Here is a 57671-nt window from a genome sequence, read left to right on the forward strand (position 1 = left end):
CTGAATGCGCTGAACCTGCGGATGATCGAAGTGCTCGGCGAACAACTGCACGCCTGGGCCCGCGACCCCGAAATCGTCTGCGTGCTGTTGCGCGGCAACGGCACCAAGGCGTTCTGCGCGGGGGGCGATGTGCGTGCGCTGGCCCAGGCCTGCCGGGCACACCCGGGCAGCGTGCCGCCGTTGGCCGCCGCCTTCTTCGCCGCAGAATACCGCCTCGATTTCGCCCTGCACACGTACCCCAAACCCTTGCTGTGCTGGGGGCATGGGCATGTGCTGGGCGGGGGCATGGGCTTGTTGCAAGGCGCCAGCGTGCGCATCGTCACCCCCAGTAGCCGCCTGGCCATGCCAGAGATCAGCATTGGTTTGTACCCCGACGTCGGCGCCAGTTGGTTCCTGGCCCGCCTGCCAGGCAAGCTCGGGTTGTTCCTGGGGCTCACCGGCGCCCCGATCAACGCCCATGATGCCCTCGACCTGGGCCTGGCCGACCGGTTCCTGGGTGAGTACCAGCAAGAGGCGTTGATCGAAGAGTTGCTGCAACTGAACTGGCAGGAACAGACCGCCCTGCAATTGAACAGCCTGCTCAAGGCCGAACAGCACCGCGCCTGCGCCGAGCTGCCCGAAGCGCAGTGGCTGCCCCGCCGCGACGAGATCGATCGGTTGCTCGACGTTGCCGACCCTGCCGCCGCGTGGCGGGCACTGGAGGGCCTGAAATACCATGATGACCCGCTGCTGGCCGAAGCCGGCAAACGGCTGCACGAAGGCTGCCCGCTGACGGCGCACCTGGTCTGGGAACAGATACGCAGGGCGCGGCACCTGTCGCTGGCGCAGGTCTTCCAGATGGAATACAGCATGAGCCTGAACTGCTGCCGACACCCGGACTTCAGCGAAGGGGTGCGCGCACGCCTGCTGGACAAAGACAATCAGCCGCGCTGGCACTGGCCGGATGTAGCCCAGGTACCGGCGGCGGTGGTCGAGGCGCACTTTGCCAAGGTCTGGGAAGGGCGCCACCCGTTGGCGGATCTCGCTGATCAGGTATGACCGGGTCATGGAAAGGGGCGCAAAGCGCCCCCATTGCATCACCGTTGCCAGTTGCGGCCCTGCCCCCGGCCGCCCTCCGGCCTGCGGTCACGATCCCCACGCCCATTGGAGTGCCAGCGATCGTTCTGGTAACGCTGGCTGCCATCGCGATAGTCGTGACGATCGCGGTCGCGCCCATAGTCATAGCGCTGGCGATTGCCATAGTCATACCGCGGCTTACCGTGCCACTGGCTCATCCCTGGCTGGGGGTGTGGCCTGTATTGCGGCACCGGCGCCGGGCGGTAGTAGCGCGGTGCTGGCTGGTAGTAGTAGCGCGGTTGCGGCGCCACATAGTAGCGGTCGTGGCGGTAATACCCCGGCGACACGTAGCGGTCGCTGGTGTAGTAATCGGAACGGTAGTAGCCCCCGCCACCGTAGTAAGGGGCGCAGGCGGACGTCATCAGACCCAGCAGGGCGATCAACAGAATTCGATAGGACATGGCGGCCTCCTGGACCGCTGGAGTGCCCGCACAGCGGCGCTGACGAGCATCGATGCGTAAGGCGTTCATCGATACTGAATAAGACCGCCACACCCGGGTGCAGTGCCATTTTTGCAATAAATTGAAACAGCTCGGATAACCCTGAAAAACTTGCAGTCATTTGCCGGCCATCTCACTAGAATGAGCGCCTTGGCACACATCACGGGAAGATCATGCCTGTACGTTCCGCTCTGTTTTCGCAGCGCTCGCTGATCATTACCCTGCTGATGTTGCTGGCCAGCGGCTTCCTTGCCACCTCACTGCTCAGCTACTTCGCCTCGCGCAGCGCCATCCGCGATGGCATCGTCAATACCGAACTGCCACTGACCGCCGACACGGTCTATTCGGAAATCCAGAAAGACCTGATCCGCCCCGTGCTGATCGCCTCGATGATGGCCCAGGACACCTTCCTGCGGGACTGGGTGCTGTCCGGTGAGCAGGACACCCAGCGCATCACCCGCTACCTGGGCGAGATCATGGGCAAGCAGGACACCTTCACCTCGTTTTTCGTTTCTGAGCGCAGCCTCACCTACTACCAGGCCAAGGGTGTGCTCAAGCAGATCAAGCCAGGCAACTGGCGCGATGCCTGGTACTTCCGCCTGCGCGACCTCAAGGCACCCTACGAGATCAACGTCGACCTGGACATGGCCAACCAGGACAGCCTGACGGTATTCATCAACTACCAGGTGCTGGATTACCAACAGCGCTTTATCGGCGCCGCCGGCGTAGGCCTGAGCGTGTCGTCGGTGGTCAAGCTGATCGACCAGTACCAGCGGCGCTACCAGCGCTCGGTGCTGTTCACCGACGCCAAGGGCAAGGTCCTGCTGACCGGCTCCGACGGTGGCCCGCATGGCCTGCGGGTCGGCCAGCCGCTAAGCGACAACCCCGAACTGAGCGACCTGCTGGCCCAGCAACCGATACCCGGTGAAGGCAGCCACGAATACCGCGACAGCGACAACCACAGCCACTTCCTGAATGTGCGCCACCTTCCCGAGCTGGACTGGTACCTGCTGGTGGACAAGCGCGAGACCGGTGCTCTGGACCGCATCCGCCACTCGCTGTACCTGAACCTGGCGATCTGCGCGATGATCACCCTGGTGGTGCTGGCGCTGGTGCATGCCATGGTCAAGCGCCACCAGGCCAGCACCGAGGCGCTGGCCACCCTCGACAGCCTTACCGGCCTGCCCAACCGGCGCAGCTTCGACCTGCTGGCCGCCCAGGCCTTGCATGAAGCCCAGCGTGACAGCGGCCCACTGGTGGCACTGTTGATCGACCTTGACCACTTCAAGGCCCTCAACGACACCCACGGCCACCTGGCAGGCGACGAAGTGCTGCGCCAGTTCGCCAATGTGCTGCAGGGCAGCCTGCGCCAGTCGGATATACTGTGCCGGTGGGGCGGTGAGGAGTTCATCGTGCTGCTGCGTGAAGCACAAGGCCGGCAAGCCATCGAAGTGGCGGAGAAAATCCGTCGCCGCACCGAGCAACTGACCTTCAGCTATGACGACCAACCCTTGCGCCTGACCACCAGCATCGGCCTTAGCAGCCTGCAGCCGGGTGATACCTTGCATGCCCTGCTGACCCGCGCCGACCGTGCGCTCTATCGTGCCAAGCAGGCCGGCCGCAACCGCGTCTGCAGTGAAGCCCCCGGACCCAGCCATGAATGACAGCCAGCACTGCCCCGCCTGCGGCGCCCTCAACCAGTGCAGCCTCGCCGACCCCCGCAGCGCCACACAGGCCTGTTGGTGCTACAGCGTGACCATCGACCCCGCCGTGCTCCAGGCCCTGCCCGCCGAATTACGGGACAAGGCCTGCCTGTGCCCACGCTGTGCAGTAGTCGAAACGCAACTGCAGGCAGCAGCGCCCGGCACAAAGCGCTAGACTGCGCGCCCGCTTCTTCTGCCCTGTTCGCCATGCGCCTTGACCGTTTCCTTGCCAACCTGCCCTGTTACAACCGCCAGCAAGTTCGCCTGCTGCTGGTGCAGCGCCGTGTGCGGGTCGATGGCATCGTCGCGGCCGACCCGTTGACCCCGGTGCGTGAGTTCAGCCGCGTCGAAGTGGATGAGCAACTGCTGCAGGCCGGGCGGCCGGCGCGCTACCTGATGCTCAACAAGCCAGCCGGGTACGTCAGTGCCACGCTCGACCCGCAGCACCGCACGGTGCTTGAGCTACTGCCCGCCGAGATGCGCGACGACCTGCACATTGCCGGGCGCCTGGACTTCAACACCACCGGCCTGCTGATCCTGACCAACGACGGCCAATGGTCACGGCGCCTGACCCAGCCAACCACCAAGCTGCCCAAGCATTACCTGGTCGAGACCGAGGACGACATTGGCCCGCACTATGCCGCCACGTTCCAGCAAGGCCTGTACTTTGCATTCGAAGACCTCACCACCCTGCCCGCCCAGCTCGACATCCTCGGCCCGCGCCGGGCCCGGCTGGCGATCGTCGAGGGGCGGTACCATCAGGTCAAACGCATGTTCGGCCATTTCGACAACAAGGTGGTGGGGTTGCACCGTGAGAGCATGGGCGCGATTCGCCTGGACCCAGGGTTGGCGCCAGGCGCCTACAGGGCGTTGACCGACGAGGAAGTTGCCGGCGTCTAGGCCTCTGCCTGGTCCAATACGACCGCCCAGCGGTTCAGGTCACATTTTTACCCGAACGGCACTTGCAGGATTCCCAGGCCACTGCTTGAATCCAAATCGTCAGTCTGCATGTGACTCGTGAGTCACGCCCGCAGCCGAAGACACTTTTTGCCGGCCACCCAAGGCCTAGATGCCTTGGGGCACGGCAAATTGCCCGCCAAAAACAATACCGTCGACACGTGTGCCAAGGATCGACACTGGGCCCCCCGTTACTCTTCAAGGCAAATGCCTACCTGTCATAAAGAACGTGCACCCTAGGTGACGCGAATACCCTTTTTGCGCCAGGAGTCGATGACATGAGGCCAGAAATCGCTGTACTTGATATCCAAGGTCAGTATCGGGTTTACACGGAGTTCCATCGCGCGGATGCAGCCGAGAAGACGATCATTTTGATCAACGGCTCGCTGGCCACTACGGCCTCGTTCGCCCAGACGGTGCGTAACCTGCACCCGCAATTCAACGTCGTGCTGTTCGACCAGCCGTACGCCGGCAAGTCCAAGCCGCACAACCGCCAGGAGCGGCTGATTACCAAGGAGGCCGAGGCGCATATCCTTCTTGAGCTGATCGAGCACTTCCAGGCCGACCACGTGATGTCGTTCTCGTGGGGCGGTGCAAGCACGCTGCTGGCGCTGGCGCACCAGCCGCGGCGGGTGAAGAAGGCCGTGGTGAGTTCGTTCTCGCCGGTGATCAATGAACCGATGCGCGACTACCTGGACCGTGGCTGCCAGTACTTGGCCGCCTGTGATCGCTACCAGGTCGGCAACCTGGTCAACGACACCATCGGCAAGCACCTGCCGTCACTGTTCAAGCGCTTCAACTACCGCCACGTCAGCAGCCTGGACAGCCACGAGTACGCGCAGATGCACTTTCACATCAACGAGGTGCTGCAACACGACCTGGAACGGGCATTGAGCAGGGCGCGCAACATCAACATCCCGGTGCTGTTCATCAACGGCGAACGTGACGAATACACCACGGCCGAAGATGCCCGCGAGTTTGGCCGCCATGTAGGCAAGAGCCACTTCAGTGTCATCCGCGATGCCGGGCACTTCCTCGACATGGAGACCAAGGCAGCCTGCGAAGACACCCGCAGCGTACTGCTCGGTTTCCTCAAGCCGACCGAGCGTGAGCCACGTCAACGCTACCAGCACGTACAGGGGCAGCATGCACTGGCCATCTGAGCGCATCGGCGTCCTGTAGTGATTACCCGCAGGCTATGGGCCGCCGACAAGCTTTTTTATAACTTGGGCTTCTAATTCGTGAAGGGTTCTGGTAAAAAGTCGAACGCAGACGCGGGTATAGTTTAGTGGCAAAACGAAAGCTTCCCAAGCTTTAGTTGAGGGTTCGATTCCCTCTACCCGCTCCACCACGCATTCCCGCATGACGTTCCAGCAACGTCATCGCTGTTTAAAGGAGCCTTGGCTCCTTTTTTCGTTTCTGGTCCCCGCCTTTTCATCTCCAAGCCCTTTCCTTGACCTGGCCCATGGCCACTTTGTTGCCGATCCGCTTGAATGCGCGACCGACGAATCCGCTTGCAAGCGAAACGGCTTGAAGCGCATATGCTTCAGGGATTCGTGAAACATTCAGAAAGGACCCCGCATGTTTCTGTCCCGCTGGCTACCTGGCCTCGCCAACCTGCTGCACTACCGCCGCGCGTGGTTCCACGCTGACCTGCAGGCCGGGTTGTCGGTTGCCGCCATCCAGATCCCCATCGCCATCGCCTACGCCCAGATCGTCGGCCTGCCACCGCAATATGGCCTGTATGCGTGCGTACTGCCCATGATGGTGTACGCCCTGATCGGTAGTTCGCGCCAGCTGATGGTCGGCCCGGACGCCGCCACTTGCGCAATGATCGCCGGCGCCGTGGCACCTCTGGCACTGGGCGACCCACAGCGCATCGCCGAACTGTCGGTGATCGTCACCGTGCTGGTTGGCGTGATGCTGATCGCGGCGGGGCTGGCCCGAGCGGGCTTCATCGCCAGTTTCTTCTCGCGGCCGATCCTGATCGGCTACCTCAACGGCATCGGCCTGAGCCTGATCGCCGGGCAGTTGTCCAAGGTGGTGGGGTTCAAGATCGAGGGCGATGGGTTCATCCTCAGCCTGGTCAACTTCCTGCAGCGCCTGGGCGAGATTCACCTGCCTACCCTGGCCATCGGCCTGTGCGCGCTGGCCCTGCTGATCTGGTTGCCAACGCGCTACCCACGGCTGCCTGCGGCGCTGGTGGCCGTGGCACTGTTCACCGTACTGGTCGGCCTGTTCGGCCTGGACCGCTTGGGTGTCGCCATCCTCGGCCCGGTACCGGCCGGCATGCCGCAACTGGCCTGGCCGCAAAGCAACCTGGCAGAAATGAAGAGCCTGTTGCGCGATGCCTTGGGTATCGCCACCGTCAGTTTCTGCAGCGCGATGCTCACCGCCCGCAGCTTTGCTGCACGCCATGGCTATGCCATCAATGCCAACCATGAGTTCGTGGCGCTGGGCGTAAGCAACCTGGCTGCGGGGATGTCCCAAGGGTTTGCCATCAGTGGCGCCGATTCACGCACCGCAGTCAACGACATGGTCGGCGGCAAGAGCCAACTGGTGGGGATCATCGCCGCGCTGGTGATCGCCCTGATTTTGCTGTTTTTCACCGCCCCCATGGCCTGGATCCCCCAGGCGGCGCTGGGCGCCGTGCTGCTGATGGCAGGCTGGGGGCTGATCGACATCAAGTCGCTGAAGACCATAAGGCGCCTGAGCCGCTTCGAGTTCTGGCTGTGCCTGCTGACCACGGTTGGCGTACTGGGCCTGGGCGTGCTGCCGGGTATCGTATTTGCCGTGACCCTGGCGATCCTGCGCTTGCTGTACAGCATCTACCAACCCACCGACGCGGTGCTGGGCTGGCTGCCAGGCACCGAGGGCCAGGTCGACATCCGCAAGTTCAAGGACGCCCGCACCGTGCCGGGCCTGGTGGTGTACCGCTTCGACGACGCGATCCTGTTCTTCAACGCCGACTACTTCAAGATGCGCCTGCTGGAAGCCGTGCAGAGCCAGGCCCAGCCCAAGGCCGTGCTGTTCGATGCCGAAGCGGTGACCAGCATCGACGTCAGCGGCATCGCCGCACTGCGCGAGGTGCGCGACACCCTGGCCGCCCAAGGCATCTTCTTCGCCATCGCCCGCGCCCGTGGCACCTTCCTGCGCATGCTGGTGCGCTCAGGGATGGCCCGGGAGATGGAGGACAAACTGCTGTTCGGCTCGGTACGGGCCGGGATCCGCGCTTACCGGATATGGCGCAACAGGAGCCGTGCGCCAGCGGCTGAATAAAGGAAGGAGGTCATTGAACGCCGCGGCGTTAATATGAATCAATATCATTCTCATGCAAACCTTCTGGCCATCGCCAGCCTCAATCACCAGGGGCTTGCCTGACATGTTAAAGTCGCCACCGTTTCCCGCGCCGCCCAACGGACCCCGCATGCCCGCACCTGACAATCTCCTCGCCACCTGGCCAGCACTCGACCAACGCCACCCTTGCGACGCCCTGCTGCTGGGCAACGGCGCCAGCCGCGCACTGTGGAAGCCGTTTGGCTATTTCTCGCTGTTCGAGGAAGCGCAACGTGCGGGCCGTAAGAAGGGTTTGGCGATCAGTGACCAGGCCCTGTTCAAGTCGCTTGCCACGGAACTGTTCGAGCCGGTGCTCAGCGCGCTGAACACCACCGTACGGGCCAATGCCGCCCTGGCCATCAACTCCACCGCGCCGCTGAACCGCTATTACTCGATCAAGGAAGCGCTGATCCATGCTGTGCGCACGCTGCACCTGCCCTGGCCGCTGATGCCGGCCACCACGCTGGCCACGCTGAACCAGGCCCTGCGCGGCTATCGCAACATCTACACCAGCAACTACGACCTGATCCTGCCATGGGCCGTGCAGCACGCCCCGCAAGGTTTTGCCGAGCTGTTCGATGAGCAGGGTTTTTTCGACGTACGCCGCACCCGCAGCGAAGGCACCCGCGTACTGCACCTGCATGGCGGCCTGCACCTGCTGAAGCTGCCGGATGGCACTACCCGCCAGCGCAGCGCCGAAAGCGCCGAACTGCTCGATGGCTTTGCCGTGAACATTCCGGGTGAAGTGCCGTTGTTCGTCAACGAAGACCGTAGCGACGAGAAGCTTCGCGCTATTCGTCACTCGGACTACCTGAACTGGTGCCTGGGGCAACTCGCGCAGGAAAGCCAGGGGCTGTGCCTGTTCGGGCAGCATCTGGACAGCAGTGACCAGCACTTGGTCGAGGCTGTTCGCCAAGCTCGCCCCCGCCATTTGTCGATTGCCATCCGGCCGTTGGGGGAGGCTTCGGTGATCAATCAGCAGCAGCACTACATTGATCGGTTCGGGGATCTGCCGGCGACTGCGCTGCACTTTTTCGATGCGAGCACGCATCCGTTGGGGTTGGCGGAACTGGCGATCGAGGTGCCGACTGCTCGCCGTTGAGGCGGGTGTTTGTTCGCCATCACATTTTTAGCGCCTTTGAGACCGAGCGCCGCCCGCGCGGCGCATCGCGACGCAAGGCCGCTCCTACATTTGTTTCGGGCCAGTGAGGCCAGTGGCATTTGCGCGCGACCGCCTTGTTTGTACGACGCGATATTGAGGCGGGCACCAAGGGGCCGCGCGCCAATCCCTCAGGAATAATTGGCCCGAAACAGATGTAGGAGCGGCCTTGCGTCGCGATGCGCCGCGCGGGCGGCGCTCGATCTTATAGGCGCTGAACCTCCCAAGGCATGCCCGGCGGCGCTCGATCTTATAGGCGCTGAACCTCCCAAGGCATGCCCGGCGGCGCTCGATCTCATAGGCGCTAAACCTCCCAAGGCATGCCCGGCGGCGCTCGATCTCATAGGCGCTAAACCTCCCAAGGCATGCCCGGCGGCGCTCGATCTCACAGGCACTGCATCAATCAAGGCATGCGCACAAAACCCCACCCCTCAACCCGCAATCAACCCATCCCCGCGCAACAGTGTCTCCAGGCAATGCTCCTGCACCCCATAAAACGCCTTGAGCTGCACAATCTTCTCCAGCAGCGCCCCGTTATCCGCCGCCTGCCTGCGCTTGACCGCCAGAATCATCTTGTTCTTGTTGGTGTGCTCCAGCGAGATGAACTCGAACACCTTGGTCTCATAACCACAGGCTTCCAGGTACAGCGCGCGCAGGCTGTCGGTGAGCATCTCGGCCTGCTGCCCCAGGTGCAGGCCGTACTGCAGCATCGGCTGCAGCAACCCCGGGCTGTGCAACTGCGGGCGGATCTGTTTGTGACAGCACGGCGAACACATGATGATCGCGGCGTTGCAACGGATGCCGGTGTGGATGGCGTAGTCGGTGGCGATGTCGCAGGCGTGCAAGGCGATCATCACCTCGATCGCTTCGGGCACCACACTGCGCACATCACCGCACTGGAACTCAAGGCCAGGGTGCTCAAGCCGCGCAGCGGCGGCGTTGCACAGGTCGACCATTTCCTGGCGCAGCTCGACACCCGTTACCTGGGCTTCGCGGCCCAGGGTATTGCGCAGGTAGTCGTGCATGGCAAAGGTCAGGTAGCCCTTGCCCGAGCCGAAGTCGGCCACCCGCAGGGCCTGTTCGGCTGGCACCGGCGCGCTGGCCAAGGCGTGCTCGAACACCTCGATGAACTTGTTGATCTGCTTCCACTTGCGCGACATCGACGGGATCAACGCCCCTTGTGCATCGGTCACACCCAGGTCACGCAGGAAGGGCCGCGACAATTCCAGGTAGCGCTTCTTCTCGCGGTCATGGGCACTGCTCGCAGCCGCTTCACGCGGGGCCTGGGCGCCGTGGCGCTGGAGCATGGGCTTGCCCTTCTTGCTGAACGTCAACTGCACTTCGCCGTCGGCATCGAACAGGTGGGCGTTGCGAAAACTCTCAGGCAGCAATTCAGCCACCAGCACTTCGGCCTGCTCCAGCGGCAGGTTGCGGGTGATGTCCCGGGTCTGGTGGCGATACACCAGCGACAGGCAGGGCTGGCCCTTGACCTGCAACGGTTTGGCGATGATCCGCTGCAAGGTCGAGTCGGCACCGACGTGGCGCGCCAGCACCAGTTTGACCAAGGTATTACCGTGCAGGGCGGTGCTCAACAGCGCGAGGAACTGGGCACGCGCATCGGGCGCGGTTGAAGCAGAAGAACTGGCGGACATGAAAAACGGTGCCTCGGGTAGCAGGGGGCGCGTTGCGCAATGCCCCGTATTCTACAGGTGTGGCGGCGAGCTTGCCGCCCCCTCACTCGCCAGCCGCGTTCAGTCCAGAATGACCAGGCGATTAGGCAGCTCGTTGCGCGTATGGGTGGGGGGTACATGCTGGCTGAGTGCCTCGCCACAGGCCTCGATGCATTCGACAAAACCCTGCACAGTTTGGCCCTGGCGGACCTGTTCGGTAAAACGGCCGACGATGGCCGCGCGGGCGCTGGCATCGAGGTAACGCTCGACCCCTTGGTCGACCAGGATCTCCACATGCCGCTCCGCCTCGCTGACGAAAATCAGCACCCCCGTGGCAGCCGTGGTGCGCTGCAGGTTCTGCTCGCGAAACTGCTGACGGGCCAGGCTCGACGCACGCCAGCGGCGCAAGGCACGGGGGATCAACCAGCCCGCCAGGCGCGGGTTGCGCAACAGCAGGCACAAACCGATGAACACCAGCACATTGGCCACTAGCAGGCCACGCATACCGGGCCAGCCAAGCACTAACTGCAGCAGGCCAGGCACGGCCAGGGCCAGCACGGCAGCCCAGAACAGCGGCAGGTAGGCGTAATCGTCGGCACGCCTGGCCAGCACCGTGACCAGTTCGGCATCGGTGCGCCGTTCGGCGCGGGCAATGGCTTCGGCGATCTGGCGTTGATCGTATTCATTGAAAGGGGTCATGCCAGCGGTCTCTCGATCGTTCTTATTGTTGTTGTCCAGGCACGCAGGGCGCCATCGGCAGCCGATATATTCAGGCATAATCCGCCGCTGGCAGCATTGCCCCCGAACTGTACAACAATAGTCGCCTGATAACTTCGGCCGCGCGCGTATCACTGTGGATACGGTAGAGGCCCCACAACGGAATCCATGATGAAACTGTCTTTGCTGGGCCTGGCCATGGGCCTTGCCAGTCAGGCGGCCCTCGCCGCCCAAACCGCCCCGCCCCTGCAAGACAAGCAGGCGTTCATCAATCACCTGATCAGCCAGATGACCGAGGCCGAGAAGATCGGCCAGTTGCGCCTGATCAGCATCGGCCCGGAGATGCCGCACGAGAAGATCCGCGAAGAAATCGCCGCAGGGCGTATCGGCGGTACCTTCAACTCGCGCACCGCGCCCGAGAACCGGCCGATGCAGGACGCGGCCATGCGCAGCCGTCTGAAGATTCCGATGTTCTTCGCCTACGACACCGTGCACGGCGAACGCACCATTTTCCCGATCGGCCTGGGCATGGCCGCCACCTGGGACATGGACGCCATTGCCAAGGTCGGCCGCACCGCAGCCATCGAAGCCGCAGCCGACGCCCTGGACATGACCTTCGCCCCGATGGTCGATATCGCCCGCGACCCGCGCTGGGGCCGCACCAGTGAAGGTTTCGGTGAAGACACCTACCTGACCTCCAGAATCGGCCAGGTGATGGTCCGCTCGTTCCAGGGCAGCAGCCCGGCCAACCCCGACAGCATCATGGCCATCGTCAAGCACTTCGCCCTGTACGGCGCGGTGGAAGGCGGCCGCGACTACAACACGGTGGATATGAGCCTGCCGAAGATGTACAACGACTACCTGCCGCCCTACCGCGCCGCGCTCGACGCAGGTGCTGGCGGAGTGATGGTGGCGCTCAACTCGATCAATGGCGTGCCAGCCACCTCCAATACCTGGTTGATGAACGACCTGCTGCGCAAGGAGTGGGGCTTCAAGGGCGTGACCATCAGCGACCACGGCGCCATCCAGGAGCTGATTCGCCACGGCGTCGCCCGCGACGGCCGAGAAGCCGCGAAGCTTGCGATCAAGGCCGGCATCGACATGAGCATGAACGACACCCTGTACGGCGAAGAGCTGCCAGGGCTGCTGAAGGCCGGCGAAGTGACCCAGGGCGAGCTGGACCAGGCGGTGCGCGAAGTGCTGGGCGCCAAGTACGACATGGGCCTGTTCAAAGACCCGTACGTGCGAATCGGCAAGGCCGAAACCGACCTCAAGGACTACTACGGCAACGACCGCCTGCACCGCGACGCCGCGCGTGACGTGGCCCGCCGCAGCCTGGTCCTGCTGGAAAACCGCAACCAGACCCTGCCCCTGAAGAAGGCCGGCACCATCGCCCTGGTCGGCCCGCTGGCCGATGCACCGATCGACATGATGGGCAGCTGGGCCGCCGACGGCAAACCGGTGCATTCGGTGACCGTGCGCGAAGGCCTGCGCCGCGCCGTGGATGGCAAGGCCAAGCTGGTCTACGCCAAAGGCTCCAACATCACCGGCGACAAGGCGATCTTCGACTACCTGAACTTCCTCAACTTCGATGCCCCGGAAATCGTCGATGACCTGCGCCCAGCCGCCGTGCTGATCGATGAAGCGGTCAAGGCCGCCCAGCAGGCCGACGTGGTAGTGGCAGTGGTCGGCGAGTCGCGCGGCATGTCCCACGAGTCGTCGAGCCGCACCACCCTGGAGATCCCGGCCAGCCAGCGCGAGCTGATCAAGGCCCTGAAAGCCACCGGCAAACCGCTGGTACTGGTGCTGATGAATGGCCGGCCGCTGTCGATCGCCTGGGAGCGTGAGCAGGCCGACGCCCTGCTCGAAACCTGGTTCAGCGGCACCGAGGGCGGCAATGCCATCGCCGACGTGCTGTTCGGCGATTACAACCCGTCGGGCAAACTGGCCATCACCTTCCCGCGTTCGGTCGGGCAGATTCCGATGTACTACAACCACACACGCATTGGCCGGCCGTTCACCCCCGGCAAGCCTGGCAACTACACCTCGCAGTACTTCGAAGAGCCCAACGGCCCGTTGTATCCGTTTGGTTATGGTTTGAGCTACAGCAGCTTCGAACTGTCGGGCCTGACCCTGTCGGCCAAGGACCTCAAGCGTGGCGATACGCTGGAGGCCAAGGTCACGGTGAAGAACACCGGCAAACGCGACGGCGAAACCGTGGTGCAGCTGTATCTGCAGGACGTTTCGGCGTCCATGAGCCGCCCGGTCAAGGAGCTGAAGAACTTCCAGAAACTGCCGCTCAAGGCCGGCGAGTCACGGACATTGACCTTCCGCATCAGCGAAGAAGACCTGAAGTTCTACAATAGCCAACTGCAGCGGGTTGCCGAACCTGGCGAGTTCAACGTTCAGGTAGGGTTGGATTCCGAGTCGGTGCAACAGCAACGTTTCGAGTTGCTGTGACACGCCTGTGAACAGTACCGGCCCTTCGCGGGTTTACCCGCGAACAGGCCGGCCCTGCTATCCCTTTCATGCGGATCTGCCCCATGGCTTTTTCCTTTCGCGCCCTGCGTCTGGGGCTGATCATCCTGTTCATCCTGCTCGGCACCGCCCTCAGCGCGGGCTGGGCCATGCACCAGGCCAAGCGCCAGGCCATGGAGGACGACGCCCAGCGCGCCAGCCAGCAGCTCGGCCTCTATGCCAACGCACTGCACACCCTGATCGAACGCTACCGCGCCCTGCCTGCGGTGCTGGCGCTCGACCCGGAGCTGATCGAAGCTTTGCGCGGCCCGGTCAGCGAGCCGGTACAGGACGCCCTGAACCGTAAGCTCGAACGCATCAACGGTGCCGCCAACTCGTCCACCCTCGAACTGCTCGACCACACCGGGTTGGCCATCGCGGCCAGCAACTGGCGACTGCCGAGCAGCTACGTCGGCTCCAACTACGGCTTTCGCCCCTACTTCAAGCAGACCCGCAGCCAGGGCAGCGGGCGGTTCTACGCCGTCGGTGTGACCAGCGGCGTGCCGGGCTATTTCCTCGCCAGCGCGGTAACCGACGAGCATGGCCGTTTCCTCGGTGCCATGGTGGTCAAGCTCGAGTTCCCCGAGCTGGAACGCGAATGGCGCCAAGGCAGCGACATCCTGCTGGTCAGTGATGCCCGCGGTATCACCTTCATCGCCAACCAGGATGGTTGGCGCTACCGCGAGCTGCAGCCGCTCAGCGGCGCTGACCGTGCCGAACTGGCCGAGACCCGGCAATACGACAAACAGCCTCTGGTGCCTTTGCAGCACCAGGTGCTGACCCAGTTTGCCGACAACAGCCACCTGAGCCGCGTGCATGGCCCGCAGGGGGTCGCCGAATACCTGTGGGAAAGCCTGCCGTTGCACGGTGAGGACTGGACCTTGCACCTGTTGCGCAAACCGCAGGTCGCCGCCGACGGCCGCAATGCCGCCCTGGGGGCCGCCGCCGTGTGGCTGAGCCTGGTCTTCGCGGCGCTGTTCGTCAGCCAGCGGCTGCGCCTGGCACGCTTGCGCCAGCGCAGCCGCGAAGCCCTCAAGCGCCAGGTCGAGGAGCGCACCCGTGAGCTGCGCACCGCACAGGAAGGCCTGGTGCAATCGGCCAAGCTGGCGGCACTGGGGCAGATGTCAGCCGCCATGGCCCACGAGATCAATCAGCCCCTGACCACCCAACGCATGCAACTGGAGACCCTGCGCCTGCTGCTCGACCATGGCCGCTACGACGAGGCCCGCCAAGCCCTGGAGCCGCTGGAGCAGATGCTCACGCGCATGGCCGCGCTCACCAGCCACCTGAAAACCTTTGCCCGCAACAGCCCGGTCGGGCTGCGCGAGCGGCTGGACCTGGCCTCTGTGGTCGACCAGGCACTGCACCTGCTGGACACGCGCATCCGCACCGAAGGCGTCGAGGTAGCGCTGTACCTGGCGCGCCCCGCCTGGGTCCGCGGTGATGCGATCCGCCTGGAGCAAGTGCTGATCAACCTGCTGCGCAACGCCCTCGACGCCATGGCCGACAAACGCTACAAGCGCCTGGAGGTCCGCATCGAGCGGGATAACGACCAGTGGCGCCTGAGCGTGCTCGATTCTGGGGGCGGTATAGGTGATGAGCACTTGGCCAAGGTCTTCGACCCGTTTTTCACCACCAAGCCGGTGGGTGAAGGGCTAGGCCTGGGCCTGGCCATTTCCTATGGCATCGTGCATGAGGCGGGCGGCCAGTTGCAGGCCGACAACCTGCCTGGCGGCGCACGCCTGAGCCTTACCCTGCCCCGCGACCTGGAGCCTGTATGTTGAATTCAGTGATCGTTGTCGACGATGAAGCCAGTATCCGTACCGCCGTCGAGCAATGGCTGAGCCTGTCCGGCTTCAGCGTGCAACTGTTCGCCCACGCCGAAGCGTGCCTGGCGCAACTGCCAGAGCACTTTGCCGGGGTGATCATCAGCGATGTGCGCATGCCGGGCATCGATGGCCTGCAGTTGCTCGAACGCCTGCAAACGGCTGACCCCGACCTGCCGGTGATCCTGCTGACCGGCCACGGTGACGTACCGATGGCGGTGGAGGCCATGCGCAACGGTGCCTACGACTTCCTCGAAAAGCCCTTCACCCCGCAACACCTGCTGGGCAGCCTGCGCCGAGCCCTGGAAAAGCGCCAGCTGGTGCTGGAAAACCGCCGGCTGCACGAACAGGCAGACTTCAAGTCGCGCCTCGAAGGCACCCTGCTGGGCATGTCCCAAGGCCTGCAGCAACTGCGCCGGCAGGTACTGGACCTGGCCGGCTTGCCGGTCAATGTGCTGATCCGCGGCGAAACGGGCAGTGGCAAGGAGCGCGTGGCCCGCTGCCTGCACGATTTCGGCCCGCGGGCGGCTAAGCCCTTCGTTGCCCTCAACTGCGCGGCAATCCCCGAATCGCTGTTCGAGGCCGAGCTGTTCGGCCATGAGAGCGGTGCCTTCACTGGCGCCCAGGGCAAACGGATCGGCAAGTTGGAATATGCCAATGGTGGCACGGTGTTCCTCGATGAGATCGAGAGCATGCCCCTGGCCCAGCAGGCAAAACTGTTGCGCGTGATCCAGGAACAAAAGCTCGAACGCCTGGGCGCCAACCAGAGCATCAGCGTCGACTTGCGCATCATCGCCGCGACCAAACCCGACCTGCTGGAAGAAGCCCGTGCCGGGCGCTTTCGTGAAGACCTCGCCTACCGCCTGAACGTCGCCGAGCTGCGGCTAGCGCCGTTGCGTGAACGGCGTGAAGATATCCCGTTGCTGTTCGAGCACTTTGCCCGTGCTGCCGCTGAGAAGCTGGGCCGAACGGCGCCGGTGCTCAGCGCCAGCCAGCTGGCGCAGCTGCTGTGCCATGACTGGCCGGGCAATGTGCGCGAGTTGGCCAACGCGGCAGAGCGGCACGCGCTGGGGCTGGGTTCGCCGAACAGTGAAGTGGTGCCGGCCGGGCAGTCGCTGGGCGAGCAGATGGAAGCGTTCGAAGCGCAGTGTTTGCGGGCGGCGTTGCGCCAGAGCAAGGGCGAGATCAAGGGGGTGATGGAGGCTTTGCAACTGCCGCGGCGGACGTTGAACGAGAAGATGCAGCGGCATGGGCTGGTGCGTGAGGATTATATCGAGCGGTAGGCGGTTTTCCGCTTATCTGATGTGCGGGGTAAGCGGATATTTGCTTATGGCGGCTCGTTTGGGGCTGCGCTGCAGCCCTTCGCGACGCAAGGCCACTCCTGCACGGGCGCCTTGCCAGGCCTTGGTAGGCGGGCTGGGTGCCATGCGTGCCCGCAAATGAATCACTTCGCACCCGTTTGGCACACCTTCTGCAATCACCGTGGCAAGCAGCGCTCCGGCGCGCTCCACAAAAACAACGAGAAGGTATCCCTGATGGATAACGCCACCTCCCTGCCCACCGGGGCGGCCATTGCGCCGACCGCAGAAAAAACCACCGCCAGCCGCCTGAAGTCGATCTTCAGCGGGTCCATCGGCAACATGGTCGAATGGTACGACTGGTACGTCTACGCCGCATTCTCGCTGTACTTCGCCAAAGCGTTCTTCCCTGCCGGCGACACCACTGCACAACTGCTCAACACCGCCGCGATCTTCGCCGTGGGCTTCCTCATGCGCCCGATCGGTGGCTGGCTGATGGGCCTGTACGCCGACCGCAAAGGCCGCAAGGCCGCACTGATGGCCTCGGTGCTGCTGATGTGCGCAGGCTCCCTGGTCATTGCCCTGACCCCTGGCTATGAAACCATCGGCGTCGCCGCCCCAATTCTGCTGGTGCTTGCGCGCTTGCTGCAGGGCCTGTCGGTGGGCGGTGAGTACGGCACCTCGGCCACCTACCTCAGCGAGATGGCCAGCAAGGAACGCCGTGGCTTCTTCTCCAGCTTCCAGTACGTGACCCTGATCTCTGGCCAGCTCATCGCCCTGGCGGTGCTGATCATCCTGCAGCAGACGCTGACTACCGAGCAGCTGTATGCCTGGGGCTGGCGTGTGCCCTTCGTGATCGGCGCGCTGTGCGCGGTGGTTGCGCTGTACCTGCGTCGCGGCATGGAAGAGACCACCTCCTTCACCAAGAAGGAAAAGGCCAAGGAAAGCCTGATGCGCACCCTGATGCGTCATCCCAAGGAGCTGATGACCGTGGTCGGCCTGACCATGGGCGGCACCCTGGCCTTCTACACCTACACCACCTACATGCAGAAGTACCTGGTCAACACGGTGGGCATGAGCATCACCGACTCGACCACCATCTCGGCCGCCACGCTGTTCCTGTTCATGTGCCTGCAACCGCTGGTCGGCGGCTTGTCCGACAAGATCGGCCGACGCCCGATCCTGATCGCCTTCGGTGTGCTCGGCACCCTGTTCACCGTGCCGATCCTCAGCACCCTGCACACCGTGCAAAGCTGGTGGGGCGCGTTCTTCCTGATCATGGCTGCGCTGATCATCGTCAGCGGCTACACCTCGATCAACGCAGTGGTCAAAGCCGAGTTGTTCCCAACCGAAATCCGCGCCCTGGGCGTTGGCCTGCCGTACGCCCTGACCGTATCGATCTTCGGTGGCACCGCCGAATACGTGGCCCTGTGGTTCAAGAGCAACGGCATGGAAACCGGCTTCTACTGGTACGTCACCGGCTGCATCGCCTGCTCGCTGCTGGTGTATGCCACCATGAAAGACACCAAGCAGCATTCGCGGATCACCACTGACTGATTCAGGTCCGCGGGTCTTGAACAGGGGCGCTCCTTCATGGGGGCGCCCCTTTTTTGCGGTGGGTCACCGTACGTGAGCCGAATAGCGCTATTATTCGGCTCACATAATGAGCCGAATAGACAGCTCATTCGGCTCACGGGTGGAGTGAAACGATCACATGAACAAGGCCCGACCACTGTCCGCAGCGAAGGGCTCGCGCAACTGATGCTGGATGCGACGCAAGGGTACGACCAGCCGCTGACCTTGCAGCGTCTGTTCACCTGGCATCACTGGTTGTTCCCTGCGGTGGAAGAAAGCCTGAGCAAAGCGATACGGGTGGGCCAGCTGCGTGCCGAGGCACCGATGCAGGTGATTTCAGGACGCCTCGACAAGCCCACGGTACATTTCCAGGCACCGCCCTGTGACAGCCTGGAAGGACAGGTCGATGCTTTTCTCGACTGGTTTGCCAGCAGCCGCCAAGCAACCAATCTGGACCCGCTGTTACGTGCAGGCATCGCGCATTTCTGGTTCGTCACGCTGCACCCTTTCGACGATGGCAATGGCCGCCTGACCCGGGCCATCACCGACTTGGCGCTGGCTCAGGCAGAGCGGCAGGCGATTCGTTTCTATGCCATGTCTGCAAGCATCCTCGAAGACCGGAATGGCTATTACCAGATATTGGAGAGCAGTCAGAAAGGCGACCTTGATATCACCCGCTGGCTGACCTGGTTTCTCGAAACCCTGCTACGCAGTCTCGAACAGGCTTTGCTGAATATCGACCGGATACTCAGCAAAGCCAGGTTCTGGCAAACACACCGCGCGGACGGCCTGTTGCCCGAACAGGTCAAGGTACTTAACAGGCTGCTCGACGGAGGCCCACGCGGCTTCGAAGACGGTATCAATGCCGCGCAGTACCAGGCCGTGGCGAAAGTCTCCAAGGCCACCGCAACCCGTCACCTCACCGACCTGCTCGACAAGGCTTGCCTGACCCGCCTGCCAGGTGGAGGGCGCAGCACACGTTATCGCATCAATACTCAGGACATCCCAAGCGCCTGACGGGGTTCACGCCGCTGGTAATAGGTGGCCATAAAGACTGATTTTCGATCTTAACGCCCCATTAATTTCACGCCGTCATTCTGCAAGGGCTGACGAAGCGATGATCCGCGCCCTGACAATACACCTCAGGTCCACTGCCTGATTCACCGTCAGCACGGGCTAACCAATCGATAAAAACGATATTTAGACGCTATTTTTTGCGCTTTTTAATCAATTTTATCAGCGTAGGATTAAACCCATAGAAACAACAACCCCTCGCCACCCTGGAGCAACGACCATGAAAAACAAACTGATCCTCACCCTGGCCCTTTCGGTTTTCGCTGCTGGCGCCTTCGCCGAAGACGGCTTCGATCGTACCAATGCCCATACCTTCGCAGCGGTGCAAACCCAAGCCGCCACTTACGCCGAAGACGGTTTTGACCGCACCGGCGGCCAACGCTTCACCGAAGACGGCTTCGACCGCACCGGCGGCCAACGCTTCGCCGAGGACGGCTACGACCGCACTGGCGCCCAACGCTTCGCTGAAGATGGTTTCGACCGCACCGGCGGCCAACGCTTCGCCGAAGACGGCTTCGACCGCACCAACGCTCACCGCATCAGCTGATCGCTGATGCGCGCACCCAGCCCGGCTTCGGCCGGGCTTGATCATTTTCAGGCGGGCACAGGCTTGGCACACTAGAGGCCTTCGTCCCCAAGAGGTAGGGCAAGCAAGCCCAGCACCGATGTATTACTACGAACCTGCCAAAGGCCACGGCCTGCCCCACGACCCCTTCAACGCCATCGTCGGCCCCCGCCCCATTGGCTGGATCTCGTCCCACGACCGCGAAGGCCGCCTGAACCTGGCGCCCTACAGTTTTTTCAACGCCTTCAACTACATCCCGCCGATCATCGGTTTCTGCAGTGTCGGGCGCAAAGACAGCCTGAACAACATCGAGCAGACCGGCGAGTTTGTCTGGAACCTGGCGACCCGGCCTTTGGCCGAGGCGATGAACCAGAGCTGTGCGGCGGTAGCGGCAGACATCGATGAGTTCGCGTTGAGCGGCCTGACGCCAGCACCGTCGCGTGTGGTGCAGGTGCCCCGCGTAAGCGAAACGCCGGTGGCGTTCGAGTGCAAGGTCAGCCAGATCGTCCAGCTGCAGCGGGCGGACCAGGCGCTGGTGCCCAGCTGGCTGATCCTGGGTGAAGTGGTGGCGGTGCACATTGCCGAGCACCTGCTCAAGGACGGCATCTACGATACCGCTGCCGCCGAGCCGATCCTGCGTGGTGGCGGCCCGGCGGATTACTTCGAACTGGGCAACCTGTTCAAGATGGCCAGGCCGCAGGCGGGCAACTGATCACCAGATCAGCTCGCCCTCATCACTGACGCCCTGCAGGCGTTCGAGTTCGGCGCAGGCGGCCTCGTCGGCCGCCATGGCGCCCTTGAACACCTGGCCGTCCAGTACCTTGTGAAAGCGCGGGGCGCCGCCCAGGCCAAGCGCTTTCACCGCAATGGCCGCGTTGTAGCCACCCCCTTCCACCGGGACCATCGCCGAAACCGCTTCGAACTGCGGGAATTCTCTACGTGCCATGCTGCGCTCCGCGCCATTGATCGAGGGCGGCATTCTAACCTGCACACACCTGCGATCAATCGAAGGTATGCAAATCCAGGCTGCTGACCACCTGAGCCTGCACCAGCTCACCGAACACCTCCAGGGTCGGTGACGCGAAGTAGCCGCTCATCGCCTGCTGGTCGCGCCAGCTGCCGCTGAGCAACCAAAGGTCGGCGTCGGCCTGCGAGCGCTGGACCGTGAAGCTAAGGCAACCCGGTGTACGCAAAGAAGGCTCGAGCAGATCGCGCAGGCGCGCGCCCAGCTCTGCCGAACGTCCGCTGCTGGCACGAATGAAAGCCAAGTGGGTGACCGGTTGTCGTTGGGTCATTGCACGATCTCCTTGAAGCAGGCGGACGAAAAACCAGGCTGCCAAGGTTAGAGGCTGGCGCGCGCGACGCGTTAGGCTATTACTGCACGGCGATTGCCTGATCCTGCAGCACGGCAGGATCAGGCAATCGCCGTGCAGCTTTCGACTAGCGCCCGCCATTGCCCAAACCTATGCTGCGTCAGTCAGTAGAGGAAGCCATCATGACCACCGCCACGCCCATCGAGCCGTCCCTGGAAGTGCAACGCCAGGAGCTGGCCGAGCTGATCCGCCGCCATGCCGGCGAGCCCCAAGGCACGGTGTCGGCCATCGACGACCTGTATCTGGTGCGCTACACGGAAAACATCCGCGCCATGCCTACCTTGGCGTTGCCGGCGTTGTGCATCCTGGCACAGGGCAGCAAAAGCCTGTTCCTCGGTGACGAGCAGTACGCCTATGACCCGCTGCACTACATGGTGGTGTCGGTGACCTTGCCGATCAGCGCAGCCAAACTCGATGCCAGCCCCGAAAACCCCAGCCTGGGCTTGCGACTGGACCTGGACCCGGCCGAAATCAGCCAGCTGATCGCCGAAAGTGGGCCGATGTTGGTGCCCAACCTGCCGTCCGGCCGTGGGCTGTATGTGGAGAGGACCGACGCACAGTTGCTCGACGCGCTGCTGCGGCTGATCCGCCTGCTGGATACGCCCCGAGACATTGCCATGCTGGCGCCGCTGTTCCGCCGAGAAATTCTCTACCGCCTGCTGCGTGGCCCGCAGGGCTATCGGCTGTATGAGATCGCCTTGGCCAACAGCCAGACCCACCGAGTCTGCCAGGCCATTACCTGGCTCAACCAGAACTTCCAGCAGCCGTTGCGCATCGAGGACCTGGCCCGGGAGGTCAACCTCAGCACCTCGACCTTGCACCACCGGTTCAAGGCCGTGACGTCCATGAGCCCACTGCAGTACCAGAAGCAATTGCGCCTGCAAGAGGCACGGCGGTTGATGCTCAATGACGGGCTTGAAGCCGCAGTGGCGGGCTATCGGGTCGGGTATGAAAGCCCGTCGCAGTTCAGCCGCGAATACAGCAGGCTGTACGGCGCGCCGCCGATTCGCGATGTGGCGCGGCTGCGGGCCCCGGCCGGGTAAGTTGTGCACGGCCTGTACCGGCAAAGGGGTCGGTACAGGCCGGCAGCTTTTTACGCGACCACCGCCGCCTGCCACTGATTCTGGTCAACCTGAATCAAGGTCGGCCCCTTGCGCTCCACCGCACGCCCCAACGCCGCCTGCAACTGCGCGACATCAACCACATGCTCCGCTTCGGCGCCCAAGGCCCGTGCTACGCCGATGAAGTCTGGGGTATGGATATCCACGCCGACCGGTTCGATGTCGCGATTGACCATGTACTTCTTGATTTCCTCGTACCCTTGGTTGTTCCACAACAGCACGATCAGCGGTACCTGGGCCTCCACCGCACTGGCCAGCTCCGGCAGGGTGAACTGCAAGCCACCATCGCCGATCAGGCAAACCGACGGCGCACGCTCGGCGATTTGCGCGGCGCTCCCCAGCCAGGCGCCCATCGCCGCTGGCAATGCATAGCCCAGTGTGCCGTAACCGGTCGAGGCATTGAACCAACGGCGCGGCTGGTCCATGTCCAGCGTGAGGTTGCCGGAGTACACCGGCTGGGTCGAATCGCCGACCAGAATGGCGTTGGGCAGGCGCTCTAGGATACTGCTCAGCAGGCGGGTCTGGCTCAGGGTCGGCTGGTCCCAGCCGCTCGCCAGGGCCTGGCGCAGCTGCTGCACGCGCGGCTGCCCCCAGCCACCGTCACGCGCTGGCAGCGGCTGCCCCTGCAAGGCCGCGCACAGCGCCTCGGCGGCCAGTTCGGCATCGGCGACCAACGCCAGCTCGGGCAGGTAGTTGCGCACTGTCTGGTCCGGGTCGATGTCGATCCGCAGCAGACTGCCCGGGATCTCGAAGCCGCCCTTGAAGGTCACGTCATAGTCGGTTTCGGCAAGTTCGGTACCGATGGCCAGCACCACGTCCGCCTCGGCCACCAGCGCCCGCGTGGCCGGCAGCGACTGGGTGGAGCCGATTTGCAACGGGTGATCGGATGCCAGCAACCCCTTGGCATTGATGGTCAATGCTACCGGTGCCTGCAGCAGCTCTGCCAGGCGGGCCAAGGGGGCGCCAGCGCTCAACGCACCACCACCCGCCAGAATCAGCGGGCGCTTGGCCTTGGCCAGGCGCTCGGCCATCAAAGCGACGGCCTGGGGGGCGGCACCTGCGCGGCTGCTGCGCACCGGGCGGCCTGGCAGCAAGTGATCGGCTGGCTCGACCAGCACGTCCAGTGGGATCTCGATATGCACAGGGCGCGGGCGGGCGCCCTCGAACACGGCAAAGGCGCGGGCCAGTACCTGTGGCAGGTCGTTGGCGCTCATCAGGGTCTGCGAGAAGGCTGCCACGCCCGACACCAATGCAGCCTGGTTCGGCAACTCGTGCAGCTTGCCGCGGCCGCCGCCCAGTTGATCGCGCGATTGCACGCTGGAAATCACCAGCATCGGGATCGAGTCGGCATAGGCCTGGCCCATGGCGGTGGTGATGTTGGTCATCCCAGGGCCGGTGATGATGAAGCACACCCCTGGTTTGCCCCGGGTCCGGGCATATCCGTCGGCCATGAACCCGGCGCCTTGCTCGTGGCGCGGGGTGATATGACGAATGGAAGAAGCCGCCAGGCCGCGATAGAGCTCGACGGTATGCACGCCTGGAATGCCGAAGACATGGTCCACACCATAGCCTTCAAGGAGTTTGACCAGTACTTCGCCGCAGGTTGCCATGTATTTTTACCTTGAGTCTTGTTGGAATCTGCCCGTATTGGACCCAAGCCAACGCTATCGCCACAATGCAAAAAAACACATACTAGCCATGTCTCCAAGTCATGGCTTAATGCAATGAAACGGCTACCGCCCCTGCCCGCCCTGTACACCTTCCTGGTCACAGCCCAGCACTGCAACTTCACCCGTGCGGGGCAGCAGTTGCACATCACTCAAGGCGCCGTCAGCCGGCAGATCGGCGCACTGGAAGCGCACCTCGGTTACGCCCTGTTCCAGCGCCAGGCCCGCGGCCTGAGCCTGACGCGTGAAGGCCAGGACTGGTTGCCGCGGGTGCAGCAGGTGTTTGCACTGGTCGAACAAGGCGTGCGTGAAGTGGGTGGGCATCGCGCCACCTTGCAGCTCAAAGCGCCGACCTGCGTCATGCGTTGGCTGCTGCCACGCCTGATGGAATGGCAGGCGCTGCGCCCCGACGTACCGGTAGAACTGACCACCACGGTGCAGCATGGCGTGGACTTCCGCCGCGAAGGCTTCGATGCGGCGGTGGTGTACGGCAGCCTGCCGAACCATGGCCTGCAGGTTCGCAAATTGTTCGACGAGCAGCTGACACCTGTCTGCGCGCCTTCACTGCTGGAAGGCGCCTTGCCGCTGGCGCAGATCGACGACCTGATGCGCCACATGCTCCTGCACCCCTCGCGTGACGAGCACGACTGGCGGCTATGGCTGCAGGCAGCTGGCGCGACGTTTGCTGCTCAAGGGCCGAAACAGCACTTCGAGACCTTGGACATGGCAATGGCCATGGCATCGCAGGGCACCGGGGTGGCCATTGGCGATTGGTCGCTGATCGGCGATGACCTGCACGGCGGACGGCTGTGCATGCCTTTTGGCTTGAAGGTGACGACTGGCAAAGGCTATTACCTGGTCAGCCAGGCCAAGCACCTGCCCGCCGGCCTGGTCGAGCTGATGGACTGGCTGCAGGCGCGCGCCAACCGCGAGCCCTTGTAGGAGCGGCCTTGCGTCGCGAAAGGGTCGCGGAGCGGCCCCCTACGTTCTTGCTGGCACCCGAAAACCCGGGGCCGCTCCGCGACCCTTTCGCGACGCAAGGCCGCTCCTACACGAGGCCGTGCTGCGGCTCAGTACCCGACGGTAAACCGCGCCCGCGAATGCGCCGGCTTTTCCAGCTCATCGAGCATGGCAATCGCATAGTCGGCAAAGGTGATCCAGCTCTTGCCGTCGGCACCGATCAGCAGATGATCCTTGCCCAGCGTGTAGTGCCCGCTCCGCTCGCCCTCGACAAACTCCGCCGAAGGCGACAGGAACGTCCAGTCCAGATTCTGCTCCTGGCGCAGCACCTCGAGAAAGCGCACGCCGGCACTCGCCTCGGCTTTGTAGGCCTCGGGGAAGTCCGGGCTGTCGATCACCCTGTGCCCGGAAGGCAGCAGCAGGCTGCCGGCCCCGCCCACCACCAGCAGGCGCCTGACCCCAGCGCGCTTGACCGGCTCGATGATCGCGTGCGCGTCGAGAGTTGCAAAGTGCGCAGCGCTCAACACCGCGTCCACACCGGCGACAGCCGCTTGTAGCGCCACACTGTCCTTGACGTCCAGCGCCTTGACCGTCACCCCATCACGCCCCTGCAGCCGCGACGGGTCGCGGGCAATGGCCACGACACTGTGGCCACGGCGCAGGGCCTCTTCCAGCAACTGGCTGCCGGCTCGGCCGGTGGCACCAATGATTGCGATCTTGCTCATGGGAAACACTCCATCAATTGAACGGAATTACCACTTCATCTCGCCCTTGGCGACCTTGGCACCGAGCTCCAGCGAGCTCTCGTCAGCCAGGCCCGGGTAGCGTTTTTTCATCGCCGCGATCAACGTAGCGGCATCTTTCGCCTTGGCGGCTTCGGCATCGAACGCCTCAACATAATTGGCCGTGAAGCGCACAGCGGCGAGCGAACGGCTGCTCTGGCCCAAGTAATGCCCAGGCACCACGGTGCGCGGCGCCAGCTGCTCGATGTGCTTGAGCGTGCCCAGCCAGTCGGCATGCGACTGGGCCGACTGGGTATCGGCCATCCACACGTGGATATGCTCCGCAACCACCACGCCGCCGACGACTGCCTTGATCGACGGAATCCAGACAAAACTGCGATCAGGCTGCGGCCCGTCCAGGCCGACCACCTCGAGCGTCTGGCCTTCCAGGGTCAGGCGATCGCCCGCGAGGACCTGTGGCACGACCAGCCGCGCCGGTTTGTCCGCGCCCATTTGCGGGCCCCAGTAAGCCAGCTTTGCGTCCATGGTCTGGCGAATGTGCGCAACCGTGGGCGCCGAGGCGACCACCTTGGCGGCGGGGAACGCCTGGGTCAGCGTGTCGAGGCCGAAGTAGTAGTCCGGGTCGCCATGGCTGATGTAGATGGTGGTCAGCCGCTTGCCGCCGGCACGCAAGCGCTCGACCACCTGTTCAGCCTGCGCCTTGCCGAACTGGGCGTCGACCAGGATGGCATCGTGGGCGCCGCTGACAATCACCGAACTGACCGGGAAAATGGCCTCGTGCCCAGGGTTGTAGACGTCCAACTGCAACGGCTCGGCAGCCAGGGCCGGGCCGGTCAACGCAACACAGGCCAATAACAGGCCACGCAAGGGAGTGAATAGCGACATCGCAACGGTCCGTCTGTAGAAGAATGGTCAACAGCTTAGTTGCCAAATCCATGACAAAAAATGCGATGCTCGAACATAGTTTGTTTCTAAAATCGGGCAAATCATGGACCGTCTCAACGCCATGCGCGTTTTTGTCACTGTTGTCGACCTGGGCAGCCAGTCTGCGGCAGCGGATCACCTGCAGCTGTCGCGGCCAGTGGTTTCACGCTACCTGGCAGAACTCGAGGAGTGGGTCGGGGCGCGGCTGATGCAGCGCACCACGCGCAAGCTGAGCCTGACCGCCGCTGGCCAGGAGACACTGCCCCGCTGCCGCCAACTGCTGGAACTTGCCGGCGACCTGCAGGTTGCCGTACGCCAACCGGACGACGCGCCCCGCGGCGCGCTGCGCATCAGCGTCAGTACGTCATTCGGCCAGGCGCAACTGGTGGATGCCGTGGCCGCGTATGTTCGGCGCTATCCCGGGGTGAATGTTGAACTGCAGATGCTCGATCGCACGGTCAACCTGGTGGATGAGCGCATCGACCTGGCCATCCGCACCAGCAACGATCTGGACCCGAACCTGATCGCCCGGCGCCTGACCGTGTGCCGCTCGGTGGTGTGCGCGGCACCGGGCTACCTGCACGAACATGGGACGCCGCAGCGGGTTGAGGAACTGAGCGGGCACAATTGCCTGACCCATGCATACTTCGGCCACAGCCTCTGGCATTTCGAGGTGCAGGGCCACGCCATTGCCGTCCCGGTCGAGGGCAACATCAGTGCCAATGAGGCCATGACGTTGCAAAAGGCGGCACTGGCCGGTGCGGGCATTGCCATGCTGCCAACCTACCAGGCTGCCGCTGCGCTGCGCACGGGCGCACTGGTGCGCTTGCTACCCGAGGCACGGCCGCGCGAGCTCAACCTGAATGCGGTGTATACCTCGCGCAAGCACATGCCGGCGACCTTGCGCAGCATGCTGGACTTTCTCGCACAGCGGTTCCGGGACGAGCCGGAATGGGACAAGCACCTGATGTAAGCCCATGGCGCCGCGAATTGGCCTACGCTTACCGGTATCACCTGGCGCGGTAACAGGAGGTGAGCACCATGGGCATCAAGACAAGAAGGTTCGCAGTGGTGATGGCGCTGTTTGCCGTTGCCGGGCTTTACGGCTCAGCCTGCTGGCGGGTCGAACTGCTCCGCGACCAACCCGGCTCGGCAGCCAATTGTCAGCACGCGCACTGCGTGCCGCAAAGCGCAACCTTGAGCGCCGTCCGTTGAGCTGACGGCGCCCTGCCGGTCACTCCTCGACGCTCATGTATTCCTTGGCCCAGCGGATGTAATCCTCGGGCTGGGTGTAGGTGTGCGAGAGTTCGGTGGCGTTGAGGTTCTCGGACCTGTTCTGCTGGCCGCGCTGCAGGCGCAGGCAGTCGTAGGTGGCCTTGATGGCAGCAAAGTACGCCGCATGGCCATCGACCACGATGCGCACGCCCAGGCGTGCCAGGCGTTCGTCATCACGCAGGTTGGGGTTGGCGTAGGTCACCAGCATCAACGGCACGGTCAGGTGCTCGGCAATCTGCTCGAGCTGCTCGAAATCCTTCACCCCCACCATGCAGATCCCGTCGGCACCGGCTTTCTGATAGCTCTGGGTGCGCACAATGATTTCTTCGGTGCTCAGCACGCCGGCGTTGGTGCGGGCGATGATCGACAGCGACGAATCGACCCGTGCTTCAAGCGCCGCGCGAATCTTGCCGACGCCTTCATCGACTGGAATCAAATCGGTGGACTTGCGCCCGAACTGGGCCGGTAGCAGCGTATCTTCGATGGTCAGTGCCGCAACGCCGGCACGCTCCAGTTCGATGACCGTGCGCATGACATTCAGCGCGTTGCCGTAGCCGTGGTCGGCATCGGCCAGCACCGGCAGTTGCGCCACACGGCCAATGCGTGTGGCCTGTTCGACGAACTCGCTGAGCGTGATCAAGGCAAAATCCGGTGCGGCCAGCACCTGCAGCGAAGCCACCGAACCACCAAGAATACCGACTTCGAAACCCAGGTCAGCGGCAATGCGCGCCGACATCGGGTCGAACACGGACGCTGTGTGGTAACAGGAACCTGAAGCGAGCAGCTCGCGGAAGGCAAAACGCAAATCTTGGTGGGAAGCCCTGGGCATGATCACTCCGCAATAACGTGAAATTGAACGGTTGCTACCAACCCCTGAATCGGGTCTACCTGACCTGTTCCAACCGTCGCCATCCGGGCGGTCATGCTCGACATGCAGGCAGAGGAATAAAAGGTATGGGATACAGCGACACGAAAACCCTGCGGCAATTAGCTGCACCAAGCTGGTGCAGGCCACGGATCACAGCCCCTGCGGTCCAGCCACGATATCACGCGGCCATGCCTCACTGGATGAATGCGCCAATGCCGATCTTGCATAGGGGATGCAGATAGTACATAGGAAGCTACCTAAGTCAGGTTACACTTCATCGGCCTCATTGCCATGCCTAAGGTAATTTCGTGACTGCCGCCCTGCCCCCGACCGTCTTGCGCAACGTGCTCACCGCTCTGATGCTGGCCATCTTCCTCGGCGCGTTGGACCAGACCATTGTCGCCGTCTCGCTGCCGGCCATTTCCGCACAATTCAACGATGTCGGCCTGCTGGCCTGGGTGATCTCCGGGTACATGGTAGCGATGACGGTGGCGGTGCCGATCTACGGCAAACTCGGTGACCTGTATGGCCGGCGGCGCATGATACTTACCGGCATCACGCTGTTCACCCTGGCGTCGATTGCCTGCGCCCTCGCCCAGGACATGCAGCAACTGGTGCTGGCCCGCGTGCTGCAAGGGGTCGGTGCAGGGGGCATGGTGTCGGTCAGCCAGGCGATCATCGGCGACTTCGTGCCACCGCGCGAACGTGGCCGTTACCAGGGCTATTTCAGCAGCATGTACGCAGTGGCCAGCGTCGCCGGGCCGGTGCTCGGCGGCTGGCTGACCGAGTACCTGTCCTGGCGCTGGGTGTTCTGGATCAACCTGCCACTGGGAATGGTCGCGTTGTGGGCGATCCATCGGGCACTGCGCGACATGCCGGTCAAGCGCCGCGAGGCGCAGGTCGATTACCTCGGCGCCGTGTTGCTGATTGTTGGCCTGGGTAGCCTGCTGCTGGGCATTACCCTGGTCGGCCAGGGCCACGCCTGGGCAGCGCCATCCGTACTGGCGCTGTTCGCCTGCGCGGTGCTTGGCCTGGCGCTTTTCATTGGCCATGAACGGCGCTGCCCGGAGCCGCTGCTGCCCCTCGACCTGTTCGGCAACCGCGTCGCCGTGCTGTGCTGGGGGGTGATATTTTTCGCCAGTTTCCAGTCGATTTCCCTGACCATGCTCATGCCCTTGCGCTACCAGGGCATCACCGGTGCAGGTGCCGACAGCGCGGCATTGCACCTGCTGCCACTGGCCATGGGCCTGCCGATGGGGGCCTTCACCGGCGGCCGCATGACCAGCCTCACCGGGCGCTACAAACCGCAGATACTCACCGGCGCGCTGCTGATGCCGGTGGCCATCTTCGCCATGGCCATGACACCGCCGCAGTCGGCGCTGCTCAGCGCCGTGTTCATGTTGCTGACCGGCATTGCCTGCGGGCTGCAGTTTCCGACGTCGCTGGTGGGCACGCAAAGCGCGGTGGCCAGCAAGGACATTGGCGTGGCCACCAGCACCACCAACCTGTTCCGCTCGCTTGGGGGGGCCATGGGGGTGGCGTGCATGTCCAGCCTGCTGCTGGCGTTGCTGCACCAGGGTGGGTTCGAGCTGCTGGGCAACCCCTTGCTGGGCAGCCTGAAGGCAGGCGAGGCCGACCCACTGACCCAGGCAAGGTTATTGGAGACGTTCAAGCATTTGTTGATGGGCAGTGGTGTGGTTGCACTGCTGGGGTTGGTGGCGGCGCTGGCGTTGCCGGACCGGCAATTGCGCGGGCACTAATAAAGCAGGGCCGCAACGCGACCCCGCCTTTAATGCCCCGTTAATACAATGGGGCAACACTCCCTCACAATCCTTAACAAAGTGTCATTTGCGCAGCGCTGGGCTCAAGCGCAGCATATCCAGCCCGGTGTCGACCCATTTTTCGACATCACGCAGCAGGTCGAAACTGTCCGGCAGCAATAACCAGCGCCCGATCAGGCCATCGACATAGGCAAACATGGCCACCGCCGCGCGCTCGACATCCAGCTCGACAGGCAACTGGCCCCGGCGCGCGGCATTGGCAAGCGCCAGGGCAATGCCCTTGTGGCAATCCAGCACCGTGCTCTGGCGCTGCTGGCGAATTTCACACATGTCATCGGTGAACTCGCACTTGTGATGCAGAATTTCATTGATACGCCGGGTTCGGGCATCGAGCACCAGCTCGTTGAACACTTGCAGCAGCAGCTTGCGCATGCAACCCAGCGGGTCCAGTTCGTCCTCGCTTTCGCTCGCGCGTGCAAGGTGGTCATGGGCTTCATGCAGGCTGTCGAGCAGCGCTTGCACCAGTTCGGCCTTGTTGTTGAAGTGCCAGTAGATCGCACCTCGGGTCACGCCCGCCAGTTCGGCGATGTCGGCCAAGGTGGTTCGCGCAACCCCGCGCTTGTAGAAGGCCTTTTCCGCTGCCTCGATGATCTGGGCGCGGGTTTCCTGGGCTTCTTCTTTGGTTCTACGGACCATGGCAGTACAACCTCATCTGGGCCCGAGCACGCGGCGTGCTCGGGGGAACCGCCGGGGTCGCCTCTGCAGGGCGTCTCCCGAATGGGCTAATCAAGGGCTGCTGCAGTCACCAAGTACTGCGCAGCGGTATTTACAAACAACCATGAATGTAAGTATATTCCTTAGCAAGCTATTTATCCACCGGATAGCATTTTTCCGATCAGACTCTTCCATTACTCTTGAGCGTCTCCTGCTCCAGCGCCCCGAGGATCCTCATGCAATTCAAGCCAGCCGTTACCGCTCTGGTTTCCGCCGTCGCCCTGGCAACTCTGCTCAGTGGCTGCAAGAAAGAAGAAGCAGCGCCTGCCGCGCAGGCTCCTCAGGTCGGCGTCGTGACCATTCAGCCGCAAGCCTTCACCCTGACCTCGGAATTGCCGGGGCGCACCAGTGCCTACCGGGTTGCCGAAGTGCGACCACAGGTCAATGGCATCATTCTCAAGCGCCTCTTCAAGGAAGGCAGCGACGTCAAGGAAGGCCAGCAGCTGTACCAGATCGACCCTGCCGTCTACGAGGCCAACCTGGCCAATGCCCAGGCCAACCTGCAGGCCACCCGCTCGCTGGCCGAGCGCTACAAGCAGCTGATCGATGAACAGGCTGTGTCCAAGCAGGAATACGACGACGCCAATGCCAAACGATTGCAGGCAGAGGCTGCACTCAAGAGTGCCCAGATCGACCTGCGCTACACCAAAGTCCTGGCACCGATCAGCGGCCGCATCGGCCGTTCCGCGTTTACCGAAGGCGCGCTGGTGAGCAATGGTCAGACCAACGCCATGGCCACCATCCAGCAACTCGACCCGGTCTACGTCGACGTCACCCAGTCCACCGCCGAGCTGCTCAAGCTGCGCCGTGACCTGGAAAGCGGCCAGTTGCAAAAGGCCGGCGAAAACGCCGCCTCGGTGCAACTGGTGCTCGAAGACGGCAGCCTGTTCAAGCAGCAAGGCCGCCTGGAGTTCTCCGAAGTCTCGGTCGACGAGACCACAGGCTCGGTGACCCTGCGTGCGATCTTCCCGAACCCCGACCACACCCTGCTGCCAGGCATGTTCGTGCATGCCCGCCTGCGCGCCGGGGTCAACGCCAACGCCATCCTGGCCCCACAGCAGGGCGTGACCCGCGACCTCAAGGGCGCGCCAACCGCACTGGTGGTCAACCAGGAAAACAAGGTCGAACTGCGCCAGCTCAAGGCCAGCCGTACCCTGGGCAGTGACTGGCTGATCGAGGAAGGCCTGAACCCGGGCGATCGCCTGATCACCGAAGGGCTGCAATACGTGCGTCCGGGCGTCGAGGTCAAGGTCAGCGAAGCCACCAACGTCAACAAGCCGGCCAGCCCTGATCAGGCCAACGCGGCGAAAGCAGACGCCAAAGCGGAGTAAACCATGTCGAAGTTCTTTATCGATCGCCCGATCTTCGCCTGGGTGATCGCCTTGGTGATCATGCTGGTCGGGGCCCTGTCGATCCTGAAGTTGCCGATCAACCAGTACCCAAGCATCGCGCCACCGGCCATCGCCATCGCCGTGACCTACCCGGGCGCCTCGGCGCAGACGGTGCAGGACACCGTGGTGCAGGTCATCGAGCAGCAGCTCAACGGTATCGACAACCTGCGTTATGTGTCTTCGGAAAGTAACTCCGACGGCAGCATGACCATCACCGCCACCTTCGAGCAAGGCACCAACGCCGACACCGCGCAGGTTCAGGTTCAGAACAAGCTGAACCTGGCCACACCGCTGTTGCCGCAGGAAGTGCAGCAACAGGGTATCCGTGTCACCAAGGCAGTGAAGAACTTCCTGTTGGTGATCGGCCTGGTGTCCGAAGATGGCAGCATGACCAAGGACGACTTGGCCAACTACATCGTCTCGAACATGCAGGACCCGGTTTCGCGGACCGCCGGCGTGGGTGACTTCCAGGTATTCGGTGCCCAGTACGCCATGCGTATCTGGCTCGATCCGGCCAAGCTGAACAAGTTCCAGCTGACCCCGGTCGACGTGAAGACTGCGGTCGCTGCGCAGAACGTGCAGGTATCGTCCGGCCAGCTCGGCGGCTTGCCTGCCCTGCCGGGTACCCAGCTGAACGCCACCATCATCGGCAAAACCCGTCTGCAGACCGCCGAGCAGTTCGAAAAGATCCTGCTCAAGGTCAACAACGACGGTTCCCAGGTACGCCTGGGTGATGTCGCCGAGGTTGGCCTGGGCGGCGAGAACTACGCGGTCAGTGCCCAGTTCAACGGCAAACCGGCTTCGGGCCTGGCGGTCAAGCTGGCCACCGGCGCCAACGCCCTGGACACTGCCAAGGCGCTGCGCCAGACCATCAGCGACCTCGAGCCGTTCTTCCCGCCGGGCGTGAAGGCCGTGTTCCCGTATGACACCACGCCAGTGGTCACCGAATCGATCAGTGGGGTGATCCACACCCTGATCGAAGCCGTGGTCCTGGTGTTCCTGGTGATGTACCTGTTCCTGCAGAACTTCCGCGCTACCATCATCACCACCATGACCGTACCGGTGGTGTTGCTGGGTACCTTCGGCATCCTTGCCGCTGCGGGCTTCAGCATCAACACCCTGACCATGTTCGCCATGGTCCTGGCCATCGGCTTGCTGGTGGACGACGCCATCGTCGTGGTGGAGAACGTCGAGCGGGTGATGTCCGAGGAGGGTTTGCCACCCAAGGAAGCCACCAAGCGTTCCATGGAGCAGATCCAGGGTGCATTGGTGGGTATCGCCCTGGTGCTGTCGGCGGTATTGCTGCCCATGGCCTTCTTCGGCGGCTCTACCGGTGTGATCTACCGCCAGTTCTCCATCACCATCGTCTCGGCCATGGGCCTGTCGGTGCTGGTGGCACTGATCTTCACCCCGGCACTGTGCGCAACCATGCTCAAGCCGCTGAAGAAGGGCGAGCACCACACCGCCAAAGGTGGTTTCTTCGGCTGGTTCAACCGCAACTTCGACCGCAGCGTAAACGGCTACGAGCGCAGCGTGGGCACCATCCTGCGCAACAAGGTGCCCTTCCTGCTGGGCTACGCACTGATCGTGGTTGGCATGATCTGGCTGTTCACCCGCATCCCGACGGCGTTCCTGCCTGAAGAAGACCAAGGCGTGTTGTTTGCCCAGGTGCAGACCCCGGCAGGCTCCAGTGCCGAACGCACCCAAGTGGTGGTCGACCAGATGCGCGAGTACCTGCTCAAGGACGAAGCCGATACCGTTTCGTCGGTGTTCACCGTCAACGGCTTCAACTTTGCCGGCCGCGGCCAAAGCTCGGGCATGGCGTTCATCATGCTCAAGCCGTGGGGCGAGCGCTCCCAGGAGAACAGTGTGTTCGCCCTGGCCCAGCGTGCGCAGCAGCACTTCTTCACCTTCCGCGATGCGATGGTGTTCGCCTTCGCCCCGCCTGCGGTACTCGAACTGGGTAACGCCACCGGCTTCGACGTGTTCCTCCAGGACCGCGGCGGTGTCGGCCATGCAAAACTCATGGAAGCACGCAACCAGTTCCTGGCCAAGGCTGCACAGAGCAAGATACTCAGTGCCGTGCGCCCTAACGGCCTGAACGATGAACCGCAGTACCAGCTGACCATTGATGACGAACGTGCCAGCGCCCTGGGCGTGACCATCGCCGACATCAACAACACCCTGTCGATTGCCTTGGGTGCCAGCTACGTCAACGACTTCATCGACCGTGGCCGGGTCAAGAAGGTGTACATCCAGGGTGAACCCAATGCCCGGATGAGCCCGGAAGACCTGCAGAAGTGGTACGTACGCAACGGTAAGGGCGAGATGGTGCCGTTCTCTTCCTTCGCCAAGGGCGAATGGACCTACGGCTCGCCGAAGCTGTCCCGTTACAACGGCGTCGAGGCGATGGAAATCCTTGGTGCGCCAGCGCCGGGCTACAGTACCGGTGAGGCCATGGCTGAAGTGGAACGCATCGCTGGCGAGCTGCCGGACGGTATCGGCTTCTCCTGGACGGGCATGTCCTACGAGGAAAAACTCTCCGGCTCGCAGATGCCGGCACTGTTCGCCCTCTCGATTCTGTTCGTGTTCCTGTGCCTGGCAGCGCTGTACGAAAGCTGGTCGATCCCGATCGCCGTCGTGCTGGTGGTACCGCTGGGTATCATCGGTGCCCTGATCGCCGCCAGCCTGCGCGGTTTGTCCAACGACGTGTACTTCCTGGTCGGCCTGTTGACCACCATCGGCCTGGCGGCGAAGAACGCGATCCTGATCGTCGAGTTCGCCAAAGAGCTGCACGAGCAGGGCCGCAGCCTGTACGACGCTGCGATCGAGGCGTGCCGCATGCGTCTGCGCCCGATCATCATGACCTCGCTGGCGTTCATCCTCGGCGTGGTACCGTTGACCATCGCCAGCGGCGCAGGCGCCGGCAGCCAGCATGCGATCGGCACCGGCGTGATCGGCGGCATGATCAGTGCGACCGTGTTGGCAATCTTCTGGGTACCGCTATTCTTCGTCGCAGTGTCGTCGATGTTCGGCAGCAAAGAGCCGAAAAAAGACGACACCCCTGAAACTCCACGTTATGAGGCTGGGCAATGACCAAGTCTTTGTTGTCCCTGGCGGTAACCGCTTTCATTCTTGGCGGTTGCTCGCTGATCCCTGATTACCAGACCCCGGAAGCGCCGGTGGCAGCGCAGTGGCCGCAAGGCCCTGCGTATTCGCCGACCCAATCGGCAGACGTTGCCGCCGCCGAACAGGGCTGGCGCCAGTTCTTCCACGACCCGGCGCTGCAGCAGCTGATTCAGACCTCGCTGGTGAACAACCGCGACCTGCGTGTCGCGGCGCTGAACATCGACGCCTACCGCGCGCAGTACCGCATCCAGCGGGCCGACCTGTTCCCGGCGGTTTCGGCCACTGGCAGCGGCAGCCGCCAGCGGGTACCGGCAGACATGTCGCAGACCGGCCAAGCCGGTATCACCAGCCAGTACTCGGCCACTCTCGGCGTCAGTGCCTATGAGCTGGACCTGTTCGGCCGTGTGCGCAGCCTGAGCGAGCAAGCGCTGGAAACCTACCTGTCCAGTGAACAGGCACGGCGCTCCACGCAGATCGCCCTGGTGGCCAGCGTGGCCAACGCCTACTACACCTGGCAGGCGGATCAGGCGCTGTTCAAGCTGACCGAAGACACCCTGAAGACCTACCAGGAAAGCTACAACCTGACCCGTCGCAGCAATGAAGTCGGTGTCGCCTCGGCGCTCGACCTCAGCCAGGCACGCACCGCCGTGGAAGGCGCGCGGGTCAAGTACTCGCAGTACCAGCGCCTGGTTGCCCAGGACCTCAACAGCCTGACTGTGCTGCTGGGTACCGGCGTACCGGCCAACCTGCCCCAGCCGCTGGAGCTGAACGCCGACCAGCTGGCCGAAGTACCGGCCGGCCTGCCGTCGGACATCCTTCAGCGTCGCCCGGACATCCAGGAAGCCGAGCACCTGCTCAAGGCCGCCAACGCCAACATCGGCGCGGCCCGTGCAGCGTTCTTCCCGAGCATCAGCCTGACCGCCAACGCCGGCACCTTGAGTACCGACATGGACGGCCTGTTCAAAGGCGGTTCGGGCACCTGGTTGTTCCAGCCGCAGATCAACCTGCCGATCTTCAACGCCGGCAGCTTGAAGGCCAGCCTGGACTACTCGAAGATCCAGAAGGACATCAACGTCGCCAAGTACGAGAAGACCATCCAGACCGCCTTCCAGGAAGTCTCCGATGGCCTGGCGGCGCGCAAGACCTTCGAAGAGCAGTTGCAGGCCCAGCGTGACCTGGTGCAGGCGAACCAGGACTACTACCGCCTGGCCGAGCGTCGCTACCGTATCGGTATCGACAGCAACCTGACCTTCCTCGACGCCCAACGTAACCTGTTCAGCGCCCAGCAGGCACTGATCGGTGATCGCCTGTCGCAGCTGACCAGTGAGGTCAACCTGTACAAGGCGCTCGGCGGCGGCTGGTACGAGCAGACCGGGCAGGCCAATCAGCAGGCTTCGGTGGCAACACCGAAAGGCTGAATGCCCTGGTAGCAACATCAAGCCCACCCTCGCGGTGGGCTTTTTGTTGTCGCTTGCCTGGGCAGGCAAACAATTAACCACCTGGAACATTCCGTTCGATTATCGCCCCATACCGTCTGCGACGAATTGCCTCGCCCCTTCCCTTCCCCGCACCATCCGCTCACGCAACGTTGCCCACGTTCATCAAAGACCCGCACCTGCAGGCCGCATCCTGCAGCGCAACGGCTCGCCCATAAAAACAAGAGATCCACGACAGATGAGCACTTCGCATACCGCACGCCAGCTGCTGCCCGGCCTGTTGGCCATGTCCTGCACCCTCCCCGCGTTTGCTGCGGACGGCGGCTTCATGGAAGACGCCAAGGCCACCCTCAACCTGCGCAACTTCTACATCAACCGCAACTTCGTCGACCCAGCCCACCCCCAGAGCAAGGCCGAGGAATGGACCCAGAGCTTCATCCTCGATGCCCGCTCCGGCTTCACCCAGGGCACTGTGGGTTTCGGCGTGGATGTGTTGGGCATGTACTCGGTCAAGCTCGATGGCGGCAGAGGCACCACCAACACCCACCTGTTGCCGGTGCACGATGACGGCCGCCCCGCAGACGATTTCGGCCGCCTGGGCGTGGCCCTGAAAGCCAAGCTCTCGCAGACCGAACTGAAGGTCGGCGAATGGATGCCAGTGCTGCCGATCCTGCGTTCGGACGATGGCCGCTCGCTGCCACAGACCTTCCGCGGCGGCCAGCTCACCTCCAAGGAAATCGACGGCCTGACCCTGTATGCCGGCCAGTTCCGCGGCAACAGCCCGCGCAACGACGCCAGCATGGAAGACATGTCGCTCAATGGCCGTGCAGCCTTCACCTCGGACCGCTTCAACTTCGGCGGTGGTGAATACACCTTCAACGACAAGCGCACGATGATTGGCCTGTGGGATGCCCAGCTCAAGGACATCTACCGCCAGCAGTACCTCAACCTGGTACACAGCCAGCCACTGGGCGACTGGACCCTGGGCGCCAACCTCGGCTACTTCATCGGCAAGGAAGACGGCGCCGAGCGCGCCGGGGAACTGGATAACCGCACGGCCTCGGCACTGCTTTCGGCACGCTACCAGGGCCATACCTTCTACGTCGGCCTGCAAAAGGTCAGTGGCGATGACGCCTGGCTGCGGGTCAACGGCACCAGCGGCGGCACCTTGGCCAACGACAGCTACAACGCCAGCTTCGACAATGCCAAGGAGCGTTCCTGGCAGGTGCGCCATGACTTCAACTTCGCCACCGTCGGGGTACCGGGGCTGACCTTGATGAACCGCTATATCAAGGGTGACAACGTGACGGCGGGTGGCGTCGACGATGGCAAGGAATGGGCACGTGAGACCGAACTGGCCTACGTGGTGCAGTCGGGGTCGTTCAAGGACCTGTCGGTGAAATGGCGCAACTCCACCATGCGCCGGGATTTCAGCACCAATGCCTTCGATGAGAACCGGCTGATAGTGAGTTACCCGTTGAATCTGCTGTGATCTGGCCACCCTCGTCGCGGTCAAACCCGTGACGAGGGTTTAAATAACCCAAAAGAATAACTAACGAAACAAACCATTCTTGAAGGCATCGCGGGCGCAGCGACTTCACCCCACACCTGCAGACCGAGCACCTGGCGGGGGCCCGGTCAGCCGCAGCGGCTATCGCTTGTCGCCGGCGACGCGGGCCATGATCGAGACGCTGGTGGGGCTGGATGCGCACCTACGCAGTGCCGCCATTCGCTGAACTGATGAAGATGGTGCGTGCGGGCTATCCTGAGCTATATGGGGGCCTGTACCGGCCAACCAGGGAGGCACAACAATGAAAAACCTCGTCGAACACCTGAGCCAATACGCCAACTACCACCGCGACCCACGCAACATCGCCACCCATTTCCTTGGCATCCCACTGATCGTGCTGGCCGTGTCCATCCTGCTGTCGCGCCCAGGCTGGGACGTTGCCGGTATCTGGCTATCCCCTGCCCTGCTGGCGGCGGCGGCTTCGGTGTGGTTCTACCTGCGCCTGGACCTGCGCTTCGGGCTGGTCATGGGGCTGCTGCTGGGTCTGTGCCTGTGGCTTGGCCAGGTACTGGCGGTACAAAGCACCGGGCTGTGGCTCGGTGCGGGGCTGGGGGCATTCGTGGTGGGCTGGATCATCCAGTTCGTCGGCCACTATTACGAAGGCCGCAAGCCGGCGTTCGTCGACGATATCAGTGGGCTGATCATCGGGCCCCTGTTTGTGGTGGCGGAAGCGGCATTCATGCTGGGGTTGTGCCCAGCGCTCAAGCAAGCCGTGGAGGCCAATGCCGGCCCAGTGGCCCTGCGGTCGTAGTAGGAGCGGCCTTGCGTCGCGAAAGGGGCGCGCAGCGGCCCCTCGATTTCAGCGTCACCGCACATATCCGGGGCCGCTACGCAGCCCTTTCGCGACGCAAGGCCGCTCCTACCAAGAGCCCACGGGGCTTAAGAGCGCGACTCGACGCCCAGCTCATCCCACACCGATTCCGCCAGGTGGAAGGTGGCATTGGCCGCCGGGATGCCGCAGTAGATCGCGCTCTGCATCAGCACTTCCTTGATCTCGTCACGGGTCACGCCGTTGTTGGCAGCAGCCCGCAGGTGCAGCTTGAGCTCGTCGTTGCGGTTCATGCCGATCAGCATGGCGATGGTGATCAGGCTGCGGGTGTGACGCGGCAGGCCGGGGCGAGTCCAGATATCACCCCAGGCATGCCGGGTGATCATCTCCTGGAACTCGCCATTGAAGTCGTTGAGCTTCTCCAGGCTGCGGTCCACGTGCGCATCGCCAAGCACCGCGCGGCGCACCTGCATGCCTGCGTCGTAGCGTTGTTTCTCATCCATGGCGTTATCCTCAGTGAGCCAGCAGGAAGTCGAGCACTCGGCGGCTGAAGCGCTCGCCAATCTCGACGTTGGACAGGTGCGCAGCCGGGAAGTCGACATAGTCGGCGCCCTGGATGGCAGCCTGCATGAAGCGGCCATGCTCAGGGGTGGTCACCACGTCTTCGGTACCGGCAACGATCAAGGTCGGCACCTGGATACGCTGCACGTGCTCGCGGTAGTCGGCGTCGCGCACCGCAGCGCAGTTGGCTGCATAGCCCTCAGGCGTGGTCTGCGCCAGCATCTGGCAGATACGCTGGGCCTGCTCGGGCTGCGTCTGGGCGAAGCCTGGGGTAAACCAGCGCGCAATGGAGGCATCGCGCAGGGCAACCATGGCCTGCTGGCCGCCCTTGAGCACGGTGTCGATGCGCGGGTTCCAGACCTCGTCACTGCCGATCTTGGCCGCGGTGTTGCACAGGGTAAGGCTGTGCAGGCGCTCGCCTGCGTTGATCCCCAGCCACTGGCCGATCAGGCCGCCCATCGACAGCCCGACGAAGTGCGCTTTCTGGATGTCCAGGCCATCGAGCAGGGCAAGCACATCGCGGCCCAATTGCTCGATGCTGTAAGGGCCTGCGGTGACCAGCGAGGCACCATGGCCGCGGGTGTCATAACGCAACACGCGCAAGTGCTCGCTCCACAGCGGAATCTGCGTGTCCCACATACCCAGGTCGGTACCCAAGGAATTGGACAACACCAGCACCGGAGCATCCGCCGGGCCATCGATTTGATAGTTCAGTACGCCATCGGCCAGTTGCAAATGCGCCACAGCAGTCTCCTTCAGGCAGTGAAACGTTGATGTTCAGCCACGGCGCGCGCCACCCAGACGCGGGCCTGGCCGAGGTAATGGGCAGGGTCGAGCAAACGATCGAGTTCTTCCGCCGACAGTTCGGCGCTGACATGCGGCTCGTCACCAAGCACCGCGCGCAGGTGGCGCTGCTCGGCGACGGCACGCTGGCAGCACTGCTCGAGCAGATGGTGGGCGCGGTCACGGCCCAGGCGCTGGGCCAGGACGATGCTGACGGCTTCGGCCAGCACCAGGCCCTGGGTCAGGTCGAGGTTGCGGCGCATGCGCTCGGCGTCCACCTGCATGCCTTCGGCGATCACCTGGGCCTGGCGCAGGGCGCCGGACACCAGGCAGCAGATATCCGGCAGGGTTTCCCATTCGGCATGCCACAGGCCGAGGCTGCGTTCATGTTCTTGAGGCATGGCGGCAAACAGCGTCGACACCAGGCCAGGCACACGGGTGGCGGCACCGATCAGCACGGCGGCGCCCACCGGGTTGCGCTTGTGCGGCATGGTCGACGAGCCACCTTTGCCCGGCGCGGAAGGCTCGAACACCTCGCCCGCCTCGGTCTGCATCAGCAGGCTGATATCGCGGCCGAATTTGCCCAGGCTGCCGGCGATCAGGCCCAACACCGAGGCAAATTCCACCAGGCGGTCGCGCTGGGTGTGCCAAGGCTGCTCAGGCAAGTGCAGCTTGAGCTGCTCGGCCAAGCCCTCGGCTACCGGCATGGCCTTGCTGCCCAATGCCGCCAAGCTGCCCGAAGCACCGCCAAACTGCAGGCACAGCAGGCGCGGGCGCAGTTCCTGCAGGCGTTGGCGATGGCGGGTCAGCGCGCCCAGCACACTGGCCAGCTTCATGCCCAGGGTGACCGGCGTGGCGTGCTGCAGCCAGGTGCGCCCCACCAGGGGCGTATCGGCATGCTGCAAGGCCTGGCGCGACAGGGTCTCGGCCAGTTGGCCAAGGTCCGCTTCGATGAGGTCGAGGGCATCGCGCAGTTGCAGTACCAGCCCGGTGTCCATGGCGTCCTGGCTGGTGGCGCCCAGGTGCACATAGCGCTCGGCCTCGGGTACGCCGCTGGCGATCACCTTGCCCAGCGCCTTCACCAGTGGGATGGCCGAGTTGCCAGCGCTGGCGATGGCATCAGCCAGGGCGCGGGTGTCGTAGCGCTCGGCCTTGCAGGCGGCCTCGATGGCCGCCACCGCGCTGTGCGGCACCAGCCCGGCGGCCGCTTCGGCGCGGGCCAGGGCAGCCTCGAAATCGAGCATGCCCTGCAGGCGGCCGCGGTCGGAGAAGATCTCGCGCATGGCCGGCGCGGTGAAGTAGGCATCGAACAGCTGGTTGTCCGCACGGTACGTCATTGCAGGTCCTTAATCGTCATGGTGCAGGTACGCGGCCTGCTTCGGCAGGCGCAGGCTGAACAGGAAGGCTATCGCCATCATGCCCGTCACGTACCAGTAAAAGGTGTTTTCCATGCCCAGCGTCTTCAGGCCCAGCGCCACGTATTCGGCAGACCCCCCGAACATCGCGTTGGCCACTGCATAGGCCAGGCCGACACCCAGCGCGCGCACCTGCGGCGGGAACATCTCCGCTTTTACCAGGCCGCTGATCGAGGTGTAGAAACTGACGATACACAAGGCCAGGCTGATCAGCACGAAGGCCAGGAACGGGCTGGTCACGGTCTTCAGCGCCATCAGCAGGGGCACGGTGAACAGCGTGCCCAAGGCGCCGAACAGCAGCATGGAATTACGCCGGCCAATCCGGTCGGACAACATGCCGAAGAACGGCTGCAGGATCATGAACAGGAACAGCGCGCCGGTCATCACGTAGCTGGCGTTCTTGGCGTTCATGCCGGCCGTATTGACCAGGTACTTCTGCATGTAGGTGGTGAAGGTGTAGAAAATCAGCGACCCGCCCGCGGTGTAACCCAGCACGGTGATGAACGCTGCGGTGTGGTTGCGGAACAGCCCGCTGATCGAACCGGCATCTTTGTCATTGCGGGTTTCGGCATTGCTGGTTTCGTGCAGCGAGCGGCGCAGCATCAGCGAGATCAGTGCGGCCACGGCGCCGACCACGAACGGAATGCGCCAACCCCAGGCACGCAACTCGTCCTCTGTCAGCAGTTGCTGCAGGATCACCACCACCAGCACGGCCAGCAACTGGCCGCCGATCAAGGTCACGTACTGGAACGAGGCGAAGAAGCCGCGCTGGCCGCGCAGCGCCACTTCGCTCATGTAAGTGGCGGTGGTGCCGTACTCGCCACCCACCGAAAGGCCCTGGATCAGGCGGGCGAGCAACAGCAACGCGGGTGCCCAGGTACCAATGCTGGCGTAGGTGGGCAGGCAGGCGATCATCAAGGACCCGGCGCACATCATCAGCACCGAGATCATCAGCGAGTTCTTGCGGCCATGGCGGTCGGCCAGGCGGCCGAAGATCCAGCCACCGATGGGGCGCATCAGGAAGCCCGCGGCAAACACGCCGGCGGTGTTGAGCAATTGTACGGTGGGGTCGTCGGAGGGGAAGAAGGCCGGGGCGAAGTAGATCGCGCAGAAGGCGTAGACGTAGAAGTCGAACCATTCCACCAGGTTGCCCGAAGAGGCACCGACGATAGCGAAGATGCGCTTGCTGCGCTCTTCGCCGGTGTAATAGGTTGAGGTCATGGTGGTTTTACTCCTGGAGGGTCCTAGGTAAGTCTAGACATACCTAGTAACACACTCGTTCCGCTCGCAGGCTGGCAATTGGCCTTGTGTCTTACAGTACCGGCCCCTTCGCGGGGCAAGTCGGATCGCTGCACCGCCGCTCCCACAGAGAATGCGTGGTCCGCTGTGGGGGCGGCGGTGCGGCGATCCGACTTGCCCCACGAAGAGGCCGGTAGTGGTCAAACTCGTTCGATAGCCAGCGCCAAACCTTGGCCCACGCCCACGCACATGGTGGCCAGGCCTTTACGTCCGCCACTCTTCTCCAACTGATGCAGCGCCGTCAGCACCAACCGCGCACCGCTCATGCCCAGCGGGTGGCCCAGGGCAATCGCGCCGCCATTAGGGTTCACCTGCGGCGCATCGTCCGCCACACCCAGCTCGCGCAGCACCGCCAGGCCCTGGCTGGCAAACGCCTCGTTGAGCTCGATCACATCGAAATCAGCCACCGCCACGCCCAGGCGCTCGGTCAGCTTGCGCACCGCCGGTACCGGGCCGATGCCCATCACCCGTGGCGCCACACCGGCGCTGGCCATGCCCAGTACCCGGGCGCGTGGGGTCAGGCCATGTTTTTTTACCGCCTCGGCCGAGGCCAGAATCAACGCCGCCGCGCCATCGTTGACGCCCGACGCGTTGCCAGCGGTGACCGTCTTGTCCGGGCCATTGACCGGTTTGAGCTTGGTCAAGGCTTCAAGGGTGGTTTCCGGGCGAAGGTGCTCGTCGCGCTCGACCACGGTCTCGCCCTTCTTGTGGGCAATGCGCACCGGCACGATCTCTTCGGCAAAGAACCCAGCTGCCTGGGCCGCTGCGGCCTTCTGCTGGCTGCGCACGGCAAAGGCATCCTGGTCAGCGCGGGAGACCTGGTAATCGTCGGCAACGTTGTCGGCAGTTTCCGGCATCGAGTCCACGCCATACTGGCTTTTCATCAACGGGTTGATGAAGCGCCAGCCAATGGTGGTGTCCTCAAGCTTCATGTTGCGCGAGTAACCGCTCTCGGCCTTGCCCATGACGAAGGGGGCACGCGACATCGACTCGACACCACCGGCGATGGCCAGCTCCATTTCGCCACTGGCGATGGCGCGGAACGCCGTGCCGATGGCATCCATGCCCGATGCGCACAGGCGGTTGAGGGTCACGCCTGGGATGCTCTCGGGCAGGCCTGCCAACAGCAGCGCCATGCGCGCCACGTTGCGGTTATCTTCGCCGGCCTGGTTGGCGCAACCAAAGAACACTTCGTCGACCTGGTCCCACTGCACCGACGGGTTGCGCTCGATCAGCGCCTTCAGCGGCACAGCCGCCAGGTCATCGGCGCGCACGCCGGCCAGGGCGCCGCCGAAGCGCCCGATCGGGGTGCGGATGGCATCACAGATAAATACGTCACGCATGATTTTGGAGACTCCTGGTCAGGGTGCATCAGTGAGTTCAGATTAAGGAGGCTGACAGGTCGGTGACAATCCGATAATCGACTATCCGTGCGATTATCGAACCATTTGTCACCCTGCCCCTCCACTTCCAGCGCTGCTCAGGTCGCGTCCGCGTGGCTGACCAGCCCTTTCACAATCACCCCCACCGTTGCCAATGCAGCCGGCACCAGCAATGCCGTCAGCACCTGCTCGAAGTTCCAGCCCAGGCCCAGCAGCGTCGCACCACTCCAGGCGCCGAGAATTGCGCCAAAGCGGCCGATGCCCAGCATCCACGAGACGCCCGTGGCACGCCCTTGGGTCGGGTAAAAGCGTGCTGCCAACGACGGCATCGCCGACTGGGCGCCGTTGACGCACATGCCTGCGATCAGCACCAAGGTGGCGAGTAAGGTGATGTTGCCCAGGCTCTGCCCAACGGCGTAGGCGAATACCCCGGCCAGCAGGTAGAAAATGCCAATGACCTTGTGCGGGTTGAAGCGGTCCATGGCCCAGCCCACGCCCACCGCACTCAGCACGCCACCGAACTGGAACAACGCGCCGATGAAGGCCGCCTCTTCCATGCTGGCACCACTGTCACGCATCAGCGTCGGCAGCCAACTGGTCAGCAGGTAGACAATCACCAAGCCCATGAAATAGGTCAGCCACAACAGCATGGTGCCCAGCCCGTAGGTACCGGAGAAGATCACCGCAAACACGCTGCGCGCAGCCACCGCCTTCTGCTCCGGCACGCTGAAGCTGGCCGCCTGGGCCACTACCTGCGGCGCAATCGGCGCCAGGGTCTTGCGCACCTTGTCCGTGCCACGGTTACGCACCACCAGGAACCGCGCCGACTCCGGCAGCCAGACCATCAGCACCACCGCCAGCAGCAGCGGCAGCACGCCACCGATCACCAGCAGGCTGTGCCAACCGTAGGCCGGGATCATCTTCGCGGAAATGAAGCCACCACCGGCCATGCCCAGGTTGAAACCACAGAACATGCTGGTCACCAGCAGCGACTTGAGGCGCTCAGGGGTGTACTCGGAAAGCAGCGTGGTGGCATTGGGCATGCCCGCGCCCAGCCCGAGCCCGGTCAAGAAGCGCAGGATCAGCAACTGGTCGACATTGGTCGCGTAGGCCGAGGCCAGGCTGAAGCCACCGAACACCAGCACTGCGCCAACCAGCACGCCCTTGCGCCCGAAACGGTCGGCCAGCGGCCCAGAGCCCAAGGCACCGAACACCATGCCGATCAACGCGGCACTCATGACCGGGCCGAGGCTGGCGCGGTCGATACCCCACTCCTGCGACAGGGCCGGGGCGATGAAGCCCATGGCGGCGGTGTCCAGGCCATCGAGGAAGACAATCAGAAAGCACAGCAACACCACCCGCCATTGATAGCGGGACAGCGGCTGATCGTTGATGAACGACTGAACGTCGAGGCAACTGCCGACGTGGGTGTGTGGTTGGTTCATTGTTGTTATCCAGAATTAGGGCACAGCCATGCCACTGCACTCAGGGCGCAAGTACAGGGTTGGGTAATAGGATGATGGTGGCCTGCTTCAGCCTGGATACAACAGTACTGCGTGCGGGTGCGGCCGCAGCAGCGATGGGACAGCAGTCATGGTGTGTGCCTCTCGAGTTTTTCTTGTTCGGTCGGCACAGCCGACCGTTGCGAGAGACATTAATCAGCAGACGGGGCGGACGCAATTCGCTGGGAGCGACATTGTGCGTTTATCGAACAGGAAACGGCGGGCGTGTTCGATAATGGGGCATGCAGGGGGTGCCCCCCTGCGCGCGTCAACCAAACAACTGGTGGCAAAGATCCCGACTGGCCGCCAACAGGATCGGCAAGAAGCGCTGTTCCAGCTCGCTACGCGTTACCCGCCCGACATGGGTACTGACATTCAATGCTGCCAGCACCTGCCCCGACGCGTCATAGATCGGCACGGCAATGGAGCGTAGCCCTTGTTCCAGCTCCTGATCCACCACGCACCAGCCCTGGGCACGCACTTGCTGGATGCAGGCAAACAATGATTCGGCATCATTCAAAGTGCGGCTGGTGCGCGCCTTGAGATCAGCCCGGTCCAGGTACTCGCGCAGGCTGGTGTCATCCATCGCCGCCAGCAGGATACGCCCCATCGATGTGCAATACGCCGGCAATCGCCCGCCTACCGACAGGTCGACCGAGATCAGCCGCTCCACGGTTGCCGAGCGGGCTATATAAAGGATGTCGTCGCCTTCAAGAGTGGCCATGTTGGCCGCCTCGTGCAGTTGGTCACTGATGCGGTCCAGGTACGGCTGGGCGGAAATCGCCAAGGGCGTCGACGAAAGGTACGCATGGCCCAATGTCAGCACCTTGGGCAACAGCGAATAGGTGCGCCCGTCGGTCGTCGCATACCCCAGCTTCATCAGCGTGTGCAGGCAGCGGCGTACCGCCGCCCGAGGAATCTCGGTGCGGTGGCTGATCTGAGCGATGGTCAGGTGGCGCTTGCGCTCCTGGAACGCCTGAATCACCGCCAGCCCCCGGGCGAGCGAGGTCATGAAGTCCGGGTCGCCGGTAAACGCCTGAATACGCTTGGCCGGCGATGCCACGATCGGTGGCGCCAGCGCCGGGGCGGCAGGGCGTGCCGACTCTGGGTTGGCAGATTCGTTGGCCGGTGTTTCGTCGCTCATCGCTCACCTCAAAAAAATCGCTGGTTCGTGCGATTATCGAACGAACGGCCGATAATCGCAATTGACCGCTGACACTTTTGCTTATACCTTTCTCCTGCCACTTGTGGCTTCTTTGGAGAGACTGGTCAGGTACCCACCGTAGAAGTCCCAGGCAACGGCCTCGCCCTGTGCGAGGCCGTTTTTACTTCCCCTCCTCGCGTGTGCGTGGCAACGAAACTTTTGCCCTTGCCGCCCTTCAAAGTTATACGCACGGCGTCAGACATTGCCGAATGAAACCGACAACTTCGACCGGCATTGTCAGGCCCGCATAAATACCCCTGTTCGAAGAAGGGTCGGTTGCTATAATCAATTTGGTTGAATGCCCGATGCTGGGGTAATGGAACACACCGCTGTAATCAGCACTTCGCTTCAACCCATGTGTGTGTGTGTGCAGGCCCTGTATGGCATCCCCGCAGCTTTTCCATGTGCCGTCTTTGTATGCACAGGGGCACGCTGTACAGCAAACAACAACAGTCTTAACTCAACTTACTCAGGTACTACTGTGACGAAAGATGAACTGCGCGCAGAGCTCGAGCGCCAGGCTGAACGTTACAAGGATGTTTACGGTGGTGAAGTCACCACGTACGCCGCTCAACCGGACCCGGAGCGCAAACCGTGGCGCAAGCGTGCCAGCGTGCGCGACCAGGCGTTCAACCAGGAACTGGAAAAAATGGAAAAGGACCTGCGCAGCGACAAGCCCTGAGCGCCAGGCTCACGCTATCCGCGTCGTCGCCCGGCAAGCCCGGGCGCGGTCGATCTTTACCCAGAGGTCGTAGATGAAATGGAATTACACAAATTTCATACGACCGTTTGAATGAATGCCACGCCGTAGATTTTCCAGATATTCACCGATTTTAGTGACATTTCTCGTTTTTTATCGGACATTTCCTTACCAGATAGCGCGGTATTGCGCTTGCTGATCGCACCTGGATGCCTGCCATCGATCTGTCGCAGGTGCATCGATTGCCAAGGTTTTCTGGCATAATCGCGCCCCCCTATGACCGCCAGACAACCTTCATGATCGATTTATTCAGCGGACTGGATGCCTGGGTGTTGGTGAGCCTGCTGCTCGCCTTGACCTTCGTACTCGCCTTCGAGTTCATCAATGGCTTTCATGACACCGCCAACGCGGTAGCTACCGTCATCTATACCAAAGCCATGCCGCCGCACCTCGCCGTGTTCTTCTCCGGCGTGTTCAACTTCCTCGGCGTTCTGCTCGGTGGTGTCGGGGTGGCCTATGCCATCGTTCACCTGTTGCCGGTAGAGCTGCTGATCAATGTGAACACCGGACACGGCCTGGCCATGGTCTTCTCGCTGCTGGCTGCGGCCATCACCTGGAACCTGGGCACCTGGTACTTCGGTATCCCTGCGTCCAGCTCGCACACCCTGATCGGTTCGATCCTCGGTGTTGGCCTGGCCAATGCCCTGATCAACGACATCCCGCTGGGCGATGGCGTCAACTGGCAGAAGGCGATCGACATCGCCATGTCGCTGGTGGTCTCGCCCATGGCCGGCTTTGCCGTCGCGGCGCTGGTGCTGCTCGGCCTGAAATGGTGGCGCCCGCTGTCGAAGATGCACAAGACGCCCGAACAGCGTCGCAAGCTCGACGACAAGAAGCACCCTCCTTTCTGGAACCGCCTGGTACTGGTGATTTCGGCCATGGGCGTGAGCTTCGTGCACGGCTCCAACGATGGTCAGAAAGGTATCGGCCTGATCATGTTGGTGCTGATCGGTATCGTACCGGCCAAGTTCGTACTCGACCTGAACAGCACCACTTATCAGATCGAGCGCACCCGCGACGCCACCTTGCACATGAGCCAGTTCTACCAGCGCAACGCCGCCACCCTGGGTGAGTTCCTGGCACTGGGCAAGGCCAAGTCGACCGACCTGCCAGAGCAGTTCAGCTGCAACCCGCAGCAGACCGAGCCGACCATCGCGGCCCTGCAGGCTTCGCTCAAGGGCGTGACCGACTACCACACCCTGGAAGCCGACAAGCGCGTTGAAGTGCGCCGCTACCTGCTCTGCCTGGATGACACGGCGAAAAAGGTCGGCAAGCTGCCAGGCTTGGATGCCCGTGAAAAGGCCGACCTGGAGAAGCTGCGCAAAGACCTCACCGCCACCACAGAATACGCACCGTTCTGGGTGATCGTGGCCGTTGCCCTGGCCCTGGGCCTGGGCACCATGGTCGGCTGGAAGCGCGTGGTACTGACGGTTGGCGAGAAAATCGGCAAGCAGGGCATGACCTATGCCCAGGGCATGTCGGCGCAGATCACCGCAGCCTGCGCCATCGGCATGGCCAACGTGTTCAGCCTGCCGGTATCGACCACCCATGTGTTGTCATCCGGCGTCGCCGGCACCATGGTCGCCAACAAGAGCGGCCTGCAAGGCGGCACCGTGAAGACCATCCTGCTGGCCTGGGTATTGACCCTGCCAGCCTCGATGGGCTTGGCAGCTGGCCTGTTCTGGCTGGCGTCCAAGGCGATCGGCTGAGCGGTACCGCTGTAGAAAAAGGCGCCTTCGGGCGCCTTTTTCATGCGCCTCACTAGCGCTTCTTGCCACCCAGCAACGACCCCATCAACCCGCGCACCAACTGCCGCCCCAACTGATTGGCCGCTTGGCGCACCGCAGACTTGATCGCCTGCCCTGCCGCACTCTGCAAGAAGTCACCGGCCTTGTCGGCAAAGCTCTCCTCATCGGCCTTAGGTACGGGCGCAGGCTCCACAGGCTCGCCTTTGCGCTGGGTGAGCATTTCGTAGGCCGACTCACGATCAACCGGCTTGTCATAGCGCCCAACCAGCGGCGACGAAGCAATCAATGCACTGCGCTCAGCGGCACTCAGTGGCCCGATGCGCGATTGCGGCGGTGCGATCAGCACCCGCTGCACCATCGCGGGCGTGCCCTTATCCTCCAGCGTACCCACCAAGGCCTCACCGATACCCAGCTCGGTCAGCACCGCCAGGCTGTCGAACGCGGGGTTGGGGCGAAAGCCATCGGCCACGGCCCGCAGCGACTTCTGCTCTTTGGCGGTGAATGCACGCAACCCATGCTGGATACGCAGGCCCAACTGGGCCAGCACCGCATCGGGCAGGTCGCCCGGCGACTGAGTGACGAAGTAGACGCCCACGCCCTTGGAGCGAATCAGCCTGACCACCTGCTCCAGGCGGTCCTGCAACGCCTTGGGCGTGCCATTGAACAACAAGTGCGCTTCATCGAAGAACAGCGCCAATACCGGCTTGTCGGCATCGCCACGCTCGGGCAACTGTTCGAACAACTCCGCCAACAGCCACAGCAGGAAGGTGGCATACACCTTCGGTGCCTCATGCACCAGCCGGCTGGCATCGAGCAAGTGGATACGCCCACGGCCGTCGCTGCCAGGGCGCAACAAGTCTTCGAGCTGCAACGCAGGCTCACCGAACAGCGCCTCGGCGCCTTGCTGTTCCAGGGTCGCCAGGCGACGCAGCAAGGCCTGGGTGGACGCGCTGGTCATCAACGCGCTGTCTTCACCCAGCATCTGCGGGTTGTCCTTCAGGTGCGCAAGCAGCGCCTTGAGGTCCTTGAGGTCGAGCAACAGCAAGCCTTCTCGGTCCGCCACCTTGAACGCTGCATACAAGGCTGCCTGCTGGCTGTCGGTCAGCTCAAGCAGGTTGCCCAGCAGCAGCGGCCCCATTTCGCTGAGGGTGGTGCGCAACGGGTGGCCGGACTGCCCGGCGATATCCCACAAGCTCACCGGGTAAGCCTGCGGTGCATGCCCCAACCACGGCATGCCGGCAATGCGCTCGGCCACCTTGCCCTGCGGCGCGCCCGCGGCGCCCAGGCCACACAGGTCGCCTTTGACGTCGGCCGCGAACACCGCCACGCCGGCATCACTGAACACTTCGGCAAGGTGCTGCAAGGTGACGGTCTTGCCGGTGCCGGTGGCCCCAGCGACCAGGCCATGGCGGTTGGCGAGGCGCATGGCTTGATGGACAGGCTGGCCATCAAGGCCCGCTCCTACAACAATTTGCGAAGGATCTGACATCTTCTTTCATCCTCTTCTCAAGCTTTGCCGCGTATCGGCCGATACCTCGGGGTGATATTCGCCTAGAACACAGTAACAACCCAACTAGGACTTCCCGGGATGTTGCACTGTCTTGCAGATGTATTCGTGCGAACGCCCGATAAAACCTTAGCGGAACCGATTACACCATGAACAAAAGCCTTCGATTCAGCCACAAGATTCTCGTGGCCGCGTCACTGATCGTGATGCTCGCCTTCAGCCTCTTCACCCTCTACAACGATTATCTCCAGCGTAATGCGATCAGGGAGGACCTGGAGAACTATCTGGCTGAAATGGGCGAGTCCACTTCGACCAATATTCGCAACCTGTTCGAAGGCCGTATCAAGCTGGTAGAGAACCTGGCACAGAACATTGCCCAGGCCCCCAACGACGCTGAAACCCTGATGGGGCAAAATGCCCTGATCACCAGCTTCCTCACGGTGTACCTGGGCAAGGTCGACGGTGGTTTCAGCGTGCGCCCCGACGCGAAGATGCCCGACGGCTACGACCCACGTACTCGCCCCTGGTACAAGGACGGCATGAACGCCTCCGGTGCGACCCTGACCGAGCCGTACATCGACATGACCACCAACAAGATGGTCATTGGCATCCTCAGCAAAGTGTCCAACAGTGTGGGCGTGGTCGGTGGCGACCTGGCCCTCGACGGCCTGGTCGAGATCATCAACTCGCTGAACTTCGGCGGCATGGGCTACGCGTTCCTGGTCAACGACCAAGGCAAGATCCTGGTTCACCCGGACAAGGACCTGGTGATGAAATCGCTGTCGGACCTGTTCCCGCAGCACACACCGACGCTGTCCGGTGAGCTGACCGAAGTCCAGGCCCAGGGCCAGACCCGCCTGCTGACCTTCACCCCGATCAAAGGCCTGCCGTCGGCCAACTGGTACATCGGCCTGTCGGTGGACAAGGACAAAGCCTTCTCCATGCTCAGCACCTTCCGCACCTCGGCGGTGATCGCCACGCTGGTTGCGGTGGTCATCATCATCGGCCTGCTCGGCCTGCTGATCCGCGTGCTGATGCAACCGCTGCTGACCATGACCCGCGCCATGGAAGACATCGCCGAAGGCGAAGGTGACCTGACCAAACGCCTGCGCATCCACAACCACGACGAGTTCGGCATCCTGGGCACCGCTTTCAACCGCTTCGTCGAGCGCATCCACGGCTCGATCCGCGAAGTGTCGTCGGCCACCGAACAGGTCAATGAAGTGGCCCTGCGCGTGATCAGCGCCTCGAACTCGTCGATGACCAACTCCGACGAGCAATCCAACCGCACCAACAGCGTCGCCGCCGCCATCAACGAACTGGGCGCCGCCGCCCAGGAAATCGCCGGTAACGCCGCCCAGGCTTCGCAACATGCCAGCTCCGCCCGCTTGCTGGCCGAAGAAGGCCAGCAAGTGGTGGAACGCAACATTGCGGCGATGAACCGGCTGTCCGACCTGATCGTCACCTCCAGTGCGCACATCGAGACGCTCAACAGCAAGACCGTCAACATCGGCCAGATTCTCGAAGTCATCACCAGCATCTCCCAGCAGACCAACCTGCTGGCCTTGAACGCGGCGATCGAAGCCGCCCGCGCCGGTGAAGCCGGGCGTGGCTTTGCCGTGGTCGCCGACGAAGTGCGAAACCTCGCGCACCGCACCCAGGAGTCGGCGCAGCAGGTGCAAACCATGATCGAAGAGTTGCAGGTTGGTGCCCGCGAGTCGGTCGACACCATGGGCCAGAGCCAGCGCCACAGCCAGGACAGCGTGCAGATCGCCAACCAGGCCGGCGAACGCCTGGACAGCGTGACCGTGCGCATCGGCGAGATCGACGGCATGAACCAGTCGGTGGCCACCGCCACCGAAGAACAGACTGCCGTGGTCGAGGCGATCAACATGGACATCAACGAGATCAACATGCTCAACCAGGAGGGCGTGGAGAACCTGCAGGCCACCCTGCGCGCCTGTTCGGACCTGGAGCAACAGGCTTCGCGCCTGAAACACCTGGTTGGCAGCTTCCGCATCTGATCCGCCTGCTTCGCGAGTGAACCCGCTCCCACTGCAACCTGATGGGAGCGGGTTCACCCCCAGCCAACCCCGATCGAACAAACTATCCTTCTGAAAGGTCAACCTTTAGGCGTGTCATCGCCGGCCCATTACGGCCGGATGACAGACCCGAAGACGATCCCGGAGGGATGCTGATCGTGCACATCGCCGACATCACCATGTTCTATGCCCCCGCCAGCGGCGGCGTACGTACCTATCTTGATGCCAAACACCGCCGCCTCGATGCCTTGCAAGGCGTGCGCCACAGCCTGTTGATCCCCGGCGCCAGCGCGCAACACGCCGATGGCATCTACCAGGTGCCCGCGCCGCCCCTGCCCTTCGGCAACGGCTACCGCTTCCCGGTGCGTCTGGCGCCCTGGTGCAATGTGCTGCGTAACCTCAAACCCGACCTGATCGAAGTCGGCGACCCTTACCTGACCGCCTGGGCTGCCCTGGAGGCACGCCGCCAACTCGACGTACCGGTGATCGGTTTCTACCACTCCGACTTGCCGCTGCTGGTCAGCAACCGCATGGGCAACTGGTTCACGCCCAATGTCGAGGCCTATGTCAGCAAGCTGTACGGCAACTTCGACCGGGTGCTGGCGCCCAGCCAGGTGATGGCCGACAAACTGCGCCGCCTGGGCATCCGTGACGTGCACGTGCAACGCCTGGGTGTGGACCTGGCCACCTTCAACCCCGAGCACCGCGACCCGCACCTGCGCGCCGAACTGGGGATTGCCGACACCAGCCGCCTGTTGATCTACGCCGGCCGTGGCTCGCGGGAGAAGAACCTGCCGGTGCTGCTCGACTGCATGCAGCGCCTTGGCCGCCCTTATCACCTGCTGCTGGTCGGCTCCAACATGCCAGTCAATGTGCCGGATAACGTCAGCGTGATCGACCACTTCTGCCCACCGCAGGAGGTCGCCAGGCTGATGGCCAGTGCCGACCTGCTGGTGCATGCCGGCGACCAGGAAACCTTCGGCCTGGTCATCCTCGAAGCCATGGCCAGCGCCACGCCGGTGGTGGCGGTGCGCGCCGGCGCCTTTGGCGAAATCGTCAACGAACAGTGCGGGCGGCTGTGCCAGGCCAACGACGGCACAGCCATGGCGCAGGCCGTGCGCCAGGTGTTCGAAGAGGGCGTGCGCACGCTCGGCAGCCAGGCCCGCCGCCATGTCGAGCAGCATTATTCATGGGACAACGTGGTGGCCGGCTTGCTGCAGCATTACCAGGCGGTGCTCGGCCACCAACCGCTGGTGCGCGCCCATGGCTGAAAGCGCCAGCGCCCCCCGCAGCCTGATGCTGGTGCTGCACGACATCGCGCCCGAGACCTGGCCCGACTACCAACCCTTCGTCCAGGCCATCGATGAGATGGGCGGTGTGCCCATGACCTGGCTGGTGGTGCCGGACTTTCACCACCGCAACCCCCTGCACCGCTCGCCAACCTTCTGCCGCCTGCTCGAACGGCGCCTGGCGCTGGGTGACGAGCTGGCGCTGCATGGTTTCTACCATGCCGACGACGGCACGCCACCGCGCAGCCCCAGCGCGTTCTTCATGCGCCGCATCTATACCCACGAGGGCGAGTTCTATGGGCTTGATCAGCAGCAGGCACTGCAGCGCCTGGAGCAAGGGCTGGCAGTTTTCGACCGGCAAGGCTGGCCGGTTGCCGGCTTCGTCGCCCCGGCCTGGCTGATGAGCGAAGGCACGCGCCAGGCATTGCGCCAGCTGCCGCTGCGCTATACCAGCACACCGCAGCACCTGTACCGCCTGCCGGACTTCACCGCCATCGAAGCCCCCGGGCTGGTCTGGAGCGCCCGCAGTGCCTGGCGTCGAGGGCTATCGAAGATGCTTTGCGACTGGCAATGCCGGCGTTGGCGTGAAGCCGGCACCGTGCGCCTGGGCCTGCACCCGGTGGACATGCGCCACAAGGCGTCGCGCGAATACTGGCTACGCACCTTGCGCGCACTGTTGGCACAGGGCCGTGTGCCGTTGACCAAGTCCGCCTGGCTGGACGGCCAGGCCAGCGCATGAACCGCCTGGGCTGGCTGGGCCTGGCACTGCTGGGCGCCGTGCTGGTGCCGATAGTGCTGGGCGGTAGCGAATTGCTGCCCAGGCTTCAACGCTTCGACCCCGGCCTGTTGCTGACGCTGCTGGGCATGATCCTGCTGTGCTGGGTGATAAATGCCCTGCGCCTGCGCCTGCTGCTCGGCCAGCAAGGTGCTCAGCTCAAGTACCTGCGCAGCCTCGGCGTGGTCATGGCCACCGAGTTCGCCATCTGCACCACCCCGGGCGGCAGCGGCGGCCCGCTGACCCTGATGGCCCTGCTGGCGCGGGACCGCATCGGCCCGGCGCGCAGCGGCGCGGTGTTCGCCATGGACCAGCTGAACGACCTGCTGTTCTTCTTCTGCGCGATGCTGGCGATTGCCGGCTATGCGTTGTTTCACCGCCTGGGGCACAGCCAGCAAAGCATGTTGCTGGGCAGCGCGCTGCTGCTGTGCTCGGCGTTGGTCGTGGTGCTGGGGCTGCTGCGCTACCGGCGCGCCATGATGCGCTTCAATGGGCGGCTGTTGCGCCGCCTGGGCATGTCCGAATGCCGTAAACGCCGCTGGGCGCGCAAGCTGCTGCACTTCATCGACGCCCTGGCCCAGACCTGGCGCCTGCCCAAACGCACCCTGGCGCTGGTGTTCACGCTGACCTGCGTGCATTGGGGCCTGCGCTACAGCGTGCTGTACTTGGTGCTCAAGGGTTTGGGCGTGGAACTGTCGTGGATCCCCAGCTTTCTGGTGCAGATGCTCTCGCTCAGTGCTGGCCAGTTCAGCCTGCTGCCAGGCGGTGCGGGGGCTGCCGAGCTGACCTCGGCAAGCCTGCTGACGCCCTTGGTGGGCAGCTCGACAGCGGCTGCGGCGATCGTGATCTGGCGTGCAGTCACTTACTACTTTTATCTGCTGGCGGGGGGGCCGGTGTTTGCCTGCCTGCTGGCGCGTCCGTTGCTGGAACGCTGGCGGCGTCAGGCGGGTTGAGCTGGCGCCAGAGCTCGGCAGCGCCGGGGAAGTCGGTGCCGTCGGCGTCGCTCAGGGCCTCGGGATCATAGCGGGCCAGGCAGCCCTCGCCGAGGGTTGGCGGGGGTGAGGCGGTGGCTTTGTCGCGGGGGTCGGCCATGGCGTTTCACTCGGGATTGCCGGGGCTGCTGCGCAGCCCCGTGTCGCTGTCAGTCGAACACCACCGTCTTGTTGCCATGCACCAGCACGCGGTCTTCCAGGTGATAACGCAGGCCGCGGGCCAGCACCATCTTCTCGACATCACGGCCGAAGCGCACCATGTCTTCGATGCTGTCGGCATGGCTGACACGTACCACGTCTTGTTCGATGATCGGGCCGGCATCCAGCTCTTCGGTCACGTAGTGGCAAGTTGCACCGATCAGTTTCACGCCGCGCAGGGCCGCTTGATGGTAGGGCTTGGCACCGACGAACGACGGCAGGAAGCTGTGGTGGATGTTGATCACTTTTTCAGCGTAGTCCTGGCACAGCTGCGGCGGCAGGATTTGCATGTAGCGGGCCAGCACCACCACATCGGCAGCGTGCTCCTGAACCAGGCGCGACACTTCGGCGAAAGCTGGCGCCTTGTCCTTGGGGTCGACCGGCACATGGAAGAACGGAATGCCGTGCCACTCGACCATGCTGCGCAGGTCATTGTGGTTGGACACCACGCACGGGATATCGCAATCCAGCTCGTCGGTG

Annotated in this window: 48 protein-coding genes, 1 tRNA gene and 4 pseudogenes (2 of these 53 running past the window's edge); 33 read left to right on the forward strand and 20 right to left on the reverse strand. The window is 63.4% G+C overall.

All coding sequences use genetic code 11. From position 1 onward, the window contains the following. On the forward strand, positions 1–1038 hold the 3' portion of the coding sequence (locus tag LOY26_RS21375; RefSeq protein WP_156310221.1) for an enoyl-CoA hydratase/isomerase family protein. It extends 78 nt beyond the left edge of the window; only the last 1038 of its 1116 coding nucleotides appear in the window; its start codon lies off the left edge, out of view; the stop codon is at positions 1036–1038. A 38-nt stretch (positions 1039–1076) separates the two neighbouring features. Here LOY26_RS21375 and LOY26_RS21380 read toward each other — a convergent pair whose 3' ends face one another. Continuing rightward, positions 1077–1517: a hypothetical protein gene (locus LOY26_RS21380; protein WP_186656595.1), complete on the reverse strand. Its 441-nt coding sequence runs from the start codon at positions 1515–1517 to the stop codon at positions 1077–1079. A gap of 212 nt (positions 1518–1729) precedes the next feature. Between LOY26_RS21380 and LOY26_RS21385 the strand changes: the two genes are divergently transcribed. The 7 genes from LOY26_RS21385 (at position 1730) to LOY26_RS21415 (ending at position 8654) form a co-directional block, all read left to right on the forward strand. Continuing rightward, complete coding sequence (locus LOY26_RS21385; protein ID WP_186656593.1) at positions 1730–3220, forward strand: sensor domain-containing diguanylate cyclase; 1491 nt, start codon at positions 1730–1732, stop codon at positions 3218–3220. After that, a complete protein-coding gene (locus LOY26_RS21390; protein WP_258714072.1) occupies positions 3213–3434 on the forward strand; it encodes a cysteine-rich CWC family protein in 222 nt (73 codons plus the stop codon). The genes LOY26_RS21385 and LOY26_RS21390 overlap by 8 nt, the downstream gene beginning before the upstream one ends. Before the next feature lie 32 nt (positions 3435–3466). Beyond that, on the forward strand, positions 3467–4159 hold the full coding sequence (locus tag LOY26_RS21395) for a pseudouridine synthase (RefSeq protein WP_186656583.1): 693 nt from the start codon (positions 3467–3469) through the stop codon (positions 4157–4159). A gap of 335 nt (positions 4160–4494) precedes the next feature. After that, positions 4495–5379 carry an alpha/beta fold hydrolase gene (locus LOY26_RS21400; protein ID WP_258714073.1) on the forward strand — a complete coding sequence of 295 codons (885 nt, stop codon included), beginning with the start codon at positions 4495–4497 and terminating at the stop codon, positions 5377–5379. Between the two features lie 111 nt (positions 5380–5490). Next, positions 5491–5564: transfer RNA gene (locus tag LOY26_RS21405), tRNA-Gly, on the forward strand. A gap of 233 nt (positions 5565–5797) precedes the next feature. Beyond that, on the forward strand, positions 5798–7495 hold the full coding sequence (locus LOY26_RS21410; RefSeq protein ID WP_186656577.1) for a SulP family inorganic anion transporter: 1698 nt from the start codon (positions 5798–5800) through the stop codon (positions 7493–7495). A gap of 148 nt (positions 7496–7643) precedes the next feature. After that, positions 7644–8654, forward strand: a complete 1011-nt coding sequence (locus LOY26_RS21415; RefSeq protein ID WP_186663419.1) for a DUF4917 family protein — start codon at positions 7644–7646, stop codon at positions 8652–8654. Between the two features lie 488 nt (positions 8655–9142). Here LOY26_RS21415 and LOY26_RS21420 read toward each other — a convergent pair whose 3' ends face one another. Both LOY26_RS21420 and LOY26_RS21425 read right to left on the reverse strand, forming a co-directional pair. Then, positions 9143–10363: an SAM-dependent methyltransferase gene (locus LOY26_RS21420; protein WP_186663418.1), complete on the reverse strand. Its 1221-nt coding sequence runs from the start codon at positions 10361–10363 to the stop codon at positions 9143–9145. A 99-nt stretch (positions 10364–10462) separates the two neighbouring features. Further along, the gene (locus tag LOY26_RS21425; RefSeq protein WP_186663417.1) at positions 10463–11080 is read right to left on the reverse strand and encodes a TPM domain-containing protein; all 618 of its coding nucleotides are present in this window, start codon (positions 11078–11080) and stop codon (positions 10463–10465) included. A 186-nt stretch (positions 11081–11266) separates the two neighbouring features. Here LOY26_RS21425 and bglX point away from each other — a divergent pair, with 186 nt between their 5' ends. The 7 genes and pseudogenes from bglX (at position 11267) to LOY26_RS21460 (ending at position 20665) form a co-directional block, all read left to right on the forward strand. Continuing rightward, entirely contained in the window at positions 11267–13558 is a 2292-nt protein-coding gene (bglX, locus tag LOY26_RS21430) for a beta-glucosidase BglX (RefSeq protein ID WP_186663416.1), read from the forward strand. Positions 13559–13641: 83 nt separating this feature from the next. Next, complete coding sequence (locus LOY26_RS21435) at positions 13642–15399, forward strand: ATP-binding protein (RefSeq protein WP_186663415.1); 1758 nt, start codon at positions 13642–13644, stop codon at positions 15397–15399. Further along, positions 15393–16724, forward strand: coding sequence for a sigma-54 dependent transcriptional regulator (locus tag LOY26_RS21440; RefSeq protein ID WP_047583609.1), 1332 nt, complete (start codon positions 15393–15395; stop codon positions 16722–16724). The genes LOY26_RS21435 and LOY26_RS21440 overlap by 7 nt, the downstream gene beginning before the upstream one ends. Positions 16725–16976: 252 nt before the next feature. Further along, positions 16977–18296: an MFS transporter gene (locus LOY26_RS21445; RefSeq protein WP_033702996.1), complete on the forward strand. Its 1320-nt coding sequence runs from the start codon at positions 16977–16979 to the stop codon at positions 18294–18296. A 159-nt stretch (positions 18297–18455) separates the two neighbouring features. Then, positions 18456–19331 (forward strand): annotated as a pseudogene (locus LOY26_RS21450) (Fic family protein); the annotation flags it as partial. Positions 19332–19608: 277 nt separating this feature from the next. Continuing rightward, entirely contained in the window at positions 19609–19935 is a 327-nt protein-coding gene (locus tag LOY26_RS21455; protein WP_047583608.1) for a hypothetical protein, read from the forward strand. Positions 19936–20053: 118 nt separating this feature from the next. Beyond that, positions 20054–20665: a flavin reductase family protein gene (locus LOY26_RS21460; protein WP_186656548.1), complete on the forward strand. Its 612-nt coding sequence runs from the start codon at positions 20054–20056 to the stop codon at positions 20663–20665. Here LOY26_RS21460 and LOY26_RS21465 read toward each other — a convergent pair whose 3' ends face one another. Both LOY26_RS21465 and LOY26_RS21470 read right to left on the reverse strand, forming a co-directional pair. Next, positions 20666–20932 (reverse strand): hypothetical protein, encoded by a 267-nt coding sequence (locus LOY26_RS21465; RefSeq protein WP_186656546.1) that lies wholly within the window; start codon positions 20930–20932, stop codon positions 20666–20668. It abuts the gene before it with no gap. 22 nt (positions 20933–20954) lie between these two features. After that, the gene (locus LOY26_RS21470; RefSeq protein ID WP_033702743.1) at positions 20955–21248 is read right to left on the reverse strand and encodes a putative quinol monooxygenase; all 294 of its coding nucleotides are present in this window, start codon (positions 21246–21248) and stop codon (positions 20955–20957) included. Positions 21249–21448: 200 nt separating this feature from the next. Here LOY26_RS21470 and LOY26_RS21475 point away from each other — a divergent pair, with 200 nt between their 5' ends. Then, a complete protein-coding gene (locus tag LOY26_RS21475; protein WP_186656543.1) occupies positions 21449–22369 on the forward strand; it encodes an AraC family transcriptional regulator in 921 nt (306 codons plus the stop codon). A 50-nt stretch (positions 22370–22419) separates the two neighbouring features. Here LOY26_RS21475 and LOY26_RS21480 read toward each other — a convergent pair whose 3' ends face one another. Further along, entirely contained in the window at positions 22420–24057 is a 1638-nt protein-coding gene (locus LOY26_RS21480) for a 5-guanidino-2-oxopentanoate decarboxylase (RefSeq protein ID WP_033702745.1), read from the reverse strand. Between the two features lie 114 nt (positions 24058–24171). On the opposite strand from LOY26_RS21480, the gene LOY26_RS21485 reads away from it, so the two are divergent. Beyond that, positions 24172–25056 carry a LysR substrate-binding domain-containing protein gene (locus LOY26_RS21485; protein ID WP_186656539.1) on the forward strand — a complete coding sequence of 295 codons (885 nt, stop codon included), beginning with the start codon at positions 24172–24174 and terminating at the stop codon, positions 25054–25056. Between the two features lie 128 nt (positions 25057–25184). Here the strand turns inward: LOY26_RS21485 and LOY26_RS21490 are convergent, their stop codons facing one another. Further along, the gene (locus tag LOY26_RS21490) at positions 25185–25799 is read right to left on the reverse strand and encodes an NAD(P)-dependent oxidoreductase (RefSeq protein WP_186663412.1); all 615 of its coding nucleotides are present in this window, start codon (positions 25797–25799) and stop codon (positions 25185–25187) included. 27 nt (positions 25800–25826) lie between these two features. Then, the gene (locus LOY26_RS21495; protein WP_258714074.1) at positions 25827–26702 is read right to left on the reverse strand and encodes an MBL fold metallo-hydrolase; all 876 of its coding nucleotides are present in this window, start codon (positions 26700–26702) and stop codon (positions 25827–25829) included. A 103-nt stretch (positions 26703–26805) separates the two neighbouring features. Here LOY26_RS21495 and LOY26_RS21500 point away from each other — a divergent pair, with 103 nt between their 5' ends. Both LOY26_RS21500 and LOY26_RS21505 read left to right on the forward strand, forming a co-directional pair. Beyond that, positions 26806–27714 carry a LysR family transcriptional regulator gene (locus LOY26_RS21500; RefSeq protein WP_258714075.1) on the forward strand — a complete coding sequence of 303 codons (909 nt, stop codon included), beginning with the start codon at positions 26806–26808 and terminating at the stop codon, positions 27712–27714. A gap of 68 nt (positions 27715–27782) precedes the next feature. Then, complete coding sequence (locus LOY26_RS21505) at positions 27783–27956, forward strand: hypothetical protein (protein ID WP_186659605.1); 174 nt, start codon at positions 27783–27785, stop codon at positions 27954–27956. Positions 27957–27975: 19 nt separating this feature from the next. Here the strand turns inward: LOY26_RS21505 and LOY26_RS21510 are convergent, their stop codons facing one another. After that, positions 27976–28845 (reverse strand): oxaloacetate decarboxylase, encoded by an 870-nt coding sequence (locus LOY26_RS21510; RefSeq protein WP_033702750.1) that lies wholly within the window; start codon positions 28843–28845, stop codon positions 27976–27978. Positions 28846–29192: 347 nt separating this feature from the next. On the opposite strand from LOY26_RS21510, the gene LOY26_RS21515 reads away from it, so the two are divergent. Next, positions 29193–30644 carry an MDR family MFS transporter gene (locus LOY26_RS21515; RefSeq protein WP_186659607.1) on the forward strand — a complete coding sequence of 484 codons (1452 nt, stop codon included), beginning with the start codon at positions 29193–29195 and terminating at the stop codon, positions 30642–30644. Between the two features lie 84 nt (positions 30645–30728). On the opposite strand, the gene ttgR is transcribed toward LOY26_RS21515, so the two are convergent. Then, a complete protein-coding gene (ttgR, locus tag LOY26_RS21520; protein WP_033702752.1) occupies positions 30729–31361 on the reverse strand; it encodes an efflux transport transcriptional regulator TtgR in 633 nt (210 codons plus the stop codon). 254 nt (positions 31362–31615) lie between these two features. On the opposite strand from ttgR, the gene ttgA reads away from it, so the two are divergent. The 6 genes and pseudogenes from ttgA (at position 31616) to LOY26_RS21545 (ending at position 39716) form a co-directional block, all read left to right on the forward strand. Then, complete coding sequence (gene ttgA / locus LOY26_RS21525; protein WP_033702753.1) at positions 31616–32770, forward strand: toluene efflux RND transporter periplasmic adaptor subunit TtgA; 1155 nt, start codon at positions 31616–31618, stop codon at positions 32768–32770. A gap of 3 nt (positions 32771–32773) precedes the next feature. Continuing rightward, complete coding sequence (ttgB, locus tag LOY26_RS21530; RefSeq protein ID WP_095064212.1) at positions 32774–35926, forward strand: multidrug efflux RND transporter permease subunit TtgB; 3153 nt, start codon at positions 32774–32776, stop codon at positions 35924–35926. Further along, positions 35923–37377, forward strand: coding sequence for an AdeC/AdeK/OprM family multidrug efflux complex outer membrane factor (locus tag LOY26_RS21535; RefSeq protein WP_033702755.1), 1455 nt, complete (start codon positions 35923–35925; stop codon positions 37375–37377). The genes ttgB and LOY26_RS21535 overlap by 4 nt, the downstream gene beginning before the upstream one ends. Positions 37378–37633: 256 nt before the next feature. After that, the gene (locus LOY26_RS21540; RefSeq protein ID WP_033702756.1) at positions 37634–38887 is read left to right on the forward strand and encodes an OprD family porin; all 1254 of its coding nucleotides are present in this window, start codon (positions 37634–37636) and stop codon (positions 38885–38887) included. Between the two features lie 139 nt (positions 38888–39026). Further along, positions 39027–39131: pseudogene (locus LOY26_RS26930) on the forward strand (LysR family transcriptional regulator); the annotation flags it as partial. Between the two features lie 75 nt (positions 39132–39206). After that, positions 39207–39716 (forward strand): DUF962 domain-containing protein, encoded by a 510-nt coding sequence (locus LOY26_RS21545; protein ID WP_186663405.1) that lies wholly within the window; start codon positions 39207–39209, stop codon positions 39714–39716. Positions 39717–39844: 128 nt separating this feature from the next. On the opposite strand, the gene pcaC is transcribed toward LOY26_RS21545, so the two are convergent. From pcaC to pcaR, 7 genes are all read right to left on the reverse strand, one after another. Beyond that, positions 39845–40237 carry a 4-carboxymuconolactone decarboxylase gene (gene pcaC, locus LOY26_RS21550; protein ID WP_047583944.1) on the reverse strand — a complete coding sequence of 131 codons (393 nt, stop codon included), beginning with the start codon at positions 40235–40237 and terminating at the stop codon, positions 39845–39847. Between the two features lie 10 nt (positions 40238–40247). Continuing rightward, complete coding sequence (pcaD, locus tag LOY26_RS21555) at positions 40248–41039, reverse strand: 3-oxoadipate enol-lactonase (protein ID WP_033702760.1); 792 nt, start codon at positions 41037–41039, stop codon at positions 40248–40250. 11 nt (positions 41040–41050) lie between these two features. Then, a complete protein-coding gene (locus LOY26_RS21560) occupies positions 41051–42415 on the reverse strand; it encodes a 3-carboxy-cis,cis-muconate cycloisomerase (protein WP_186663404.1) in 1365 nt (454 codons plus the stop codon). Between the two features lie 9 nt (positions 42416–42424). Then, entirely contained in the window at positions 42425–43714 is a 1290-nt protein-coding gene (locus LOY26_RS21565; RefSeq protein WP_033702762.1) for an MFS family transporter, read from the reverse strand. A 218-nt stretch (positions 43715–43932) separates the two neighbouring features. Beyond that, positions 43933–45138 carry a 3-oxoadipyl-CoA thiolase gene (gene pcaF / locus LOY26_RS21570; protein ID WP_177326516.1) on the reverse strand — a complete coding sequence of 402 codons (1206 nt, stop codon included), beginning with the start codon at positions 45136–45138 and terminating at the stop codon, positions 43933–43935. A gap of 134 nt (positions 45139–45272) precedes the next feature. Continuing rightward, a complete protein-coding gene (locus LOY26_RS21575) occupies positions 45273–46619 on the reverse strand; it encodes an MFS transporter (protein WP_186663402.1) in 1347 nt (448 codons plus the stop codon). 325 nt (positions 46620–46944) lie between these two features. After that, positions 46945–47820, reverse strand: coding sequence for a pca regulon transcriptional regulator PcaR (pcaR, locus tag LOY26_RS21580; protein WP_186659612.1), 876 nt, complete (start codon positions 47818–47820; stop codon positions 46945–46947). 541 nt (positions 47821–48361) lie between these two features. Here pcaR and LOY26_RS21585 point away from each other — a divergent pair. After that, positions 48362–48562: a hypothetical protein gene (locus tag LOY26_RS21585; RefSeq protein ID WP_033702765.1), complete on the forward strand. Its 201-nt coding sequence runs from the start codon at positions 48362–48364 to the stop codon at positions 48560–48562. Positions 48563–48876: 314 nt separating this feature from the next. Continuing rightward, positions 48877–50349, forward strand: a complete 1473-nt coding sequence (locus tag LOY26_RS21590; RefSeq protein ID WP_186659615.1) for an inorganic phosphate transporter — start codon at positions 48877–48879, stop codon at positions 50347–50349. Positions 50350–50401: 52 nt separating this feature from the next. Here LOY26_RS21590 and LOY26_RS21595 read toward each other — a convergent pair whose 3' ends face one another. Beyond that, entirely contained in the window at positions 50402–51877 is a 1476-nt protein-coding gene (locus LOY26_RS21595; RefSeq protein WP_186659618.1) for a helicase HerA-like domain-containing protein, read from the reverse strand. Between the two features lie 311 nt (positions 51878–52188). Here LOY26_RS21595 and LOY26_RS27130 point away from each other — a divergent pair. From LOY26_RS27130 to LOY26_RS21615, 5 genes and pseudogenes are all read left to right on the forward strand, one after another. Beyond that, positions 52189–53061 (forward strand): annotated as a pseudogene (locus LOY26_RS27130) (cache domain-containing protein); the annotation flags it as partial. Between the two features lie 261 nt (positions 53062–53322). Then, a pseudogene (locus tag LOY26_RS27135) lies at positions 53323–53919 on the forward strand (methyl-accepting chemotaxis protein); the annotation flags it as partial. Between the two features lie 167 nt (positions 53920–54086). Next, entirely contained in the window at positions 54087–55208 is a 1122-nt protein-coding gene (locus LOY26_RS21605) for a glycosyltransferase family 1 protein (RefSeq protein WP_033702769.1), read from the forward strand. Further along, on the forward strand, positions 55201–55965 hold the full coding sequence (locus LOY26_RS21610) for a DUF2334 domain-containing protein (RefSeq protein ID WP_186659620.1): 765 nt from the start codon (positions 55201–55203) through the stop codon (positions 55963–55965). The genes LOY26_RS21605 and LOY26_RS21610 overlap by 8 nt, the downstream gene beginning before the upstream one ends. Continuing rightward, on the forward strand, positions 55962–56954 hold the full coding sequence (locus tag LOY26_RS21615; RefSeq protein ID WP_186659622.1) for a lysylphosphatidylglycerol synthase transmembrane domain-containing protein: 993 nt from the start codon (positions 55962–55964) through the stop codon (positions 56952–56954). The genes LOY26_RS21610 and LOY26_RS21615 overlap by 4 nt, the downstream gene beginning before the upstream one ends. Here LOY26_RS21615 and LOY26_RS21620 read toward each other — a convergent pair. After that, entirely contained in the window at positions 56860–57093 is a 234-nt protein-coding gene (locus tag LOY26_RS21620; RefSeq protein ID WP_077068743.1) for a hypothetical protein, read from the reverse strand. The two genes, LOY26_RS21615 and LOY26_RS21620, sit on opposite strands and share 95 nt — an antisense overlap. A 49-nt stretch (positions 57094–57142) precedes the next feature. Then, positions 57143–57671, reverse strand: the 3' portion of a protein-coding gene (purU, locus tag LOY26_RS21625; RefSeq protein WP_033702772.1) for a formyltetrahydrofolate deformylase. Its footprint extends 323 nt past the window's final position; 529 of the gene's 852 nt are visible here — the last part of the coding sequence; its start codon lies beyond the right edge, outside the window; it ends in the stop codon at positions 57143–57145.

It is taken from the genome of Pseudomonas sp. B21-047 (genome assembly GCF_024748775.1).
GTDB lineage: Bacteria > Pseudomonadota > Gammaproteobacteria > Pseudomonadales > Pseudomonadaceae > Aquipseudomonas > Aquipseudomonas capeferrum.

Coding starts and splice junctions, on each gene's coding strand:
- LOY26_RS21535 (WP_033702755.1), top strand. CDS start 35,923: ATGACCAAGTCTTTGTTGTCCCTGGCGGTAACCGCTTTCATTCTTGGC.
- LOY26_RS21445 (WP_033702996.1), top strand. CDS start 16,977: ATGGATAACGCCACCTCCCTGCCCACCGGGGCGGCCATTGCGCCGACC.
- LOY26_RS21560 (WP_186663404.1), bottom strand. CDS start 42,415: ATGACGTACCGTGCGGACAACCAGCTGTTCGATGCCTACTTCACCGCG.
- LOY26_RS21590 (WP_186659615.1), top strand. CDS start 48,877: ATGATCGATTTATTCAGCGGACTGGATGCCTGGGTGTTGGTGAGCCTG.
- LOY26_RS21615 (WP_186659622.1), top strand. CDS start 55,962: ATGAACCGCCTGGGCTGGCTGGGCCTGGCACTGCTGGGCGCCGTGCTG.
- LOY26_RS21565 (WP_033702762.1), bottom strand. CDS start 43,714: ATGACCTCAACCTATTACACCGGCGAAGAGCGCAGCAAGCGCATCTTC.
- LOY26_RS21395 (WP_186656583.1), top strand. CDS start 3,467: ATGCGCCTTGACCGTTTCCTTGCCAACCTGCCCTGTTACAACCGCCAG.
- LOY26_RS21475 (WP_186656543.1), top strand. CDS start 21,449: ATGACCACCGCCACGCCCATCGAGCCGTCCCTGGAAGTGCAACGCCAG.
- LOY26_RS21465 (WP_186656546.1), bottom strand. CDS start 20,932: ATGCCGCCCTCGATCAATGGCGCGGAGCGCAGCATGGCACGTAGAGAA.
- LOY26_RS21420 (WP_186663418.1), bottom strand. CDS start 10,363: ATGTCCGCCAGTTCTTCTGCTTCAACCGCGCCCGATGCGCGTGCCCAG.
- LOY26_RS21385 (WP_186656593.1), top strand. CDS start 1,730: ATGCCTGTACGTTCCGCTCTGTTTTCGCAGCGCTCGCTGATCATTACC.
- LOY26_RS21455 (WP_047583608.1), top strand. CDS start 19,609: ATGAAAAACAAACTGATCCTCACCCTGGCCCTTTCGGTTTTCGCTGCT.
- LOY26_RS21575 (WP_186663402.1), bottom strand. CDS start 46,619: ATGAACCAACCACACACCCACGTCGGCAGTTGCCTCGACGTTCAGTCG.
- LOY26_RS21415 (WP_186663419.1), top strand. CDS start 7,644: ATGCCCGCACCTGACAATCTCCTCGCCACCTGGCCAGCACTCGACCAA.
- LOY26_RS21400 (WP_258714073.1), top strand. CDS start 4,495: ATGAGGCCAGAAATCGCTGTACTTGATATCCAAGGTCAGTATCGGGTT.
- LOY26_RS21595 (WP_186659618.1), bottom strand. CDS start 51,877: ATGTCAGATCCTTCGCAAATTGTTGTAGGAGCGGGCCTTGATGGCCAG.
- LOY26_RS21480 (WP_033702745.1), bottom strand. CDS start 24,057: ATGGCAACCTGCGGCGAAGTACTGGTCAAACTCCTTGAAGGCTATGGT.
- LOY26_RS21605 (WP_033702769.1), top strand. CDS start 54,087: ATGCTGATCGTGCACATCGCCGACATCACCATGTTCTATGCCCCCGCC.
- LOY26_RS21425 (WP_186663417.1), bottom strand. CDS start 11,080: ATGACCCCTTTCAATGAATACGATCAACGCCAGATCGCCGAAGCCATT.
- LOY26_RS21390 (WP_258714072.1), top strand. CDS start 3,213: ATGAATGACAGCCAGCACTGCCCCGCCTGCGGCGCCCTCAACCAGTGC.
- LOY26_RS21460 (WP_186656548.1), top strand. CDS start 20,054: ATGTATTACTACGAACCTGCCAAAGGCCACGGCCTGCCCCACGACCCC.
- LOY26_RS21470 (WP_033702743.1), bottom strand. CDS start 21,248: ATGACCCAACGACAACCGGTCACCCACTTGGCTTTCATTCGTGCCAGC.
- LOY26_RS21610 (WP_186659620.1), top strand. CDS start 55,201: ATGGCTGAAAGCGCCAGCGCCCCCCGCAGCCTGATGCTGGTGCTGCAC.
- LOY26_RS21410 (WP_186656577.1), top strand. CDS start 5,798: ATGTTTCTGTCCCGCTGGCTACCTGGCCTCGCCAACCTGCTGCACTAC.
- LOY26_RS21380 (WP_186656595.1), bottom strand. CDS start 1,517: ATGTCCTATCGAATTCTGTTGATCGCCCTGCTGGGTCTGATGACGTCC.
- LOY26_RS21495 (WP_258714074.1), bottom strand. CDS start 26,702: ATGTCGCTATTCACTCCCTTGCGTGGCCTGTTATTGGCCTGTGTTGCG.
- LOY26_RS21500 (WP_258714075.1), top strand. CDS start 26,806: ATGGACCGTCTCAACGCCATGCGCGTTTTTGTCACTGTTGTCGACCTG.
- LOY26_RS21510 (WP_033702750.1), bottom strand. CDS start 28,845: ATGCCCAGGGCTTCCCACCAAGATTTGCGTTTTGCCTTCCGCGAGCTG.
- pcaC (WP_047583944.1), bottom strand. CDS start 40,237: ATGGATGAGAAACAACGCTACGACGCAGGCATGCAGGTGCGCCGCGCG.
- LOY26_RS21620 (WP_077068743.1), bottom strand. CDS start 57,093: ATGGCCGACCCCCGCGACAAAGCCACCGCCTCACCCCCGCCAACCCTC.
- LOY26_RS21490 (WP_186663412.1), bottom strand. CDS start 25,799: ATGAGCAAGATCGCAATCATTGGTGCCACCGGCCGAGCCGGCAGCCAG.
- LOY26_RS21505 (WP_186659605.1), top strand. CDS start 27,783: ATGGGCATCAAGACAAGAAGGTTCGCAGTGGTGATGGCGCTGTTTGCC.
- pcaR (WP_186659612.1), bottom strand. CDS start 47,820: ATGAGCGACGAAACACCGGCCAACGAATCTGCCAACCCAGAGTCGGCA.
- LOY26_RS21540 (WP_033702756.1), top strand. CDS start 37,634: ATGAGCACTTCGCATACCGCACGCCAGCTGCTGCCCGGCCTGTTGGCC.
- bglX (WP_186663416.1), top strand. CDS start 11,267: ATGATGAAACTGTCTTTGCTGGGCCTGGCCATGGGCCTTGCCAGTCAG.
- ttgB (WP_095064212.1), top strand. CDS start 32,774: ATGTCGAAGTTCTTTATCGATCGCCCGATCTTCGCCTGGGTGATCGCC.
- LOY26_RS21485 (WP_186656539.1), top strand. CDS start 24,172: ATGAAACGGCTACCGCCCCTGCCCGCCCTGTACACCTTCCTGGTCACA.
- ttgA (WP_033702753.1), top strand. CDS start 31,616: ATGCAATTCAAGCCAGCCGTTACCGCTCTGGTTTCCGCCGTCGCCCTG.
- LOY26_RS21435 (WP_186663415.1), top strand. CDS start 13,642: ATGGCTTTTTCCTTTCGCGCCCTGCGTCTGGGGCTGATCATCCTGTTC.
- LOY26_RS21545 (WP_186663405.1), top strand. CDS start 39,207: ATGAAAAACCTCGTCGAACACCTGAGCCAATACGCCAACTACCACCGC.
- LOY26_RS21440 (WP_047583609.1), top strand. CDS start 15,393: ATGTTGAATTCAGTGATCGTTGTCGACGATGAAGCCAGTATCCGTACC.
- ttgR (WP_033702752.1), bottom strand. CDS start 31,361: ATGGTCCGTAGAACCAAAGAAGAAGCCCAGGAAACCCGCGCCCAGATC.